Raw genomic sequence first — 57,318 nt, 5'->3', positions numbered from 1 at the left:
CACGCTGGTGTGAAAAGTGCCAAACCAATTGGGTCCTAACAGAAGAAATCTGAGGTTAGGTTTTCAGGAACAAGGGGCAGTCGGCCCCCATCCATTGCTGTTGAACAGGACACGCCCCTTGACCGAGGATTTACTCGGCGTCACTACTGCCAAGCTCATCGGCTATCCAGGCCTCGAGCAGGGTATAGGTCACGGCCAGCGCCACCGGGCCGACAAAAATCCCGATCAGCCCGAACCCCAGCATGCCGCCGATGACCCCGGCGAAAATGAGCAGCAGCGGCAAATCGGCACCCTTTTTGATGAGGATGGGGCGCAGGAAATTATCCAGGGTGCCGACGATCAGGCTCCACACCAGAAGGAAGGTTCCCCAGCCCGTATCGCCAATCCAGTACATCCATGCGACGGCGGGAAAGAGAACGAGTCCCGGCCCCAACTGGGCGATGCAGAGCATGAGCATCACCGCCGAGAGCAGCGAGGCAAATGGCACCCCGGCGATGGCCAGGCCGATGCCGCCGAGGAGGGTCTGCACGATGGCGGTGACACCCACGCCCAAGGCCACCCCCCGGATGGCTTGCCCGGCCAGGATAATGGAATTCTCGCCGCGGTCGCCAGCCAGGCGGCGGCCAAAACGCCTGACGCTGGACGCGGCAGTTTCTCCGCTGGTATAAAGAATGGCCGACAAGAGGACGATCAGCAGAAACTCGACGAGCATGAAACCAAGCCCCCCGGCCTGCCCAAGAATCAATTTGCCGACACTGACGGTATAGGGCTGGACCCTGGCGACCAGGCCTTCCGGACCGGCATCAGAAAGTTGCTCCCAGAACACGGTGACTTTTCCGCCAACCAGCGGCAACGTTCTCACCCATTCGGGGGGGTACGGCAAGCCCGCCGTAACGAACTTTCTGACCAGATTGGTAATATCATCCGCATACTCGGAAATCGTGACGATCGCCAGCAAGAGTGGAACGACGAGCAGCAGGAGCATGGCCAGCGTCATTACGGTAACAGCCGGACCGCGCCGACCGCCAAACCGGCGCTCCAGGGACTTGAGCATCGGCCAGGTTGCCACCACCAGCATGGTGGCCCACACAGTCGCCGCCAGGAACGGGCGCAGCACCCACAGCGAAGCAACAATCAACAGCAGGATGCAGATGATCGCCAGCGTTGTGCGGGTCAGATCACGTTGAATTTCGGCCATGGCAGTTCTCGCTGAAAAAATGGAATGGCTATATTACAACAAGGTAATTCAAAGCGCCTCCCGGCCTGCCTGCAAGGCGAAGGGAGAATTTTAAAGTATTGGCACCAATTCATCTGGCCAACATCGAGCTTCCGCCGGGATGGGCAAGAGTATCCGGAGGCAGCAGAAAATTTCCGGCTCTGCAGAGCGCGAAACCTGCACCTTTGTCTATTGCGTCAGATTTATTTTGCGGAGAGGGGCTTTGCTGGCGCAAGCGGTACGAACGGCAATTTTTCCGGAGACAGCGAAAGCCTGAACGACTTCAGGCATCGCCACAACGTACCCGGATAGGGTTTTTTAGCGGTCCACTGGTGTCAAGCATCGTGCAAGCGCCGATATAATGGGGCATCTCCTTAACATTTCCTTTCCAGGTGACTCCCATGCAAAGCGCATCGAAACGCTCGAACTTCACCGGATTCTCCCACTTCGCTTTTGGTCTGCTCTTGCTGATCACGCTGATCGGCACTTCACCGCTATCGGCCGCCGAGTCACCGGCAAAGGAAGCGACCCTCGAATTCAATTTCCGGCCGATCTTCACCTTTCGCGGAACCTTCGCCGGCGCGACGCCTGAAGTCCGGGCAGAACGCGCCCACACCCGGCTTAGTCGGCTGACGCCGGAGCAGATGACGCAACCGATCGAACACATAACCGGGGTGTTCGACGGGGTCGCGGGGATCGGACTGCGCATTGGCGACATCCTGTTGTTCACTGTGCTGGCGAGCGACCTCGATCCGGAAGATAAAATCACGCTGAAGAAGGCCGCCGAAATCGCCGAAAAAAATCTGGCGGAGGCGCTGAGTGCCGAAGCGGATCAGCGTCGTCCGATGGCCTTGCTCATGGCGCTGGTTTTCGCCACAATCGCCACCCTGCTGGCCTTCAGCCTGCTCTGGCTGATCCGGCGCGCGGAGCTGTTACTGGTCGAACGTCTGCAGCGCGCCATTGACCGCGAGGATGCTTCGGCGACAATGCGCTGGGCACGCCACGCCTGGCTGCTGATTCAGCGCATTGCGCAACTGGTGATGGGCGTCCTGTGGCTGAGCGTCGGCTATCTGTGGCTGACCTATGTGCTGTCGTGCTTCCCGCTGACGCATCCGCTGAGTGAAAAACTTGGCGGCTTTCTTGTGGATCTCTTCACAAATCTTGGCGGCGGCCTGATCAATGCCGTTCCGGGAATGATCACCGTGCTCGTGGTGCTGTTTCTGACCAAGACACTCAACGATGTCCTGGCCAACTTCTTCAAAAGCGTCCTGGAAGGGCGCACGCAAGTTCCCGGACTGCACCGTGAAACGGTCAGTGCGACGCGACGCATTGTCAGCATCATGGTCTGGGGCTTCGGCCTGGCCGTGGCTTATCCGTACATTCCGCTCTCCAACAGCGAAGCTTTCAAGGGTCTCTCGGTACTGTTCGGTCTGATGCTCACGCTCGGCTCGGCCGGCATCGTTAACCAGTTGATGAGCGGCCTGGTGCTGGTTTATGCGCGTGCCTTGACGGTCGGCGATTTCGTCGACATCGGCGGCACTGTCGGGGTGGTCAGCGAGGTTGGCGTGCTTTCGACCAAGATCATCGACATGCGCAACGAGGAAGTAACGATCCCCAACGCCGTGCTGATCGGCAACTCGATCCGCAATTACTCGCGGCTGGCCGGGGAGCGCGGCACGCTGGTGTCGACCAAAGTGACCATCGGTTACGACACGCCGTGGCGACAGGTACATGCCATGCTGATTGCCGCTGCCGGGCTGACGCCGGGTCTGCGCAACAACCCGCCGCCTTTTGTCTATCAGCGCGGGCTGTCGGATTTCTATGTCGAATACGAGCTATTTGCCTACATGGACGAACCGCTCAACCGCGTGCCGACGCTCTCGGCACTTCACTGCAACATTCAGGATCAGTTCAACCAGTACGGCGTGCAGATCATGTCGCCGCATTTCATGGATCAGCCACATAACAATGTCGTGGTGCCGCCCGCGAACTGGTACGCCGCGCCTGCCAGAGCGCCGACGGATGCCGGTGAAAACGCCGATGTCGCTGGCCCGCGCAGCGGCGCCTGAGAGCCTGTGAAAAAATCAAAAATCCACCGCAAAGGCGCAAAGGGGCAAAGAAAACGCGAAGGACCCCCCTTGTTTGCAAAGGTTTTCTTTGCGAAACCTTTGCTCCTTTGCGCCTCTGCGGTGGGGGCCAGGTATTTTTTCACAGCAGCTGACTACTTCCTGGAAAACCGTCCGGCCATGCACAAGCGGCTTCAGATGTTTGCGCTGGGGATGGTGGCGACACTTTTCCTGGCGACCCCGGCGTTTGCCGCGCTGCAATTGGTAGCGCCATCGGCAGTGCATGATCTGCTGCTGTCTCACCTGCCGCTGGGCGGGCCGGAGGGTGAGCCGCAGGACGCGACGGCGCGCAGCACGCTCGAACGACGGCTGATCAAGGAGGCCGGCGGTCTGCTCGCGACCGAAGGCTATTTCTCCCCGCTGGTTGAACTGCGCGATATTGACGGCGGCCTGGTCTTGCAGGTCGAGCCGGGCCTGCGGGCTCATATTGGTAGCGTAAACATCGAGATTCGCGGCGCCCTCGCCGCCGAACGCCGCCAGAAGCTGATTGACGATTGGGGTCTGCCGTCCGCGGCACCTTTCCGGCAGGCCGCTTGGGTGAGTGCCAAGCAGGGCTTGCTGCGTGAGCTGATGGCTGTTGATCATGCCGGCGCGCGCCTGCTGTCGAGCCAGGCCGAGGTGGATGTCGAAGCGGCGCGGGTCGATCTGCACCTGGTCTATGACGCCGGCCCGCGTTACCGCTACGGTGAAATTCGCATTGTCGGCTTGCAGCGCTATCCGGCGTCGCTGGTCAAACTTTACAGCGCGCCACTGCATCCCGGTCAGGCGTTTCGGCAGGAGGATCTGCTGGCCGTGCAGACGGCGCTGCAAAATACCCCCTATTTTTCCTCGGTAAGCGTCGAACTGGAGCGCAGCGCCTTGACGACCGACGAGGATGGCGTCGCGCCCGCAACACCAATGGCAGAACCTGCCGGCGAAGAACTGCGGGTGCCGGTCATCATCAGCCTGCGCGAACGCGCTCCCTTCAGAATTTCCCTTGGTGCCGGTTACAGTTCCAACACCGGGGCGCGGGTCGAGGGTAATTTTCGCAACGCCGATCTCTTCGGTCGGGCGTGGGAACTCAATACCGGAGCGCGCATCGAGCAGTTGCGGCAGAGCGCCTACGCTGACATCTTCTTGCCGCCGGATCGTTTGCAGCGACGCGTCAGTGTCGGTGCCCTTGTTGAAAAATCAGATATACAGGGGCTGGGTATCGAACGGGTCGCTTTTGCCGCAGCGCGGGTGCAGTTCCGCGGCAGCATCGAGCAGCGCCTCGGGCTCAACTGGCAACACGAACGGCAGTCTCCCGAGGGCGCTCCATCAAGCACCAACCGGGCGCTGACGGCCACCGCTGGCTGGGTCTGGCGACATGCCGAAGATCCGCTCGATGCCAGCGAAGGCATTGTTGCCCAATTGCAACTCGGAGGCGCAACGAAAGCCGTGCTCTCCGACCAGAATTTTCTGCGCACCTATTTCCGCTACAGCCAGGGCATCCCGCTCGGCAAGTCGGACGGACTGCTGTTTCGTGGCGAACTTGGCGTGACGGCAGCCCCCTCGCGGCAGGGTATCCCGCAGGACTACCTGTTCCGGGCCGGCGGCAGCAACTCGGTGCGCGGCTATGCCTACCAGAGCCTCGGCGTACAGGAGGGTTCGGCAACGCTGGGCGGACGTTACCTGGTTACCGTCAGTGCCGAATACACGCACTGGCTGGACGCCAAGTGGGGAATCGCCGTCTTTGCCGACGCCGGCCAGGCGGCCGATGATCGTGAGGTCCTGAAGCTGGCGCCGGGTTACGGTGCCGGAGCGCGCTGGAAGAGCCCGGCCGGCCCGCTGGCAATTGATCTGGCGTGGGGACAGCTCGACAAGGAACTGCGCCTGCACTTCTCGCTGGCTGTGCCTTTTTGACCGGCTGAACATGCCCGACGACACCTCGACTCCTCCTCCCTCCCCACGCTTGCGCCGGCACTGGTTGGTGGCTGTCGGAATCGCGCTGCTTCTTTCCGGGCTGGTCTGGCTTGGCAGCAGCGAAAGCGGCTTGCGCCTCCTGTGCACGTCGCTGGTACAGATCAGCGCTGGCCGCCTGCAGATTACGGCGCCGGGCGGCCGCCTGCTCGGCGACTGGCATGCCGAAGCGGTGCGCTGGAAGGATGAGACACAGGATATCGAGTTGGAGCAGCTTGCGCTTGGCTGGTCTCCCGTCGAACTGCTGCACGGCCGACTGGCGATCAAGCGCATCGAAGCCGCCAGCCTGCGCATTTTCTCTGCCCCCGGCGCCGAGCCGGCAAAGCTGCCGGCCAGCCTGCAATTGCCGCTGGCCTTGCGTATCGAGCATTTGCTCCTGGGGCGTCTGCTGTTCGGCAGGGCTGATGAAAATCCGCTGGCGCTGGCAGAAGGGATTGATGCAGTATTTGACAGCGACGGTCGGACGCATCGCCTTGAACGCTTGCTGGCGCAACTCGGAAAACTGACGCTTTCGGCCGACGCCACGCTGTCCGGCGAACTGCCTTTTTCGATCAAAACCCAGGCCGTACTGACCGGTGCTGCACTCGGCCAGCCGTTCTCGCTGAACCTGCTGGGCAACGGCCAACTCGACAAGTTACAGGTCGACGGAAAGATAGCCACCGGAACAATCGAAGACAAAAATTCCCCCGGCTCTGGCCTCCCGACAGAAAAAACAGACAAGGCAACACCCGTGGCCGGCGCTTCGGGTGAACTGCATGCCTTGTTGACACCTTTTTCAGCCCAGCCACTCGCCTCGCTGAGTTTGCTGCTAAGCCGCCTTGACCCGTCCGTTTTCGCCGGTAGCGTGCCGCAGGCATTGCTTGACGTCGACGCGCAGTTGAGCAGCCATCCCGCAGCGCAAGCCGAACCGGGTGACACCCCACTCAGCGGTCGTTTCCTTGTCACCAACCGGAGCAGCGGTGCACTTGATCGCCAGTTGTTGCCCGTGGAGTCGCTGCAGGCGCAGATCAACTGGCAGGGCGAGCGGCTGGCCTTCGACGGACTGGTGCTGGCACTGGCCGGCGGTGGCCAGCTAAAGGGGAAAGGCAGTTTTACCAGCGGCCAACTCGAACTTGACCTGGCCGCGCAGGGCGTCAATGCTCGCGCTCTCGATGGCCGCCTGATACCCACCAGACTGGCCGGGCCGTTGCGCGCCCACTTCGGCGGCGATACCCAGACGCTCGAACTCGATCTGCGTGACGCACTTTATGCCTTGAGCGCACGCGCCAGCCTGAGTCCGGATGCCATCGAACTTGCCACCTTGAAACTGGCGACCGGTGAAGCGCGTCTCGCCGCGCAGGGGCGGCTGGCGCTGACCGGCGAAGGTCAATTCGCAGCGCACGGCAATCTGCAGAATTTCGATCCATCACGCTTCCTGCACGTAAAAAATACCCCGCGCAGCGTGATCAACGCCGGTTTCGAGTTGCACGGGGCGCTACGTCCGGCGCTTGAACTGGCCCTGCACTTCGACTTGAGCGACAGCCGCATCGGGTCGCAGAAGCTGGCCGGAAAAGGCAACATCGATCTGCTCGGCAACCATCTGCGCAAGGTTGATATCGACCTGGAGGCAGCGGGCAATCGTCTGAATGCCGTCGGTGCCTTCGGCAGGGCCGGCGATGCGCTGCGCCTGAAGGTGATGGCGCCGAAGCTGGAGGCGCTTGGCTGGCCTGGCGTTGCCGGCGATGCGTGGGCCAATATCGTCGTCGGTGGCAGCGTCGCCGACCCGGAGTTTTCCGGCGAGGCGCAAGCGGCGAGCTTGCATCTGGGTTCGCTACTCGAGGTACGGGGCTTGTCGCTCAATGCTCAACTCGGCGCCGGCGCTCAGGGCGCACTGGCCGGCCTGTTGCGCTGCACGGCCTGTGCACTGCCGGGCTACGGCATCCCGCCGCTGGCAGTGGAAGTAAAAGCCGATGGCCTGCGCAGCCGGCATCATCTTGAAGCCCGCATCGGCCTGCCTGAAAAACGCGAACTGCGTCTGGCTCTCGATGGCGGCTTGCAGACGGAATCTGCGCGCAAGCCCGGCGGGGCGCTAGCGATGTTGTGGAGCGGTTCGCTGGGCGAGTTCCGCGTGGGCAGGGCTGATCCGGCCAGTGCGCAACCCTTGCTCCAACTCACAGCGCCGGCACCGCTGCGGGTCGGAGAGACGGCAATTTCCTTCGGGCCGGCGACTATCGACGGACTGATCGGCAACTTGCGCATCGATCGCCTGGGACATGAGCAAGGGCGCTGGCAGAGCGCCGGACGCTGGCAGCAATTTCGGCCCCAAGCCATGCTGGCCGAGTTCCCTTCTCTTTATGCCCGGCTCGACGCCCTCGGCAGAGCCAACCCGCAGCCTTTGGAGCTTGCTGGCGAATGGGATATTGCCCAGGCCAGGATGATGGCCGGGCGGGCAACACTTTGGCGGGAGAGTGGCGACCTGCTGCTCGGCACACTGCCGCTGGGCCTCACTGAAGCTCGTCTGCAGGCGACCCTGGGGGAAGGGCGGCTGGCCATGAGCGGGCAGTTGCAAGGCAGTCGACTGGGCGATATCAGCGCAGAGTTCAATGCGCTCAGTGCGCGTGGTGCAGTTTCGGCCCTGATCGATGCGCAAGCCCCCTGGCAGGGCCGCCTGCAGGCTCGTGTGCCAGACCTGGCCTGGCTCGGCCCGTTGCTCGGCGAAGGCTGGCAGCTTGCCGGCCAGTTGAACGGCGAAATGCGCCTGGCCGGAAGTGCGGCCCGGCCGCAGTTCAGTGGCGAGTGGCGCGGCGAAAAGTTGGCGCTACGAGCGCTCGACCTGGGGATGCGGCTCGAACGTGGACAGGCGCTTGTTGAAATCACTCCGGAGCGCCTGCTGCTGCGCCGTCTGAGTTTCGAGAGTGATTTTCAGACCCTGCCGCGGGTGCTGGCGCTGGATGAAAACATCGACATAATCCGCCTGACCAGTACCCCCGGACGGGTCGAAGCGAGTGGCGAATTGCCGTTTGCTGCCGGCACCGCCGGAACTGGCGCCCGGCTGAAACTTGTCCTCGATCGCGTCGGCATCATGCAGCGGCCGGACCAATGGCTAGCGGTCTCCGGCGAAGGCGAGTTGCGCCTCGTCGAACGCGTCCTTAATGTTGGCGGCAAGTTGCGCGTCGACGCCGGTTACTGGTCGCTCGGGCAAGCCGGCCGACCGAGCCTGTCGGACGATGTGGTCATTCTCCAGCCGCTGCCGGAGCGTAGCGCTGGGCGAAAAGCCGCGTCGAGCGCCGCCGCGCGTGCCCTGCACCTCGACCTTGAGACGGCTTTAGGGCGCAGCTTTCACTTCCGAGGCGCCGGGGTCGAAACCCGGCTGGCCGGACAGTTGCGGATTCACTCCGACGACGCCGGACTGCCACGCGCCAGCGGGAGCATCCGGACAGTTGACGGACGATTTGACGCCTACGGGCAAAAGCTCGGCATCGAGCGCGGCATCATCAATTTCCAGGGCGCGATCGACAATCCAGGCCTCAACATACTTGCCGTGCGCAAAAACCTGGCTGTCGAAGCCGGTGTCGAGGTCACCGGCACTGCCCAGCGACCGATCATCCGCCTGGTATCCACGCCCGATGTGCCGGATACCGAAAAGCTTTCCTGGCTGGTTCTCGGCCATGCGCCTGATCAGCAGGGCAGCGGTGACAGCGGATTGCTTCTGGCGGCAGCGCAGACAATCCTGGGTGGGCAGGACGGCGGTGTACTGGGCAAGCTGCAGCAGGGCTTGGGCATCGACGAATTCGGCGTGAGCAGCGGCCAGGTTGGTGGCGCCGGTACCATGCCAACCAGTCGCGTCGCCAGTACGACCGGTTTTGGCAGCAGCCAGACGGTGAACGGTCAGATCGTCAGCGTCGGTAAACGCCTGTCGTCGAACGCCCTGCTCAGTTACGAACAGTCGCTAGACACTACGGACAGCGTAGTCAAGCTGACCGTCAAGCTGTGCCGCCAGTTTTCGGTAGTCGGCAGCGCCGGCTCGGAAAGTGCACTCGATTTTTTCTGGAACCACAGCTTCGGCCAATAAAAGCATCTTGATTTTCGGGACATTGGGTGCTCCAAATAGTGCCCTACCGAGTCGGCGCACCTGCCGTACCGAGAGGATGAGCGCAGTGTAACGTTGTCAGGAATAGCCGGAATGTAGTAGACTCCGCAGCCTTGAAGCCGCTGTAGCTCAGTTGGTAGAGCAGCGCATTCGTAATGCGAAGGTCACCAGTTCGACTCCGGTCAGCGGCACCAGTAAAGACAAGGCTTACAGCGATGTCTAGCCGTTACGTTAAGGTGTTGATAGCGCCGACTAGGCCGGCGTAACTCGTTGAAGACGTGCGGATTTTCGCGATAAGCGCTCAAGGAGATTTTTCCTTCAGCATTTTCTGCATAAATGTACGTCAGTTCAATGGGTTGCGGCTTCCATCCGCATTTCATCAACACCTTAACGTAACGGCTAGCAGCGATGTAGGCCTTTTTCTTTGGTGCTGATTTTTCGTTCAGTGCTCCCTTGGTGCTCCCCGCTCAATCAATTTCAATCAACACGCGCCAAAGAAAAAATATTCATGAACACAGGCAAGCAACAGAAACTCAATCAGGACTACGCTGATTTTCTGGTCGAACATGCAGCAGCCAAAGAGCAAGGCAAAGCTCTAGGCAACTTTCTTGAGTGGATACACGCCACCGGACGGGTTGAGATAACAATCAAGGGTCGCGGCGGGAAGTAGCAAGGAAAGCGAACAAACGTTCAACTTCCGTTCAACGTCCGTTGAATTGGCGGGCTTCATGGTGGGTGCCCGAACAAACAGCGCCTTTGGATGACACAAGCCGCATGTCACCACCGCCATCCATATAACCCGTCGCAACTCCTGTGAATGTTTCGTCGGAATTCTGCATCTGACCGCGCACAGCCAGAGACATTGAACAGCGGCGGCAAGCGCCTTGTCATGCCCTATGCGCGGTTCCATGAGTCGGTGTGATGAAATGCGGATTTAAGCGTTTCGTTTATCAGCGTTTGATAATCGGTAATTCGATGCCCGGAGAACCAATATCCATGCGGTTCTTCAGGGCTGGCATTCGTCAGGCGGCGGTGGTACTTGGTACAGTTGCCCGTTGCACCTTCGGCATGCCCGCCTTGCGAACTTGCCACAGGTCATATTCTGCTTGCTGTGCAATCCACACATCAGCCCGCCCGCCGTTCTCTACCCCGAGCCAGCCTTCAAGGCGTAGCGCCATCTCCGGCGATATGGCAGCGCGGCCATTCAGCACACGCGACAGGGCCGGGCGGGTAACGCCAAGCTGTACGGCGGCATCGGTCACAGACAGTTTCAGGGCGGGGAGTACATCCTCTTTCAAGGTCGTTCCGGGGTGGGGCGGGTTAAACATTCTGCTCATTTCAATTCCTCTCAGTGGTAGTCCTGATAATCAACCAGCACGGCATCCCCGCCATCAAAGGTGAAGGTCATGCGCCAATTGCCGTTGACCTGCACGGAGTAATTCCCGGCAAGGTCGCCAGATAGCCCGTGCAGATTCCAGCCCGGCATGTTCATGTCCTCCGGCTTTTTCGCTGCATCCAAGCGCGACAACTGGCGCTGTAGCTTTGGCGCATGGTGTGGCTGAATGCCTGCCTTGCTGCCTGACTCGAAAAAGCCTTGTAGCCCTTTGTGCTGGAAACTCATTATCATGGTCTGAGTGTATAGCGTAGCGTTACGAATATCAAGCGGCGGTCGTTTTCACCACTCGCAACCCTGCCTTCTCTGGCACAAGTTCAATCCCGGCCTGTTCGAGAATCCACGCTTCAATCTTCACGTGCCACATTCTCGGAAGGTCAAGCGGGCGGTGGCGGTAACTGCTCACCGCGCAGCCAGCTGAATCTATACGATTTTTAACCGGACAGTAGTGACCAAAACTACAAAAAACCCGGCTCGACTACGTACTTTCCGCCGATTTCTGCGGTTTCCACGGATGCACAAACACGAATTAATTTCATAGTATTCAATCCGGTTAGTCGAAAACAGGTAGCAATCGTTCTTTTCATTACCCGGTATCAGTTTGGTCAATAACCATAAATCGTTAATAGAGGGGCGTTATGAGCACAATCATGCTGGTGGATGATTCAGCCACTATCCTGTTGAGTATCTCAAGCATTCTGGGCAAAGCCGGATACACGGTGGAGAAGGCCAACAACGCTGAAGTGGCGCTGACAAAATTCAATGCCGGCATCAAGATCGACCTGCTGATCACCGACCTCAACATGCCGGGCATGAACGGCATCGAACTGATCCAGGAAGTGCGCAAGATGGCTCCCTACAAGTTCGTTCCGATTCTTTTCCTGACCACCGAGTCGCAGCAATCGAGAAAGCTGGAAGCCAAGGCCGCCGGCGCCTCGGGCTGGATCGTCAAACCGGCGACGGCCGACGAGTTGCTCAACACGATCAAACTGGTGATTCGCTGAAACCATGGACTTCTCCAAACTTCTGCAACGGACGCTGACAGTTGCTGTCGTGGTTGCTCTGGGTGCCGCCGGCACGGTGTATTTCCTGCACGGCTGGTTTCACCAAATCTTTACCCAGGGCCCTTTCGCCGATGCCATCGGAACGATTTTCATCGTGATGGCGGCTTTTGCCGGTCAGCATTTTGTATCCATCGCGTTTTACAAAGACCACATGCTGGGCATGAACCAGGTGGTAGCAAAAGACGAAGGCCGACTCGACAACATCCACAAGGTGTCCGCAGAAATATCCGGCGAGTTGAAACAGGTGCACGACTTCAACGAGGTGGTGCGCGGCCAGTTGCAGAGCGTGATCGACGAAACCGAGAAAGCCGCTTTCAGCATCGTTGAACGCCTGCAGACCATCGATGGAGTGGTCACCCGGCTGGACCACTTCGTCGCGGGAACATCGGACGAAGCCGCCCTGCTGGTTCGCGACTCCGAAGCACGCATCGCCCAGAACCAGACCATCATCAGCCAGATGGGCGGTTACGTTCAGCAACGCTTGCAGGATGCCGAAGCGGATCAGGTGCGCGTCACCCAGGTGGTTAACGAAGCGCGCTCCCTCGAATCGCTGGTGCAACTGATCAAGCATGTCGCCGGCCAGACCAACCTGCTGGCACTCAACGCCGCCATCGAGGCGGCACGGGCCGGCGATGCCGGTCGTGGTTTTGCCGTGGTCGCCGACGAGGTGCGCAAGCTTTCCGGGGAAACCGAAAGCGCCGTAGTCAAGATCAGCCAGGGCATCAGCTCTGTCGCCAACAATATCCATACCCAATTCCAGCACAAGATTTCGAGCCTGAATCTGGACAAGGAGCGACAGATGCTGGAGTTCTTTTCCAGCCAGCTCAACGAACTTGGCCAGAGTTACGAAGCGTTGATCCGGCACGAAGCCGGCGTTCTCACCGAAATAAAGGACAGCAGCACGCAGCTCGCCGCCATGTTCCTCGATGCCCAGGCCAGCGTTCAATTTCAGGACCTCACCCGGCAACAGATCGAACTGGTGATGCAGGCCCTGACAAAACTCGACGAACATGCCGGCCTGCTGGCTGCCCGACTGCGTGCGTATGAGGACGCGGATTTCACCTACAAGCCCATCGCCCAGCACCTGGAAGGTCTGTACAGCGGCTACGTGATGGAACAGCAGCGCACCACGCACGCGACTTCACTCAAGCGTGGCGTTTCAAAACCGGCGCCTGCCGCATCTCGAATTGAAATGTTTTAAGGAGAAGAATCATGACAACCGGCCAACGCCTTGCGATCACTGAAGATATGAACATTTACAATGCGCTTGAGCTCAAGCAAACGCTGCTCGACGCCCTTGCCGGAACCGACGAACTGGAACTGAACTTGTCGCAGGTCAGTGAAATGGACAGCGCCGGGCTGCAACTGCTCATCCTGCTGAAAAAGGAAGCGCAACGGGCCGGCAAGACCGTGCGCATCGTCTCACACAGCCAGGCGGTGAGTTCGGTCATTGATTTTTGCAACATGGCGGCCGAGTTTGGTGATCCGCTGATCATTCCAGCCCGCCAGGCCGCCTGAGAGTCCATGAAAAATTCATATCAGCCTGATCTCCTCGCTCGTCACCCCGGCGAAGGCCGGGGTCCAGTTCGTCTATCTGATTGTTTTCATGAATATCAGAGGTACGCACTGGCTCTGCACCCCAAGGGTATTTCCTGCGGGGCACATTTCCTTCGGTCAGATTCCGGCCTTCGCCGGAATGAGCGCGAAGCCTGGCCTCGGGCCACGGTCTTGGATGCTTGTTCCAATTAATTCACAGCCTCTGAGAAAACCTCACAATCCTCAAGATACCGAGAATACGGAGAAACAAATCATGGACGAAATTACAGGCGTATTCATTCAGGAAAGCCGCGAACAACTGGCTGAAATGGAAGCCGGCTTGCTGCGCCTTGAGCAGAACCCGGATGACCAGGACAACATCAACGCCATCTTCCGGGCAGCGCATACGATCAAGGGCGGATCGGGCGTCATCGAATGCCACTTCATCGAAGCCTTCACCCACCTGGTCGAAAACCTGCTCGACTCGCTGCGCAACGGCGATATCGCGGCCACCCCGCTGCTGGCCACGCTGCTGCTCGAATGCTGCGACCAGATGAGCAGCCTGATCGACGTGCTGGCGGCAGGAACCCCCGCTCCGGATGCCGGGCTTCTGGCTCGCGGCGATGCACTCACCGAACGTCTGAAGCAGTTCATCGCCGCCCAAACCAAACAACCCGAAGCCAGCAGCGCCGCCCTTACCGTTCATGACTCCAGCGTCGAAGCCTCCGGCGGCGGCGTGGTCATCACCGACAGTTGGCACATCTCGGTGCGCTTTGGCAGAAACGTGCTGCGCGGCGGCATGGACCCGCTATCCTTCATCCGCTACCTGGCCTCGCTCGGCGAAATCCTCGGTATCGAAACGGTCACCGACGCCATGCCGGCGGCCGCCGAAATGGACCCGGAATCCTGCTACATGGGTTTTGAAATCCGCCTGCAGACGCGATCATCGAAAGCCGACATCGAGCGCGTCTTCAATTTCGTGCGCGACGAATGCGACCTGCGCATCCTGCCGCCGCACAGCAATCTCGCCGACTACATCAAGCACATCCAGGAACTGCCGGAAGACACCATGCGCCTGGGCGAAATCCTGGTGCGCTGCGGCGCGCTGACCCAGGCCGAGATCGACGACGGCCTGCACCTGCAGAAAGATCTGACGCCGGAAGCCGGGCTGGAGGGCGAAGGCACGGACCAAACACCGCCAACACCGCCGCCGCCGCAACTCGGCGAAATCCTGGTCGAGCACAAGGTCGTGCACAAGGAAATCATCGACGCCGCCATTGTCAAGCAAGCCCAGGTCAGCGACAACAAATCAAAGGAAGCCCGGCTGGTGCGCGTCCAGGCCGACAAGCTCGATCAACTGATCGACCTCGTGGGCGAACTGGTCATCGCCGGCGCTTCCGCCAACCTGCTGGCGCAAAAGAGCCGCAATGGCGATCTGGTCGAAGCCACCTCGGTTCTTTCCCGGCTGGTCGAAGACATCCGCGACTCGGCGCTGCAACTGCGCATGGTGCAGATCGGCGACACCTTCACCCGCTTCAACCGCCTGGTGCGCGACGTTTCCAAGGAACTCGGCAAGGACATCGAACTGTCGATCAGCGGTGCCGAAACCGAACTCGACAAGACTGTCGTCGAAAAGATCGGCGATCCGCTGATGCACCTGGTGCGCAACTCGCTGGACCACGGCATCGAACCGGCCGCCCTGCGCCTGCAGCGCGGCAAGCCGGCCACCGGGCACGTATCGCTCAACGCCTTCCACGACTCGGGCAGCATCGTCATCCAGATTTCCGACGATGGCGGCGGCCTGAACAAGGACAAAATCCACGCCAAGGCCGTTGAACGCGGGCTGATCCAGCCAACGCAAACGCTGACCGATGCCGAGATCGCCAACCTGATCTTCGAACCCGGCTTCTCGACCGTCGACCAGGTGTCCAACCTTTCGGGCCGCGGTGTCGGCATGGACGTCGTGCGGCGCAACATCCAGGCCTTGCGCGGTGCCGTCGATGTCGACTCGGTCGAGGGCGAAGGCGCCACCTTCACCATCCGCCTGCCGCTCACGCTGGCCATCATCGACGGTTTCCTGGTCGGGGTGGACAAGGCGTCCTACGTCATTCCGCTCGACACCGTCGTCGAATGCATCGAACTCAAGAACCTGCCGACCGACCGCAATTTCCTCAACCTGCGCGGCGAGGCGCTGCCCTTCGTCCGCCTGCGCGAGTTGTTCGAAGTCGAAGGCGAGCCGCCACCGCGCGAGAACATCGTCGTCGTCCAGTTTGCCGGGAAACGGGCCGGCATCGTGGTCGACCAGTTGATGGGCGAGTTCCAGACGGTGATCAAGCCGCTCGGCGCCATGTTCCGCCACCTGCGCGGCATCGGCGGTTCAACCATCCTCGGCAGCGGCGAAGTGGCGTTGATTCTCGACGTCGCCGCGCTGGTGCACGCCGTCAGTCAGGGCGAAGAACACCGTTTGCTGGCACCACCCGCACGACACAAATTATCCGCAGTTCAAAACGTTCGTCAGTAGCACTTTTATAATTACCAAGGAGTCGGGTCATGTTCAAAAATCTCAAAATAGGCGTTCGTCTGGGGATAGGCTTTGCCGTGACCCTGGTTTTTCTGATCGCCATTTCAACCGTCAGTTACCTGCGCATCGGGGCGCTCGCTGACGACATTGACCTGATGGTCAATGACCGCTTCCCGAAGACGGTGCAGGCCAACAACGTCATCGATGCCATCAACACTATCGCCCGTCAACTGCGCAATGCCTACATCTACTCGGGAATCGAACAGCAGAAGTCGCTCGATTCAATCCCCGAACAAAGGAAAATCATTACCGAGAATCTCGACAAGCTGGAGAAATCGGTGACCAGCCAGGAAGGCAAGGATCTGCTCAAGAAGATCGCTACCGCCCGTGCCGGGTATGTCATTGCGCAGGACAAGTTCATTGAACTGCTCAAGGCCGACAAAAAGGCCGACATCGTGCTGCTGATGCAGGGTGATTTGCGCAAGAGTCAGACCGAATACGTCGCGGACGTCAATGCGCTGGTCGACATGCAGACGGCCTTGATGGAAAAGGCCGGCAAGGTGGCCGACGAAGCGGCTAGTTCAGGCGAACGCCTGATCATGATTCTCGGCTCCCTTGCCGTACTGCTGACCGTGATTTTCGCCTGGATCATCATGCGCGGCATCACCGGCCCGGTCAATACCGTCGTCGGCGTCGCCAACAAGATGGCTGCCGGCGACTTCAACTTCAAGGTCGACGTCGACAGCAAGGACGAAATCGGCCTGCTGGCCAAAGCTGTCGAAGGCGTGCAGTCCTCGGTACAACGGCTGATTACCGATGCCGACATGCTGGCCAAGGCCGCCGTCGCCGGCAAACTCGAAACCCGCGCCGATGCCGCCAAGCATCAAGGCGACTTCCAGAAAGTCGTCACCGGCGTGAACAACACCCTTGACGCCGTGATCAACCCGCTCAATGTTGCCGCCAACTACGTCGACCGCATCTCCAAGGGCGACATTCCCGCCAAGATCACCGACCCCTACAACGGTGATTTCAACATCCTCAAGAACAACCTCAACACCTGTATCGACGCCGTCAATGGCCTGGTCGCCGATGCTGGTGCGCTGTCCGCCGCCGCCGTCGCCGGCAAGCTCGAAACCCGTGCCGACGCCGCCAAGCATCAGGGCGACTTCCAGAAGATCGTGATCGGCGTGAACACCACGCTCGACAACGTCGTCGGGCCGATCAACGAGGTGCGCCGCATCATGGACGCGATGTCCGGCGGCGATCTGTCGCAGACCATCACCACCCACTACCAGGGCGACTTCAACGACCTGAAGAGTGCGATCAACGACACCGTCGGCAAGCTGGTCGAGATCATCGGTGAAGTACGCACCGCCGCCGACAACCTGACCAATGCCGCCGGGCAGGTTTCGGCGACCGCCCAGTCGCTCTCGCAGTCTTCCAGCGAACAGGCGGCGAGTGTCGAAGAGACCACGTCGTCAATGGAAGAGATGACGGCGTCGATCGCGCAGAATACCGAGAACGCCAAGGTCACCGACAACATGGCCTCGAAGTCGGCCAAGGAAGCGGCCGAAGGCGGCGATGCGGTGAACAAGACGGTCGATGACATGAAGAGCATTGCCAGCAAGATCGGCATCATCGACGACATCGCGTATCAGACCAATCTGCTGGCGCTCAACGCGGCGATTGAAGCCGCACGCGCCGGCGACCACGGCAAGGGCTTTGCCGTGGTGGCGGCGGAAGTCAGGAAGCTGGCCGAACGCTCGCAGATCGCCGCGCAGGAAATCGGCAACCTGGCCAGTTCATCGGTCAAGCAGGCCGAACGTGCCGGTGCGCTACTCACCGAGATGGTGCCTTCGATCCGCAAGACCTCCGATCTGGTGCAGGAGATCGCCTCGGCGTCGAACGAGCAGTCAAGCGGCGTGGCGCAGATCAACGGGGCGATGAGCCAGCTTAACCAGGCGACGCAGCAGAACGCGTCGGCGTCGGAAGAACTGGCCGCCACCGCCGAAGAACTCGGCGCGCAAGCCGAGCAGTTGCAGCAGACGATGACCTTCTTCCATCTCGATGACGGTCAGCGCAAGTCGGTGCGCAATGCACCAGCCGCCCGTGCCGCCGCGGTCAAGACGAAGAAGCCGCAGGTCAGTGCCAGAGCGGCGGTACAGGTCAACGAAGGTGACTTTGAGCGCTATTAAATGTTTCCTGAACCCACTTTGTATCATCGTCATTCCGGCGAAGGCGACCAAAGGAAGTGTGCCCCGCAGGAAATTCCCTTGGGGTGCAGAGCCCGGAATGGCGGGTTTTTTCAAAACAGTTTTGATGCCTTAGTCCTTAAAACTTCGGTTGGATGTGCTGCCAATGTCGCAGGCCCTCATCCCCAGCCCTTCTCCCGCGGGGAGAAGGGTGCAAACTCCCTCTCCCCGCGGGAGAGGGTTGGGGTGAGGGCTAAACACGCGTCAAACCTGGCTTTGCGGTCAATTAGTCGCAGTCAACTGCGGTTTTCAGGATTAATCAAGGAGCCATCATGAGTCAACTTGTGCAAGCAAAGGCCGGCGCCCTCGCCGTCAAGAAGGACGAGGCGCCGACGCAGTACCTGACTTTCGCGCTCGGCGGCGAGATGTTCGCCGTCGGCATTCTCAACGTCAAGGAGATCATCGAGTACGGCAATCTGACCGAAATCCCGATGATGCCGGCCTTCATCCGCGGGGTGATCAACCTGCGCGGGGCGGTGGTGCCGGTGATCGATCTGGCCGCCCGCTTCGGTGGCAAGTCCACCGAGTTGGGAAAGCGTACCTGCATCGTCATCGTCGAGGTGCCGGACGGCGATACCCGCCACGATATCGGCATCATGGTCGACGCGGTGTCGGAGGTGCTGGAGATACCCTCCAGCGAGATCGAACCGCCGCCGTCCTTCGGCGCAAAAATCCGCGCCGACTTCATCTTCGGCATGGGCAAGGTCGCCGGGAAATTCGTCATCATCCTGGAGATCAACAAGGTGCTGTCGGTCGAGGAGATTGCGCAATTGACGGGAACAGACGGTAGCGCGGCCGAAGCACTGGCGGCGGCAACCGCCGCCTAGCAACCGGACGGCAAGCCGCATGAACAGGTCATCTTGTGACTCATACCCTGAAGAAGCGCATGTTTGAACGATCTACAGGCATATGAGTCCAGGATGACCGCCCGCTAATGGTTACAGACCAATCATTCTGTATTTGTTCAAACTCGGCAGGGCTTTGCCCTTCACGGTCCGCTGAACGTCCCAAGCGGAATTGTTGGAGAAGCGCATGGAGACAACATCGGCAAACACACCTGGCGAAGCCCCCCTTCCGGCGCCTGCCGAGGAAGCTGGCGCGCTGCTTTCATCGACCCGATTGACCCCAGCGCTGGCCACCAACAGCACTGCGTCACAACTCCGTCGGCGCAGCACCGACAACGAAATCATCCTGATCGTCGACGACTCGCCCGAGAACCTGAGCGTTCTCGGTGATGTGCTGCAAGGTGCCGGTTATCGGGTCAAGGTGGCCAACGCCGGTCGCACTGCCCTGCACCTTGCCGCTCAGTTGCCGAGGCCGTCGCTGATCCTGCTCGACATCATGATGCCGGGGATGGATGGGCACGAGGTATTCCGGCAACTGCGCGGCGACATCGTTACCCGGGACATTCCGGTCATTTTCCTGACGGCGATTGATGCCGACGAGGTTGAGGAGCAGGCATTCAGCGCTGGCATCGCCGACTACATCATCAAGCCGATCAAGCCGGTCGTCGTTCTCGCCCGCGTGCGCAGCCAGTTGCTCGTAAGGCAGGCACGCCACTGGCTGCAGGATCAGAACCATGCGCTGGAAGCCGAGATAACGCGCCGCATGCGGGAGAACGAGCTGATTCAGGCGGTCAGCATCCGCGCCCTGGCGCACCTCGCCGAAACCCGCGACAACGAGACCGGCAACCACATCCAGCGTACCCAGGCCTATGTGCGCCTGCTGGCAACGCGTCTGGCCAAACACCCGCGCTTTGCCTCGATACTCGACAACAAATACATCGAGATGCTGGCCCGCTCGGCTCCCCTGCACGATATCGGCAAGGTCGGCATTCCTGACTACATCCTGCTCAAGCCGGGCAAGCTCACGCCGGGCGAATGGGAGATCATGAAAACCCACACCCTGCTGGGCAGCGAGGCGATCACCCTGGCCGAGCGTGATATCGATACCTCGGTCGACTTTCTGGCGCAAGCCAAGGAGATCGTGCGCTGGCATCACGAGCGCTGGGACGGCACAGGCTACCCGGACGGTCTCGCCGGCGATGCGATTCCGCTCCCTGCCCGTATAATGGCCCTGGCCGACGTCTTTGATGCGCTCATCTCGAGACGGGTCTATAAGCAAGCCATCCCGTTTGCCGAGGTTAGAATTATCATCAGCGAAGAACGTGGCCGCCAGTTCGACCCGGACATCACCGATGCCTTCCTTGACGGATGCGAGGAATTTGAAGCGATTGCCCTGCAGTACGGAATTGAAAGTTGAGCCTGAAACGCACGATGAACCTTAGATAAACACGGAGTGTCAACAATCCTGGAAAAAGCAGTTGACCACAGCGAACACGGCGAAAACAACGGATAAACAATGACTTGAAATTTTTCATGATTCACCCTTTGGGTGAGCCATGAAATCCTGAAATACTGAGCACCCCAAGAGTATTTGCTTCGCAGCAGCTTTTCGCTGTGCCCGCCGTGTCGCCGTGGTTTGAACTGCGATTGTTAGGTTCATCGCCCCACCGATAAGAGAAGAGAAATACCAAGTGAGCTTACTACCGAAACACCTCCTGTCACGAGTAACGCCAAGTTCACCGGCCGGCATTACGCTGCTTTATGCTCTTTTTGCCGGGCTGTTGATCATGGCGCCTGATTTCTTTCTCGATGATTTTGGCCTGGAGAAAAAACAGCGCATCGAGTTGATCCAGCAATTGCTCTTCGTCCTGATCTCCAGCGGACTCATCTATCTCGCCCTGGCAAAAAGTTTCAGCAATTCCGGCAAGGGGGCCGTACTGCCCGGGGGCGTTGCCGCCCCCTTAAAAACCCGCTATCTGATATTGACTTTCCTTGCGCTGCTGTTCTTTGTTCCGTTGCTCGGCGGCGTTTATGTCACCCTGCGCACCCCGCAGATCGAACAAGAGACCTTCGCCAATCTGGCCGCCATCGCCCGCCTGAACGCCGAGCAAATCGAGAGCTGGCTGCGCGAACGCGAAGCTGATCTCGAAGTCATCATGAACAGAGGCAGTTTCCTGGACAGTGTCGCGAAATTGCAGCAAAGCAGGGATCCGAAGCTGCGCGAGTTGGTTGCCAATAACCTCAGCGCCATCCGCAAGGCGTACCGCTACAAGTCGGTGTCCCTGCTCGACGCCAAGGGAGAAGTCGTCATCAATGAAGGCGACCCGATACGCCTGTCGAAAGAAACCAAGGCGCTGCTCGCCAAGTCCTCTGCCCGTGCCTTGATACAGCGTAGCGAACTGACCATCGCCAGCAACGGCGAACCGGTGATGTACTTTGTCGCCCCCCTGCTCCAGCCGGAAGGGGACGGGCGAGTTGTCATCAGCTTTGTCGTCATCAGCGTCGATCTCAAGCACCATCTCTTCCCCTCGCTGGAGAAATGGCCAACTCCCAGTCCGAGCGGCGAGTCCGTTCTGGTCCGGCGTGACAACGACGAGGTCGTCTATCTCAACGCACTGCGCCACCATGACGATAAGCCCTTGAGCCTGCGCATCCCGTTGACCCGGACCGACTTGCCGGCGGTTCGCGCCGTGCTCGACAATTCTGCCGGAGTCATGGCCGGCGTCGATTATCGCGGCGTTCGGGTATTTGCTGCCTATCGCCCGGTCGCCGGAACCTCCTGGCATCTGTTGTCCAAGATCGATCGCGACGAGGTGCTGGCTCCCATGTGGCGAACGATGCTGTGGATCGGAGTCATAGCCCTTGCCGCGGTTCTGGTGATCATGGGCGCCCTGTTCATTCTCTGGCGCCAGCGCGAATACGCCCAGCAGATTTCCCTGCTGGCAGAACAGACCAAGGCCGACCAACTCGTGCAAAACTTCTTTAACCTGCCCTTCGTCGGCATGGTCATCATTTCGGCTGAAACGAAACGACTCCTGAGATGCAACGATCAGACCTGCGTTCTCACCGGTTATACGCGCGAAGAGTTGCTGGCGAAAACCTTTCAGGACATCACGCATCCGGACGATTTCAAGCAGTCTTACGCGGAAGTCCGGAAAGTCATTCACGGCGAAACGGATGCCGTGGCCTTTGAACAACGCCTGATTCGCAAGGACGGCTCGATCATTTTTGTCAATTGCGACATGAAAGGAGTACGCATGCCCGATGGCAGCCTCGACTATCTTCTGGGCACGGCTCATGACATCACTGAGCACAAGATGCATGACATGGCGATCAATGTCGCCAACACCCAGCTCAAGACGAACCAGGCCGAACTCAATATCCAGAACGAGAACCTGCGTCTTGCCGAGATGGCTTTGCACGCCAGCATCGAACGCTACGAAGCCGTCATCAAATCGTCCAATGACGCACTGGTGAATAGCAACAGCCAAGGCATCATCGTCGCCTGGAATCCCTGTGCCGAAAGAATCTTCGGCTATTCGGAGGCCGAGATTATCGGCCAGTTCATGGACACGCTTATTCCGCAGCGCTACCGCGAAGCGCATAAGGCCCGCATGGAGCGCGTTCTTTCCGACGCTGAGCCGCTGATGATTGGCAAAACCGTCGAACTCTGCGCACTGCGCAAGGACGGTAGCGAGTTCGATATCGATCTTTCGCTGGCGCGCTGGTCAGTCGCCGATGGCGTTTTCGTCACCGCCACCATAAGCGACATCACCGAGCGCAAGGCCGCCGAGAACCAACTGCGCAAGCTCTCGCTGGCCGTGGAACAGAGCCCGGATAGCATCGCCATCACCAACCTCGATGGCGACATTGAATACGTGAACGAGGCCTTCCTGCGCAACTCCGGCTACAGTTACGAGGATCTGATCGGCCGCAACCCGCGCATTCTGAAGTCGGGCAAGACGCCACGGGAAAGATATGACGACCTGTGGGCCACACTGACCCAGGGCCGGCCCTGGAACGGCGAGTTCATCAACCGGCGCAAGGACGGCAGCGAATATGTCGAGTTCGCCATCATCACGCCGCTGCGCCAGCCAGACGGGCACATTACCCATTATGTAGCGATCAAGGAAGACATCAGCGAGAAAAAGCGCCTGGAAGAAGAACTGGACAACCACCGCTTCCGTCTTGAAGAACTGGTCGGGCAGCGCACGGAACAACTGGCAAGAGCGCGTATTCAGGCAGAATCCGCCAACGTCGCCAAAAGCTCGTTCCTGGCCAACATGAGCCATGAAATCCGCACGCCGATGAACGCCATCGTCGGCCTGTCCCATCTGCTGCGCAACAGCGAAGCAACACCCAGGCAAATCGATCGGCTCAACAAGATCGACACCGCCGCCGCCCACCTGCTCGAACTGATCAACAACATTCTCGATATCTCCAAGATCGAAGCCAACCGAATGGAACTGGAGGAAAACGACTTCACGCTGAATTCCATTTTCGAAAATGTTCGCTCGATGATCACCGACCAGGCCCGCGAAAAACGGCTGCCCATCATCGTGGACCTGAACAGCGCTCCCCTCTGGCTGCGCGGCGATCCGACCCGATTGCGCCAGGCCCTGCTCAACTATGCCGCCAACGCCGTCAAATTCACCGAGAACGGACAAATAACCTTGCGCGCCGTGCTGCTTGAAGAAGATGCCAATGGTGTTCTACTGCGCTTCGAGGTCGAGGATAGCGGAATCGGCATCGCCCCGAAAAACCTGCCCAGCCTGTTCCGCACCTTCGAGCAGGCCGACACCTCAACGACGCGCAAATACGGTGGTACCGGCCTCGGCCTGGCGATTACCCTGAAGCTGGCGCAGTTGATGGGAGGCAAGGCGGGAGTGGAGAGCGAACGCCATCGTGGCAGCACCTTCTGGTTCACTGCCCGGCTCAAGCACGGCCTGGGCATCATGCCGCACGTGTCATTTGAAAAAACAAGCCGCCATGAAGAGGAGTTGCGCCGGCATTACGCCGGGTCGAGAATCCTGGTGGCCGATGATGTTGAGGTCAATCTGGAGGTCGCCCAGTTGCTGCTGCACAGCGTTGGCCTGCAGGTGGATTCAGCCAGAAACGGACGAGAAGCCGTCGATAAGGCGCGTATCACGGCCTACGACCTGATCCTGACCGATGTGCAAATGCCTGAAATGAACGGCCTTGAAGCCGCACGCGCAATCCGCAAGTTGTCCGGCCGCTCGCAGACACCCATTCTGGCGATGACGGCCAATGCCTTCGACGAGAGCCGGCGCAGTTGCCTCGATGCCGGAATGAATGATTTCGTCGCCAAGCCGGTCGATCCGGATACGCTCTATGCCGTGCTGCTCAAGTGGCTGCCGCGAACCGACGGCACGAAAGCCGTTGCGCCCACCGGCGAGGCTGTGGAAATGAGCGGGGCAAAGAATGAACAAGCGTCCACGTCGCCCGGAGGTAGCTCCCTGAAGCAACGGCTGGCCAGCGTTCCCGGCCTTGATGTCGAAAACGGATTGGCGCGAGTTCGCGGCAACGAAGAGAAATTTGCTCAGGTCATCAACATGTTTCTGCACGGTCACGAGTTTGATATCGAAAACATTTCCGCGGCGCTGAGCGCTGGCGACATGAGCAACGCCGGGCAACTGGTTCATACCTTGAAAGGTTCAGCCAGTCTCATTGGCGCGACGGAAGTGGCCAACCTGGCAACCGTGCTGCTTAAATCGATTCGCACGAATGCCGGCCAGGAAGAAGTTGAAAAGGGTTTCACCATGCTGGAGCCGCTCCTGAAGCCGCTCATTCATGGTTTGAAGAATGTGCAACAAACCGAGGAAGCCACATCAACGCCAGCCGTTGATAGTGATCGTGGCAACGAGGTGCTGTCACGCCTGGAGCGACTGCTCGAAAACGGCGACATGGAGGCCAGCGAACTGGCTCGCGAGGAAAGCCAACTCCTGCTCGCAACTTTTGGCGATGCCGGGGCCGCGTTGTTGTCGGCCATTCAGGTATTTGATTTTGAACTGGCGCTGGCCGAACTGCGTCTGGCGAAAGCTCCACAGGGGGAGTAGTCAGGCAACGTGAAACTGCGAACCACCAAGTCACAAAGTTCACCAAGGAAGCACCAAGTTAAACCAAGTTAACTTTTTGTTTTTCTTGGTGATCTTGGTGATCTTGGTGACTTGGTGACTTGGTGGTGAGGCTTTTTCTGTGTTTTCCAGCAGAACTGGCGATTGACCGCTATTGCGAAACGGAATGACGCCTCGGCATGGCTTCGACCACGATACGCACGAGCTCGGCAATCGAACCGGCCTGCAATTTCTGCATGATCAGGTGCCGGTAGGTTTCAGCAGTGCGCACTCCGATGCCGAGTTCATCGGCGATCACTTTGGTGAGTTTGCCTTCGAAGATCCCCTGCAGAACCTCCTTCTCGCGCGGCGTCAATAGCGCGATGCGTTCACCGATCTTGCGGTTTCTGTCCAACAGTTCCGCCCGCTCCCGGTCGATGCGCAAACCATCCTGAATGCGCTCGATCAGTTCTTGCGACGAAAAGGGTTTCTGGAAGAAGTCGAGTGCGCCACCGCGCATCGCCCGCACCACCGAATGCACCTCGGCGTAAGCCGAAATGAAAATCATCGGCAGATTGACACCCAGTTTGTGAAGTTCGTCCTGAAGTTCCAGACCGCTCATGCCAGGCATGCGCAGATCGCTGACGATGCAGCCTTCGAGCCCGTCCAGATTCTGCTCAAGAAACTTTACGGCGCTATCGAAAGCGACGTAAGGCAGATTGACGGATTCCGCCAGATCAACCAGCAGGAACTTCGCTACCGGATCATCTTCGATCAGATAGACTTTTGGGAGCGGTCGCTCGGATTGTTTTGGATTCATCTGCGTAAAGAAAGCCGGGGAATTCAGGAACATAATACAAATACAGGATTATCGCTGCAAAATAGAAAACCCAAGGCAATTTATTTGAAAACGCGATGTTCTTTGTGAACTTCGTGGTTAATTGCGGTTTCCAGGGTTAATCAATAGACGCGGCTGGCGCTTACTTGATAGCTGAATCGGCTGCTGTCCAGGCTGTCAAAGCGACCTTCAATTGTTTCGACCTCGGGGTAAATCAGGAATGGCAGTGTTTTCCCCGCCGAGCCGCGCAAGCTAACGTCCTGAGCGACGTTGAAGCTGATCCAGTTCATTTCCCAGAAACCGAATAGCAGTTTTTTCAGTACGGTCAGTTTGGGGTCGCCGATACTCAGGCGTTCATCACGGATGGCTTTGCGTACGTCGGAAGGATCGACCGGAATCCAGCCATAACCCGGCGTATAGAATTCGGCGCGGCAGTGTTGCGCTGTGCTCAGGTTGCCACTGACGCCGAGGCTGCCAAACAGTCGTGAACTGTCAATGCGCAGACCGAAAACCGGGCGTGCCGGTATGCCCAAGGCTCGGCACAGAGCGACGAAGAGCAGGGCAATGTCTGCACTTCTGCCACTCAGGTTCCCACTATCCAGCATGCTTCCGATATTGACGTTACCGACCCGTTTCATGGTCGGGTCGTACAGGGTATTTTCCACGACCCATTCGTAGATGGCCTTGCCCTGAGCCACCGGATCCTTGATCCGGCCTATTGCACGTTCCGCCGTATTTCGTACGATTCCGTCAATCGGTACGAAGTCGGTCGATTGCAGGCAGCGGCGCAGCACTTCGGTCCGTTCGGCAACAGCGCCACGGCGGGTAATGTCAAAATGCCGGTCCTGGGTCGCTATCTGGCTGATGATCTGCAGTTGCGGGTTGGTAACGCCTTCCGCCCAGTCGGCGTAGAAGACTTCCATTTCCGCAACCGGATCGCGATAGATGCCGGCGTTATGAAAATTTCCCTGCCAGTTGTGTCCAAGTGACCGCTCCCAGGGGGTGTCCTTGTACTGTGCCAGCGGAAGCCAGAGTCGCGCCTTGCCATTGATACGGTTGAGCAGGATTGTCGAACGCAGGTCGTAGGTTCGCCATTGTGCCAGCGGTTCGTCCGGCAGGCTGATAACGTTGCGTGATTCGGTTTGCGGCACCGCCTGTATCTCGGCTGGCGCCGGCCTCCGCACCACTCTTCTTGCTTTCGGCTTGGCCGTCGATTTTGCATTGTGCTTTGTAGCCGCTACTTTTTTTTCCGCATTCGCTGGCGAGGCGGCCAGCAGCGAGAGAACAGCCGAGGCCGCGAGGAAGTCCCGTCGTTTCAATAGGCTCTCCGTATGGGTTGGATCCAATCATGGCACTATGGGTGCTACGGATCGGTTAGCTAAAACGACCGAGCCGTGTCACAGGACACGGCTCGATGAAGTGCGAAAATTATAGCACTTCGCCAGCGTGGTCGGCCAGACGGGAGCGCTCGCCGCGTTGCAGGGTGACATGGCCGGAGTGTTCCCAGCCTTTGAAGCGATCGACTACGTAGGTGAGGCCGGAACTCCCTTCGGTCAGGTACGGCGTGTCGATCTGTGCGATGTTGCCCATGCAGACGACCTTGGTGCCAGGCCCGGCGCGGGTGATCAGGGTTTTCATCTGTTTTGGCGTCAGGTTCTGCGCCTCGTCGATGATCAGGAACTTGTTCAGGAAGGTTCGCCCGCGCATGAAGTTCAGTGACTTGATCTTGATCCGGTTGCGCAGCAGGGCATGGGTTGCCGCGCGCCCCCATTCGCCGGAATCAACTTCGGTTTTGTTGAGCACTTCAAGGTTGTCTTCGAGAGCGCCCATCCATGGCCCCATTTTTTCTTCTTCGGTGCCCGGCAGAAAGCCGATGTCTTCACCGACCGGAACGGTTACCCGGGTCATGATTATTTCAGAGTAGAGCTTGCTTTCCATGACCTGTGTAAGCGCGGCGGCGAGGGTCAGCAGGGTTTTTCCGGTACCGGCCTGGCCGAGCAGAGTGACAAAATCAACTTCGGGATCCATCAGCAGATTGAGGGCGAAATTCTGCTCGCGGTTGCGGGCGCTGATGCCCCAGACGCTGTTTTTCTGGTGGGTGTAGTCGATCAGTGTCTCGAACTGCGCAGTTTTGCCGGAGACTTCCCGGACGATGGCGTAGAGCGGTTGCGCACCTTCCTGATAAAGGAACTCATTAACCAGCAATTGCGGACAGAGCGGCCCGGTGACGCGATACAGCGTACGGCTTTCACGCTTCCAGGATTCCATCCCCTGACCGTGCTTGTCCCAGAAGTTGGCGGGCAGTTCCAGAATGCCGGTGTATAGCAGGTCGGTGTCTTCCAGCACCTTGTCGTTGAAATAGTCCTGGGCTTCGAGCCCGAGGGCGCGCGCCTTGATGCGCATGTTGATGTCTTTCGACACCAGAATGACGGCGCGCTCCGGGTTCATGCGCTGCAGGTGAATGACAACGGCCAGAATCTGGTTGTCGGCCTTGGCGGTGGGCAGACCGGTTGGCAAATCCTTGGAAATGGCTTTCGTCTGCAGGAAGAGACGTCCGCTGGCCAGTTTGCGCGAAGGGCCCAGGAGGGCGATGCCGTTCTCGATCCCGTCGCTGTGGCTGCTGACGATTTCGTCCAGTATTCGAGTCACCTGCCGAGCATTGCGTGCGACTTCGGACAGGCCTTTCTTGTGGTCGTCGAGTTCTTCCAGCGTCATGATCGGCAGAAAGACGTCGTGTTCTTCGAAGCGATAAACGCTGGTCGGGTCGTGCAACAGCACATTGGTGTCGAGAATGAAGAACTTGCTCAGCGGGACGGCTTTCTTTGCTTTTGCGCGGGTACCAGTTTTATGGGCCATGGACGTGCTTTCTCCGGTCATTTCAGGTGGGTGATTCAGGCGGATCAAAGCGACTTTACGAAATCCAGTACCTCCTGCGCGTGCCCCGGCGCCTTGATACCGCGCCACTCACACCTTAACACGCCATGGCCATCGATGACGAAAGTGCTGCGCTCGATGCCGCGCACCTGCTTGCCGTACATCGATTTCATCTGGATCACCGAAAACTGCGCGCATAGCTGCTCGTCCGCATCGGATAACAGGTCGAAGGGCAACTCCTGCCTGGTCTTGAAGTTTTCGTGCGAGCGAATGCTGTCGCGGGAAACGCCGACCACCACGCATCCGGCCTGCACAAAGTCGGGATAGAGGTCACGAAACTGCTGGGCTTCGGTAGTGCAGCCCGGTGTGCTGTCCTTGGGGTAGAAATAAATGACGAGCGTCTTGCCCCGGCAGTCGGCAAGCCTGAAGATTTTCTCGCCGGTAGAGGGTAGCTCGAAGTCGTTGATAATCGTGTCGTTCATGGGTGAATAACCTTTCTATTGTCTGCCCGATTGTTGTAAGAAAACCGGTGCGGGTCAAGTCAGACAACAAAAATGCATGAACGTTGACGCCAGGGCCGGAGTTCCACCGGGAAGTTCACTGATGATTCATCTTCCTGGCAAAGCGGATAGCGATGCCCGCGAGGCTCATGAATAGGCGATCTACAGGCTATATGCCTGAAGAGTGGCGTATCCATTGGCTTCCAGACCTTTATGTCTGTAGAACGCCATCTGGAGAGCCTTCCAGAGAATGGCGCTTGTCCATCGTCGCGCTGAGCACAAATTAAAGTCAAAAGCGGGATGCGAACGTCACTTGCGCGACTGATCAAGCCAGGCCTGCCGGAGTCCGTCAAAGTCCAGCAAAGCGGCGAGAAATGGGGATATCTTGCCGAATCCTGATTCATTCAACCTAGAAAAGGCAGTTGACCACAGCGAACACGGCGAACACGGCGAAAAAACAATGACTTACACTGTTTTCATGCTTCACCCTTTGGGTGAGCGGTTAAATCCTGAAAAACTGTGGCTTTTCGCTGTGCTCGCCGTGTCGCCGTGGTATGAACTGAGGTTTTTAGGTTCAACAACGCCGGCGGAATCGCTACCGGGGCTTTCAGACCGAACTTGTCGCCAAAGGCACCTTCAGTCGCCGCCAGCGGCGACCAGACAAAGGCACAGACCAGAGGAGCGTCAGGCGGACTGGGCCCGGTGCTGGGCGCCGCCGGCGTTGAGGCAACTGGTCGAGGCCGATGTTGTGGCCGGGCGACTGATTCTAAAAACCGCAGTTGACAGCGACTAATTGACCGCAACTCCAGGTTTGACGGGTGTTTAGCCCTCACCCCAACCCTCTCCCGCGGGGAGAGGGAGTTTGCACCCTTCTCCCCGCGGGAGAAGGGCCGGGGATGAGGGCTTGCGACATTGGCATCACATCCAACTGAGGTTTTTAGGCTGATTGTTCCCTTCGCTGTCGCCGTGCCATCGCCCTTCGCTTATTTTCTGGTGATGCCAGAGATTGTGGGCAAACGGCCGTCGGTTGCCGCTTTTCGCGCCTGGCTGCTCAGCGAGGCGTCACGGGTCAAGTCGTGAAAGCGTCCTGTGGCCATGATTGGCCAACGCTTCGCCTTTAATCGTGCCGTTCAGATCTTTTTGCCTGCCTTGGGGGTGCGTTTCCACCTTGAATCCGCTAACCTTACGGTCTTTGCCTTGGTGACTTGACGGGTTGCCGGTATCGCACATGACGACCTCTCTCAGCGAAGTATTCTCTCCCGACGGTCCGCTGGCTTCCGGCATCCCCGGCTATCGTGCGCGCGCGCAGCAGCTCGAAATGGCCGAGCGCATTGCGCTGGCCATGGCTGAAAACAAGGTGCTGGTCGCCGAGGCCGGTACCGGCACCGGCAAGACCTTCGCCTACCTCGTTCCGGCGCTGCTTTCCGGCGGCAAGGTGATTGTGTCGACCGGCACCAAGAACCTGCAGGATCAGCTTTTTTCGCGCGACATTCCGACCGTGCGCAAGGCCTTGGGTTCGCCGGTCAAGGTGGCGCTGCTCAAGGGGCGAGCCAACTATATTTGCCACTATCATCTGGAAAACTCATTGGCCGATGGGCGCTTCGTGTCGCGCGAGGATTCAGCACACGCCATGCGCATTTCCCGTTTTGCCAAGACCACGAAGACCGGGGACAAGGCCGAATGCGGCGATGTGCCGGAGAGTTCCACAGTCTGGGGCATGGTGACGTCGACGCGCGAGAACTGTCTCGGCCAGGAGTGCCCCAGCCACAAGGAATGTTTCGTGCTGGCGGCACGGCGCGAGGCGCTGGCCGCCGATCTGGTGGTGGTCAATCACCATCTCTTTTTTGCCGACGTGATGCTGCGCGACGAAGGTACGGCTGAACTGCTGCCGGCCTGCAATACGGTGATTTTCGACGAAGCGCATCAACTGCCGGAAACCGCCAGCCTGTTTTTTGGCGACAACGTGTCCACCGCACAGATCCTCGATCTGGTGCGCGATACCAGGGTCGAAGGCCTTACCTCGGCACGCGATTGCCTTGATCTTCCCAAGCTGTGCAGCAGTGTGGAGAAGGCGGCCAAGGATCTGCGTCTGACCCTGCCCGTCGAACCGTCGCGTTTCCCCTTCCTGCAACTGGAAGCACGGATGGGCTTCGACAATGGCGTGGTTGGCCTGATCCGCGAAATAGAAGTGTTTGCGGCACTGCTTGAAACGCAGGCGCAACGTTCGGAAGGGCTGGCCAACTGCTGGCGCCGCGCCGGCGAATTGCTGACCCAGTTGCGCCGCTGGCAAAGCGGTGCCGATACCGATTATGTGCGCTGGGGCGAAACCTATACCCACGCGCTGCAACTCAACTCGACGCCGCTGATCATCGCCAGCATCATGCAGAAGCAGATGAGCGGCCATCCACGCGCCTGGATTTTCACTTCGGCGACGCTCGCCGTGCAGAAGGATTTCGGCCATTACTGCGCCGAAATGGGACTCGGCGAGGCCGATTCGGCGTGCTGGGAAAGTCCGTTCGACTATCAGCTTCAGGCCTTGCTTTACGTCCCGCAAAACCTGCCCGAACCGAACAGCCACGGCTTTACCGAGGCCGTGGTCAAGGCCGCTTTTCCGGTGCTGGAAGCTAGCGGCGGGCGCGCTTTTTTCCTGTGTACTTCCTTGCGCGCCATGCGCCGTACGCATGAACTGCTGAGCGAATATCTGGAACGTGCCGGGCTCGATTTCCCGCTGCTGATTCAGGGCGAAGGCAGCAAGAACGAGTTGCTCGTACGTTTCCGCCGGCTCGGCAACGCCATTCTGGTCGGCAGCCAGAGTTTCTGGGAGGGGGTCGATGTGCGCGGCGATGCGCTGTCGCTGGTGGTCATCGACAAGCTGCCTTTCGCGCCGCCCGACGATCCGGTGCTTTCGGCGCGCATCGAGCGCATGAAAAGCGAAGGACGCAACGCCTTCATGGACTATCAGTTGCCGCGCGCCGTGATCAACGTCAAACAGGGCGCCGGCCGGCTCATTCGCGACGAGACGGATCGCGGCGTGCTGATGATCTGTGACCCGCGCCTGATCAGCAAACCCTACGGCAAGCGCATCTGGCGCAGCCTGCCGCCGATGAAGCGGACGCGCGAACTCGACGAAGTGCAGGCGTTTTTCCAGACAAAATGACGGCTTCGACGCTCCACGTGCCCAGCGTACATTTACCAGCCGACTGCCGTGATGCAGCGGCCGTTCTCAATCGTGGTTGCGTTTGCCGTTCGATAGACCACGACCGGCTGCGCCACGCGCTGGAAGGCGGGGAGGGCGGAATCGCGCATAGCGACCTGCTGGCGACGCACCCCAATCTCTTCTCCGATTCGCGGATCTATGTGGCCGAGGCACACCTGCTATTCATGGCCGACCTGATCGGCGTGATCGAGCAGGTGGTGGCCATGCCCGCCTGGCGTGAACGTGTATTTTCCCATGCCCCGGATATTGCACGCCATGCGCCGGGGGCAGCCGGGGTTTTTTTCGGCTATGACTTCCACCTCGGGGCCGAAGGGCCGCGCCTGATCGAGATCAACACCAATGCCGGCGGCGGTTTGCTCAACGCCAAACTGCTGCGTGCGCAAATGGCCTGCTGCATGCCTGCCGCCTTGATGTCTGAACAGACACTGGAAGAAAGCTTTTTAGCCATGTTCCGCGAGGAATGGCGCTTGGCGCGGGGAGACGCGGCATTAAAGCGCATCGCCATTGTCGATGCGGCACCGGCAGCTCAGTTTCTGGCGCCGGAATTCGAACTGTTCCGGCAGTTGTTCGAAGCCAACGGACTTTCTGCCGTGGTGGCTGATCCGGGCGATCTATCCTTCGATGGCGAACGCTTGTGGTGTGGTGGGCTTACGGTCGATCTGGTGTACAACCGGCTTACCGACTTTTCGCTTGATGAAGCGGAGAATGCCGCCTTGCGTGCCGCCTACCTTGCTGACGCCGTAGTGCTTACACCCAATCCGCAGGGGCACGCACTCTATGCCGACAAGCGCAATCTGGTGGCGTTGACCGACGAGGCCTGGCTGCAGGAAATCGGTGTCAGCGAGGCGGGTCGTCAGTTATTGAAGGCCGGCATTCCGCGTACCCAAGAAGTGATGCCGGAGGATGCCGCGTCTTTCTGGGACACTCGCAAGCAGTGGTTTTTCAAGCCGGCGGCGGGTTATGGCGGCAAGGCCACGTATCGCGGTGACAAGCTCACCAAGCGTGTTTTTGAAGAAATTTCGCGTGGCGGTTACGTTGCCCAGGCGCTGGTACGACCGTCAGAGCGGCGTATGCTGGTCGATGGCGTGGAGCAGGATCTCAAGCTGGACTTGCGAAATTACGTCTATCGGGGCGCCGTTCAACTCGTTTCGGCGCGCTTGTATCAAGGGCAAACGACCAACTTCCGTACTCCGGGCGGCGGCTTTGCGGCAGTCTTTTCAGTGTCCTGTCAGGGCGAAGAAAAAGCCTGCAATGAGCCGGACTGCTGCCAGGAGCAGTAATCCGGCCGATGAGGAATGAAGACTTTTCTCGCCGATCAGTGCAGTTTGAAACGGCTGACCGAGTTGTGCAGTGAGGTAGAAAGTTCTTTCAGGTGTTGTGCGGCCTGCGCGGTGTGTTGCACCGCACTGGCGCTTTCTTCGGACATCTGTGCGACGTGCTCGATGCTCTTGGCTATCTCGTTGGATACCGTTCCCTGTTCGCGGATGGCGTCCGAAATGCTGTTGACCACTTCCGTAACCCGCATCGAGCCAGCGCGGATATCGTTGATCGACTGGCCGGCCTGGGTCGCCAGTTCTACCCCTTTGCTGGCCTGTACGACACCGCTTTGCATGCTATTGACCGCGTTGCGGGCGCCGTCCTGGATTTTTCCGACCATGCTGGCAATTTCGGTTGTCGACAGCGTGGTGCGTTCAGCCAGCTTGCGTACCTCATCGGCAACGACGGCAAAGCCCCGGCCCTGTTCGCCGGCCCGTGCCGCTTCGATGGCGGCATTGAGCGCGAGCAGGTTGGTTTGGTCGGCGATCTCCTTGATGGTCTTGACGATAGAGGAAATCTTCTCGGACTGGCGTCCCAGGTCTTCAATGATCGCCGATGAAGACTGCACGGCATTCGAGATGCTGTGCATTTCGCTGGCGGCACTTTCGATGATTTGCGTTCCGGCCAGGGAAAGATCGCTGGCCTGCACCGAAATGCCACGGGCTTCGTGAGCGTTCTCGGCGACCTGGTCAATGCTCACGGTCATTTCCTCGACGGCGGCCGCCATCGACGCGGCGCCGTCGCTCTGCTGGCGTGAGCGCAGGGCGACTTCATCGGAGGCGCTGGTCAGTTCTCCGGAAGCCGCAGAAAGCTGTTCGGCGTCGCGCTGAACTTCTTGGATCATTTTGCGCAGCGTTTGCTGCATTTCCTTCATCCCGGCCAGTACGCTGTTGCTGTCGCCCGGTGCGCAGACGACTTCGGTGGTCAGGTCGCCGGCGGCAATGCGCCTTGTTATCAGCGAGGCATAGTGCGGGTCGCCACCGAGGGTGTTGATCAGGTTGCGCGAAACCATGGCCAGAGAAATGGAGATAAAGCCGCCAATTACGACAACCCAGGCGAGCAACTCCAGTGCATTGCGGCGAAAAATCGCATCGACGTCATCGATGTAAATTCCGCTGCCGATGACCCAGCCCCAGTCTTCCGATCCTTTGACGTAGGAGATTTTCGGTACCGCCTCGTCGAAGCCGGGTTTTGGCCAGACGTAGTCGACATAACCGGCGCCGTGTTCCTTGGCGACTTTGCTGAACTCGGCGAAGATGTACTTGCCGTTCTTGTCCTTGGACTGGGAAAGATCCTTGCCGTCCAGCTCCGGCTTGATCGGATGCATGACCATGATGGCCTTGGGATCATTGATCCAGAAATATTCGGACTTGTCATAGCGCATGCCGCGAACGGCCTCGATGGCGAGCTTTTTCGCCTCGTCAACGCTGATCTTGCCTTCCTTGGCCTGCTTTTCGTAGACACTCACCGTGGCGTAAGCGACCTCGACGAGGCTGCGGATTTTCTCCTTGCGATCCGTCAGCAACTGGTTTTTGTCACCGATCAGAACGATGGTGGCCAATAGGCAAAGACCAACGACGGTAATCGCCGTGAGTCCATTCAGCTTGCTGCGTAACGACATCTTGTTCTCAATGCTCATGGTTTATCTACCTGCATTCCAGTGAAAGTTGTGCTGAATTTTCAATTTTATTAATTGCCCGGACTTCAATAGAGTCCTTATGTTGTTTATGGACAGCATCCGTGAGCATACCTTGTTTCTGCTTGCGGATTCTGACAATGCAGCGAGACGCACTTGAAAATTGATGGTGTTTGCCCAATATCCCTAGCCAGATTAAATATTTTTCCAAGGAGGGTGCCATGCGCCTTGACAAACTGACCACCAAATTCCAGCAGGCTCTGGACGATGCCCGGAGCCTGGCTGTCGGCCACGACAACCAGATGATCGACCCGCAGCATCTGCTGCTCGCTTTGCTGCAGCAGGACGATGGCGGCACGGCTTCCTTGCTGGCGCAGGCCGGCGCCAATGTGCAGGCGCTCAAGGCGGCGCTCGGTCAGGCCATAGAACGCTTGCCGAAGATCGAGGGGCATGGCGGCGAGGTGCAGATCGGTCGCGACCTGACCAACCTGCTCAATCTCACCGACAAGGAAGCGCAGAAGCGTGGCGACCAGTTCATCGCCAGCGAATTGTTTTTGCTGGCAGTTTGCGACGACAAGGGTGAAACCGGTCGTCTGGCCAAGCAGCACGGGCTGAACCGCAAGGCGCTGGAACAGGCCGTGGCCTCGGTGCGTGGCGGGCAGGGCGTCGATAGTCAGGAAGCCGAGGGGCAGCGCGAATCGCTGAAAAAATACTGCATCGACCTGACCGAACGTGCGCGTCAAGGCAAACTCGACCCGGTGATCGGTCGCGACGACGAAATCCGTCGGGCCATCCAGATACTGCAGCGGCGCACCAAGAACAACCCGGTGCTGATCGGCGAGCCGGGCGTCGGCAAGACGGCCATCGTCGAGGGCCTGGCGCAGCGCATCGTCAATGGGGAAGTGCCGGAAACGCTTAAAGGCAAGAAGGTGCTCAGCCTCGACATGGCGGCACTGCTGGCCGGCACCAAGTATCGCGGCGAATTTGAAGAGCGCCTGAAGGCGGTGCTGAAGGAAATCGCCCAGGAAGAAGGGCGCATCATTGTGTTCATCGACGAACTGCACACCATGGTTGGTGCCGGCAAGGCCGAGGGCGCAATGGATGCCGGCAACATGCTGAAACCGGCATTGGCGCGTGGCGAACTGCATTGTGTCGGCGCGACGACGCTCGATGAATATCGCAAGTACGTCGAGAAGGACGCTGCGCTCGAACGGCGCTTCCAGAAAGTGCTGGTCGACGAGCCGACGGTTGAGAGCACGATTGCCATCCTGCGCGGCTTGCGCGAGCGCTACGAACTGCACCACGGCGTGGCGATTACCGACCCGGCCATCGTGGCGGCGGCCGAGTTGAGCAATCGCTACATTACTGATCGCTTCCTGCCGGACAAGGCCATCGACCTGATCGATGAAGCCGCCGCGCGCATCAAGATGGAAATCGACTCGAAACCGGAAGTGATGGACAAGCTTGACCGGCGCATGATCCAGCTCAAGATCGAGCGCGAAGCGGTGCGCAAGGAGAAGGACGAGGCGTCGAAAAAGCGCATGCACTTGATCGAGGAAGAACTGCTCAAACTCGAGCGCGAGTACAACGACCTGGAAGAAGTCTGGAAAGCAGAAAAGGCGCAGGTGCAAGGCAGCGCGCACATCAAGGAAGAGATCGACAAGCTCAAGGCGCAGATGGTCGATTTGCAGCGCAAAGGCCAGTACGACAAGCTTGCCGAGCTGCAATACGGCAAACTGCCGCAGCTTGAAGCGCAATTGAAAGCAGCGGAAAAAACAAACGAAGGCGAGCCGCAGAACAAGCTGTTGCGCACCCAGGTCGGCATCGAGGAAATTGCCGAAGTGGTATCGCGGGCCACCGGTATCCCGGTCTCCAAGATGATGCAGGGCGAGCGCGAGAAGCTGCTGCTGATGGAAGATCGGCTGCATCAGCGGGTGGTCGGTCAGGACGAGGCGGTGCGCCTGGTGTCCGACGCCATTCGCCGTTCGCGGGCCGGGCTGGCCGATCCGAATCGGCCTTATGGTTCATTCCTCTTCCTCGGCCCGACAGGCGTTGGCAAGACCGAATTGTGCAAGGCGCTGGCGGGTTTCCTGTTTGATTCCGAAGACCACATGATCCGCGTCGACATGAGCGAATTCATGGAGAAACACTCGGTGTCGCGCCTGATTGGTGCGCCACCCGGCTATGTCGGCTACGAAGAGGGCGGCTATCTGACCGAAGCCGTGCGCCGCAAGCCCTACAGCGTGATCCTGCTCGATGAAATCGAGAAGGCGCACCCGGATGTCTTCAACGTGCTGCTGCAGGTGCTCGACGATGGGCGCATGACCGACGGGCACGGGCGCACCGTGGATTTCAAGAACACCGTGATCGTGATGACCTCGAACCTCGGTTCGCAGATGATCCAGCAGATGGCGGGCGATGATTATCAGGTGATCAAGCTGGCGGTGATGGGCGAGGTGAAGACCTATTTCCGGCCGGAATTCATCAACCGCATCGACGAGGTTGTCGTCTTCCACGCACTCGACGAGAAGCACATCAAGTCGATTGCCAGGATTCAGCTCGGCTATCTGGAAAAACGGCTGGCTCAGCTCGAAATGAAGATCGAAATCGACGACAGCGCGCTGTCCGAAATCGCTGCCGCCGGCTTCGATCCGGTATTCGGTGCGCGCCCCTTGAAGCGGGCGATTCAGTCGCAGCTCGAAAACCCGCTGGCCAAGGCCATTCTCGAAGGGAGTTTCGCCGCCGGCGATACCATCAGCGTGACTTGCCAAGGCGGCGTGATGCGTTTTGGCAAGGCGTGACGCGCCGGCCTGAAAGGCAGGCAGACCGGGCATCTTGAACATGGATGTCGTGGAAGTCAATGAATACGCGGCTTCCACGGCGTTGCCTTCGTGGATCGCCTATTGACGGGCATTGCAGGGCGGATGGTGAAAATTTCAAGCGATTCTGCCCCATTTGCCATTGGTTTTTCTGAGATAACGGTGGACTTTTCTGTGAGGAATTAGCCGGCACCGTATAAAATGGCTGGTTTTTCAAACGATTTTCAATCACCCCTTCAAGAGAAACTGACATGGCCCTGAATAACGTCCCCCCTGGCATCTCCCTTCCCAACGATTTCAATGTAATCATTGAAATCCCCATGCATGCTGACCCGGTGAAATACGAGGTTGACAAGGCCAGCGGCGCCATATTCGTTGATCGTTTCATGTCCACGGCCATGCATTACCCCACAAACTACGGTTACATTCCGCACACCATCTCCGATGATGGCGATCCGGTCGACGTCCTTGTAATGGCGCAGTTCCCGCTGCCGCCGGGGGTGGTTGTCCGCTGCCGCCCGATCGGCATGCTGGAGATGGAAGACGAAGCCGGTGGCGATCACAAGGTGCTCGCCGTGCCGGTGGACAAGCTGACGACGATGTATCGCGATATTGTCAGCACACGCGATCTGCCGCAGATCATCCTCGATCAGATCTCCCACTTCTTCCAGCACTACAAGGATCTGGAACCCGGCAAGTTCGTCAAACTCAAGGACTGGCTCGGCCCGGAAGAAGCCAAGCAGGAGATCATGTCAGGCGTCATGCGTTACAACGACGCCAAGGACAAGCCGGCGTATTGATTACCGCTTCTTAATCCCGTTCAAGCAATTGGCTTTTCTTCCTGGCTGACTGTTGGCCTGAGGGCCAATAAGGACGGGTATCTTGAGCACTGATGCCGTGGGAGTCAATGAATACGGGCCTTCCACGGCAATGCCTTGCGGGATTGCCTATTGATGCGCTCTGCAGGGATCGGGCTCGTTTCAACGGAGAGATGTGCATGTCTGCTTCAATCGAAGCTGCGCCAGTTCGTAGCGATGTGGCGGTGATTGCGCTGGTGGGTTTTGCCCATGCCGTATCTCACTTCTTTCATCTGGTCATTCCTCTGCTCTTCCCGTGGCTGATGCCGGCATTCGGCCTGAGTTATACCGAAGCCGGCGCGCTGATGACTGTTTTTTTCGTCATTTCCGGGGTCGGGCAGGCGCTCGCTGGTCTGGTGGTCGATCGTATCGGTTCGAAACCCGTTCTCTTCTGTGGCGTGCTGCTGCTGGCCCTCTCGGGTGTGTTGCTCGGGGCAGCGCAAAACTACGCGATGCTGATGCTGGCCGCCGGCGTGGCGGGTGCCGGCAACAGCGTTTTTCATCCGGCCGATTTCACCTTGATCAATCGGCGAGTTGCCAAGGCGCGCCTCGGGCATGCATTTTCGGTACATGGGCTATCGGGTAATCTGGGTTGGGCGGCGGCGCCGCTGGTGATGACCGTGGTCGCCTCCTACGCGGACTGGCGCGCAGCGGCTTTTTTAGCCGGGGCGCTGGCCTTGGTTGCCTTCGCCCTGCTTTTTGCGCGGCGTGGAGATCTCGACGATGGATCGGGGGTGAGCGGAGCCAGAAAAACGGCGGCAGGGCACAGCACCGTTTCAACGCTGAGTGTTCTGCGTTCGCCGGCGGTACTGCTCTGTTTCATCTTCTTTTTCCTGATCACCGCGGCTTTCGGTGCCCTGCAGAATTTTTCTTCTGCGGCGTTGAAGGCGATGTACGGCCTGTCGCTGGCGACTGCCGCTTCCTGCCTGTCGGCGTATCTGCTCGGTGGCGCGGCGGGCATTGCGGTTGGCGGCTTTCTGGCCAGCCGGCGCGCCCAGGATCAGATCATCGCGGTGTGCATTTCCTTCGGCGCCGCGATCAGCCTTTTACTTGCCAGTGACGTGGTGGCGGGCTGGGCAGTGCTGCCGCTGATGGCGCTGATGGGTTTTGGCGTCGGCATCGCCGGCCCGTCGCGTGATCTGCTGGTGCGCAAGGCGGCAACGCAGGGGCTGGGTGAGGCTTCGTTCGGCCGGGTATATGGCTTTGTCTATTCCGGTCTGGATATCGGACTGGCGACGGCGCCGCTGATTTTCGGGCCGCTCATGGACGGTGGGCATTTCAGTGCGCTGTGGGTCGGCGTTGCGCTGTTCCAGGGGCTAGCCGTTGTTTCTGCCTTGTCTGTCGGGCGTCGCGCTCATCACGACGGGGTGTGAGCTTTGATTGCACCGTGTCGGTCGTAAAAATCTATTGTGCACCTGCTATATTGAAATAGACTCATCCGGACGCATATTCTTTCTTGACCAGAGTTGGTTCTTTTGCAGTGCGTTGAGACGCAGAGTCTCGGTATCATTGCGAAGCAAAGTGGAAAGGAACAGTCATGAACGTTGTCTACAACAGCAATAGCTACGCGATTGTTGCCTACCCGGTGCAACAGGGATTCGAGTTGGTCGACAAGCTGGGTGGCCGGAGCCTTTATGTGCAAGGGTCGGTGGCGATTGGCTTGCGCGAGGCGATTGACAGCATTCCGTACGAGGATCGCGACGAGGCGTCGATTGATTCGCTACTTGACGATTATTGTGTCGGTGCGGCGCGACCGATTGTTTTTCACTGATCGCGCAAGGGTATAATCGCTGCACTGCCGCAATCGCGGTCACCTAAACCCAAGAATCGGGAGAGTACCAAATGGCGATGTACGAATCCGAGCATACGAAGTTCATGCGCGAAATGATGGCCAAACACCCGGAATGGGCTGAAGATCAACTTGTCGGTCGCGCCCTGTTGTGGGACAGGAAGGTTGATCTGGCAGAACAGAACACCCTGCGTGATTCACGCGAGGACAATCGGTCCTATCCCTACGATGTGAATTTCGACCAGCCCTGACTTTTTGCCTGAAGATTCAAAAAAACGGCCAGATTTTCATCTGGCCGTTTCCTTTTCAGGCGTGCTGATGGGACTGGCTATTGAGCATGCAAGGGGCAGACGACGCGTTTGACCGCAGGATCTTCGTGGTGCGGGTGAATGGAGAAGCCGAGGGTGGTCATCAGGCGGAACATCTTGGTATTCTGCGAAAGCACGTCGCCAACGACGGCCCGGTAGCCCTTCTGGCGCGCGCATTCGATCAGTGCACTCATCAGTTTGCGACCAACGCCGTGCTTCTGCCAGTCGTCGGCAATGGCCAGCGCGAACTCCACGGTTTCCCCGTCAGGATTGGTGACGTAGCGTGCTACACCAATTTGTATATCCTTGCCGCCTTCGCCGGGAATGGTGGCGATCAGTGCCATTTCGCGGTCGTAGTCGATTTGCGTAAAGCGCACCAGCATGGCCTGAGTGAGTTCGCGCAGGGTGTCCATGAAGCGGTAATACTTGCTTTCGTCGGAGAGGTTCTTGACGAATTCCTGCTCCATATCCGAGTCTTCCGGGCGGATCGGACGAATAACGACGGTGCGACCGTCAGGCTGCTCCCAGTTCTGTATCAGGTGCGCCGGATAGGGGTGGATGGCCATGTGCGAGTAGCGGTCTCCGGATGTTGCCGCATAATCGATGACAATTCGTGCATCGGCGACGATGGCGCCGAATTCGTCGACGATCAGCGGATTGATGTCAAGTTCCTGTAGCCAGGGTAGTTCACACACCATTTGCGAGACATTCAGCAACACTTCTTCCAGCGCAGTCATGTTGATTGCCGGCATATTGCGGAATTCGCCAAGCAGTTCGGCGGCGTGTGTCGAGCGGATCAGGTCCTGTGCCAGGAAGCTGTTGAGTGGCGGCAGTGCAACGGCACGGTCGCGGAAAATTTCGACTTCGCTGCCGCCGGCCCCGAACGTGATGATGGGGCCGAAGGTCGGATCGCGGACGACGCCGATCATCAGTTCGCGACCATTCGGACGGGCCAGATAGGGTTCGATCGAGACACCGCCGATGCGTGCGGTCGGATGTCTTTTCTTAACCGTTTCGATGATGTCGTGATAGGCGTTACGGACCGCCGGGGCGTTGGTGATATTGAGGCGCACCCCGCCAGCTTCGGTTTTGCGTACCAGATCCGGTGAATCGACTTTCATGGCGATCGGGAAACCGATCTGTTCGGCCAGCAACAAGGATTCGGTCGGGGTACGAGCCACCATGGTTTGCGCGACCGGTATGCGGAAGGCACGCAATACGGCTTTCGACTCCATCTCGGAAAGGACTTTGCGGTGCTCCTGCAAGACAGCCTCGATCAGCATCCTGGCACCCTCGGTTTCCTGCTGGGTGCGCTGGGAGGAGCCTTCCGGTGTCTGCAACAGCAACGTCTGGTTGCGGTAGTAGGTCGAGATGTGAAAGTAAAGCTCGACTGCTGTCTCGGGCATGCGGAACGCCGGTATGCCAGCGTTTTCCAGCGCGATCCGCGCTTCGGCAACCTGATCTTCGCCCATCCAGCAGGCGAGAATGGGCTTGGTGGTCTGCTCGCTGATCTCGATGACGACTTGAGCGACGGCCATCGGCTTTGACATGGCTTGTGGTGAAAGCATGATCAGGATGCCGTCAACCCCATCGTCCTGTGTAACGGCAAGGATCGCGTCGCGATAGCGTTCAGGTGTGGCATCGCCGCGGATATCGATCGGGTTGCTGCGCGACCAGGTAGAAGGCATCTTGGCGTTGAGCAATTTCATGGTGTCGGCTGAAATCGCGGCCAACGGGATATCCATGTCACCGGCACGATCCGCCGCCATGGCGCCTGGTCCGCCACCATTGGTGATGATGGCCAAACGCTTGCCCAATGGGCGGAATTTGGAGGCCAATGCTTTTGAGGCATAGAACAACTGGCCGATGTTTTGCACACGCACGACGCCAGAACGGCGGACGGCGGCGTCGAAAACAATATCGGAACCGGCGATCATGCCCGAGTGCACCTTCACCGCCGCCGAGCCACCGGCGTGGCGCCCGGCCTTGAGCAGGATGATTGGCTTGATACGCGCCGCCGAACGTAGCGCACTCATGAACCGACGCGAGTTCCGGATGCCTTCGATATAGAGCAGGATGTAATGCGTGCGGTTGTCGTAGACCAGATAGTCGAGAATCTCGCCGAAGTCGACATCGGCCGTGCTGCCGAGTGAGATGACGCTGGAGAAACCGACCTTGTTGCTTTTTGCCCAGTCGAGAACGGCAGAACAGATGGCCCCTGACTGCGAAACCAGTGCCAGATTGCCAACGTTGGCGCTGACGCGCAGGAAAGTCGCATTGAGGCCGAGTGCCGGGCGAATGATCCCCAGACAGTTGGGGCCGAGAACGCGGACGTTGTAGCTGCGGGCGATCTCCAGCGTTTTCCGCTCCAGCGCGGCGCCAGAATGGCCGGCTTCCGAAAACCCTGCTGTGATGATGATTACGTACTTGATGCCGCTGCGGCCGCATTGTTCCACGATGGCGGGAACCGTCTGCGCGCGGGTGACGATGACGGCGAGATCGACGCGAGCGCTGATTTCCTCGATCGACTTGTAGGCCTGCTGGCCCTGAACGGTATCGTGCTTCTGGTTGATCGGATAGAGGCGCCCCTTGAAACCCGACTCGAGTATGTTTTTGAAAAGGACGCTACCGACCGAGTCTTCACGGTCAGAGGCACCAATGACAGCAACCGATTTGGGTTCAAAAAGGCTGGTGAGGTAATGTTGTTCGAGCGTTGATTTCACTTGGATGGTGAGGTCATGGAGGTTAAAAATGAATTGTAGCAAACAAGGACAGGAAGTCCGCTATGAACTAAGGAAAACGTTCAAACTCAAGCACCTTTTCGATATTGGATTCGATTTCAGGTGACAACCGCAACTCTGCGCAAGAGGATCAATTTCCTCATTTTTTCAGGGCATGACCGCTTGGGGGTTAACGTGAAAGTCGCGCCAGCGACACTCGAACCTCCCCTCGCCCTCTGGGAGAGGGGTCGGGGGGCGAGATGGGGATTTCGCGGAGCATGCTCCGCGCCCATCGAGCGATTCCGGCTGGTAAGCCGGAATGCGCCCTGCAAGGGAGGGAAACGGGCATGACTTTCATAATTTGGGGCGCCTTTCAAAGTCTTGCCCGTCAGGCTGTTGATCGTCAGGCAATGCAACTGTCGATCTGGCTGGCCAGCGTGTCGATGCCGGCAGGGGTCAGGTCATTGGTGGTGAAGGGTGGTGTCGCATTCAGACCGCTATAGTGGCTATTCTGCGAGCGGCGATAAAGCGGGTCGTAATGCAGTTCGAGCAGTTCGATGACCAGTTCTCGCCACTGGCCGCTACTGGCATAGCCCTGCCAGCGTGCAATTGTTTCGTGGCTTTGTAGTTTGTTCAGTACGTCAAGTCGCGAGTTGAACCAGTCGGGAGCCTTCAGGAAGTAGTCGTAGTCTCGCAGCAGGAACTCGACGCGCGCCTCGAAAGCCGCCTCGATGTTGATGCACACGCCCGCGCGCATGGTTTCGAGCAGCGCATCCGGTAACTGGATGCTGCCGATCTTGCGACTTTCGGCCTCGACGAAAACCGGTTGAGCAGGATCAAGGCGTTGCAAGGCAGCGAGCAGTTTAGTCTCGAACATTTTTTGCGATGGCTGTGGCGAATCCGGCAGTACGCCAAGCACCGATCCCTTGTGGCAGGCCAGTTCTTCAAGGTCGAGCACTTGCTTGCCGCGAAGCGCCAGGGCTTGAAGCAGGCGGCTTTTGCCACTGCCAGTAGCGCCACAGATGACTTTGAAGCTGATCCGGCGCGGCAATTCGTCGAGATTGTCGAGCACCTGCTTGCGATAAATCTTGTAGCCGCCTTCCAGTTGCTGGGCATCCCAGCCGATGCGCCGGAAAATATGGGTCATCGCACCGCTACGCTGCCCGCCTCGCCAGCAGACGATCAGCGGTCGCCAGGTTTTTGGCCGGTCGAGAAAGGATTCGCGCAGGTGGCGGGCAATGTTTTCGGCAACATAGGCGGCGCCGATTTTCTTTGCTGCAAAAGGCGATGACTGTTTGTAGAGCGTGCCGACCTCGATACGCTGATCGTTGTCGAGCACCGGGCAGTTGATCGAGCCGGGGATATGATCGTCGGCAAACTCGGCGGGAGTGCGAACATCTATGATTTCGTCAAAGAGGCGATAGTCTTCGATTTGCCCAACGCTGGTGATGCCATGTCTCATGGCGTCTATTTTAACAGCGGCTCAAGCCCCCGCCAGACATTGTCGAGCAGACGGGGCTGCGCCTCCGCTGTCGGGTGCAGATTGTCGGCCTGAAAGAACTGCGGTTGCGCGGCGATGCCTTCGAGCAGAAAGTCCACGAGAGCCGTATTCCGGGTCTTCGCCACTTCGCTGAAGGTGTTTTTGAACTGCACGGCGTAAGCCCCGTAATTCGGCGGCAGGCGTTGGCCGATGATGAGTACTTTGGCTTTTTTCTGCTGCGCACTCTCGGCCATTGCTGAGAGGTTGTTGCGCATCGTTGCCACCGGCAGTCCGCGCAGACCGTCATTGGCACCAAGCGCGATGATCACGATCTGCGGCGCATACCTGGCCAAGGCGGCATCGAGGCGGGTGCGACCGCCGCTGGTGGTTTCTCCCGAAATGCTGGCGTTGACGACGTTATAATCAAGCTGCTTCTCCTGCAGGCGTTTTGCCAGCAGGGCCGGCCAAGCAACGTCCTGCCGGATGCCGTAGCCGGCCGAGAGCGAGTCGCCGAAGACCAGAATGGTTTTTGCGGCCTCTGCCGTCGGGACCAGCAAGGTCAGTCCGATGAGCAGCAGGCAATGGATGGATGGAAAACGAAACATGGGTTCGGAAATCTCAAATGTGGTTGAAGTCAGCAGGCTGACCAAGTGCGTTGATAACGGTGGCGAACCCTTGACCATTCTGCACGAGAATTCGTTCTCCGTCGCGGCCGGGGAAACGGTGGCCATCGTCGGCGCCTCCGGTTCCGGCAAATCGACCCTGCTCGGACTGCTGGCCGGCCTTGATCTGCCGAGCAGCGGTTCGGTGACGCTGGCCGGCGAAGCGCTTGGCCAACTCGACGAGGATGCCCGCGCCGTGTTGCGCGGTCGTCTGCTCGGTTTTGTCTTCCAGTCGTTCCAGTTGCTGCCTTCGTTAAGTGCCATCGAGAACGTGATGCTGCCGCTGGAACTCGCGGGGACGGCCAATGCGCGTGCCGAGGCGGAGTTCTGGCTGGATCGCGTCGGGCTGTCGCACCGTCTGCGCAATTATCCGAAGCACCTTTCCGGCGGCGAGCAGCAGCGCGTCGCGCTGGCCCGTGCCTTTGCCCCCAAACCCAAGCTGGTATTGGCCGACGAACCGACCGGCAACCTCGATGCGGCAACCGGTCACCAGATCATCGAACTGATGTTTGCGATCAACACCGAGAGCGGCACGACGCTGATTCTGGTGACTCACGATGAGGAGATCGCCGCGCGCTGCGATCGCCGATTGCGCATGCATGCCGGGCGGATTGAGGAAGTCGTGTAGCGTCTGTCTTGTGCCGAATTTGTAAGTGCACTGATTTCATACTCCCGGGAAGCCCGTCAATAAACGATCCCAGCCTTATATGCCGTGGAAAGCTCATGGCTATTGGCTTTCACGGCACATGCTCTGAAGGTGCCCGTATTCCTTGGCTTGCAGGCCTGGCCATAAGCGCACCCCTGGCCGCCGTAATGCCGCTGCGTACCGCACCTTCCAGAAAACAACAGTGCACACGGTTTTCTGTTTTTTCGGATCTGAAAACAGTGCCCTCTGAATGCTTCGATATGCAGTACAGAACTTGCGCAAACATAACAAATTTGATATAAATAGGCATGACTTGGGCCGTCGAATTCCTGAATGAAACCGTCGTCGCAGAGATTGAGGCGCTTCCTGTGGATATGCGGGCGCGCTTTACCAGAGTTCGGGAATTGATCGAATCTCATGGGCTTGAAAAAATGCGTGAACCCCATGTCAAGCATCTTGAAGGCCAGTTGTGGGAAATGCGGATGATCGGGAAAGATGGTATTTCCCGAGCCATCTATGTGACGGCCAAAGGTAAGCGCGTTGTTGTTGTCCGTGCCTTCATCAAGAAGACACAAAAAACGCCGCGCAGTGAAATCAAGTTGGCTCTGGATCGTGCAAAGGAGGTGTAATCATGAAAAAACCTGCTGAACTTCATAAGGAATGGCTCCGTGACCCCGCCTATCGTGATGCCTACGACGCCCTCCAGGGTGAATTTTCGCTGGTATCCGCCATCATCGAAACCCGCTCGAGTGCGGGTCTGACACAAGAACAGCTAGCGGAAAAAATGAACACATCGCAGGCAGCGATTGCCCGCCTTGAAAGTGGCCGAGCCATGCCTTCGACCAGAACCCTTGAGAAGTTTGCGGAAGCCACGGGAACCCGTCTCAAGATCACTTTTGAGCCGCTTCAAGCGCATTGAAAGCCAAGGCGCAAAAGAGGCGCTTAACAACAGGGAACAAACCACGGTTTGCGAGAAGAAAAGCATTGAAACCGTAGTCTTTCCCCTGTTTGAACCGTTCAACATCATTCACTTTGACTATGGGTCGAAGGCGATCACGCAGGAATCGGTCAAGTCGAATTCAGGCTGATTGATCGCCGATCGGCAACAGCGGTTCTTGAACGTACCACGGGGCTAGCTCTGCAAGGCCGTCAATAGGTCGTCTCGGGATGGTATGCCATGGAAAGCTCATGGCTATTGGCTTTCACGGCACATGCTATGAAGGTGCCCGTATTCATTGGCTTGCAGGCCGGTTCATGAGCGCACCCCTAGCCGCCGTAATGCCGCTGCGCACCGCACCTTCCAGGGTTGCCGGGTAGTCGGCGCAGGTGTAGTCGCCAGCCAGCCACAGACCGCGAAGCGGACTTTGTGCTGCCGGACGTGGCAGGTTCGGGCGGCAGCAGAAAGTCGCGCGGCGTTCACGGATGACCCGGTGCCACAAGGGTTGTGGCAGCTTCCTGGCCAGCGCTTCTTCAAGTTCGCCGTGCAGCGTGGTGATTAGCGTTTCGCTGTCGCTTTGCTCCCAGGCGCCTTGCGCGCTGAGCACAAAGCTCATGACGCCGGGCGTGCCGCAGAGTGAGCCGCGATCAAAAACCCATTGGCCCAATTTCCCTTTGCTGCCGCCGTCGAGCCCGAGCATGGGGCAGGGCAGGCGTACTTCGGGCGAATAGCCGGCGTAAGCCGTGCCTATCGGCTCGTAGGTGTATTTGGCGAGCATGGCGGCGATGGCGCTGGTTTCCGCTTGTTTTGCCAGCAAACTGGTGGCGTGCTGTGGGGCAACGGCGAGGATGACGCGATCAAACGTTTCACCTTCAATCTCAAGCGGCGTGTGAATTTGCTCGATGCGGGTCGATAGGCGGATTTTTCCGCCGTGGGCCTGAATGAAATCAGCGGCTGCGCTGGGGAAAACACGGTCAAGATCGGCGGCGGGAAGGAGCAGGTCGGTATCGGCGCGGCGACCAGCAAGGCTGTCGCGCAAAACATTGGCAAAGATCTGCGCCGAGGCCAGTTGTGGTGAAGTGTTGAGTGCGGCAAGGCTGAGCGGTTCCCACAGGTAGCGGCACAGGTTGCCCTGCTGTTGATGGCGGTCGAGCAGTTCGGCCACCGTGCAGTCGGTCTCGAGCCGATACTTGCTGGCTTGCAGAATGCGCATGAAGCGTGTGGCGGATAATTTCTCGCTGAGGTTGCAACCGCTGGCCGCAAACAGGCCAATGGCGAGATTGAGCGGTGCGGGCAGGCGCGGCAAGCGCAAATGGAAGCCTGCTCCGGGATAGCTCAGCTCGAGTGGAATCCGTTTGAGCAGTTGCTCGGGGTCGGCACCGACGGTTGACATCAGGCGCAGGGTTTCGCGATAGGCGCCAACCAGGATGTGCTGGCCATTATCGAGCGTGTGGCCGAGTGTGTGACCATTCGCTTCGATGCGGCGGGCGCGTCCGCCGAGTTGCCTGGCGGCCTCAAAAACGCTGACTTCGACACCGGCGGCGCTCAGTTCGACTGCCGCGGCCAGCCCGGCCCAGCCACCGCCGATGATGGCGACTTTCATTTCCGCATTTGAGCTGAGAGGTTGTGAAAAAATGCCTCAACACCCACCGCAGAGGCGCAAAGCCGCAGAGGTTTCGCAGAGAAAACCTTTAAAAACAATGGGTTTCCTCTGCGTTTTCTTTGCCCCTTTGCGCCTCTGCGGTGGATTTTTGATATTTTCACAGCCTCTGAGTTCAAGCCTTTATCCAGGTGCGCCAGGCAATCCACAGTTTGCGGATCGGCGTTAGCGAAGTGCGCTGGCTAAGAACCTGACAACCGTCGCGCTTGATCTCGTCGAGCAGCGTGCGGTAGATGGCCGCCATGATCAGACCGGGGCGCTGGGCCTTGCGGTCAGAGGCCGGCAGTTCGGCCATGGCTTGCCTGTAATACTGCTCGGCACGCTCGATCTGGAATTCCATCAGGCGCCGGAAGTTGTCCGAGTGGCGGGCATTCAGGATGTCGGCTACCGGGACGCCGAAGCGTTGCAGATCGTCGATTGGCAGGTAGACGCGACCCATGCGCGCATCTTCGCCGACGTCGCGAATGATGTTGGTAAGCTGGAAGGCCATGCCCAGATCGTGCGCGTATTTCTGCGTCTTGCGCTCCTGGTAGCCGAATATTTCCGCAGCAAGCAGGCCGACGACGCTGGCGACGCGGTAGCAGTAGAGCGAGAGCGCCTTGAAGTCGAGATAGCGCGTCTGCTGCAGATCCATCTCCATGCCGTCGATTATTTCAAGGAACTGTTCCTGCGGCAGGCTGAATTCAGTCAATACCGGCAACAGCGCTTGGGTGACCGGGTGCTCGGGCTTGCCGTTATAGAGGCGCTCGAGTTCCTGTCGCCACCAGACGAGTTTGGTGGCGGCGATCTGAGCATCCTGGCATTCATCGACTACATCGTCGACTTCGCGGCAGAAAGCGTAGAGCGCGGTGATCGCGCGCCGCCGGTTGACCGGAAGAAACAGGAAGCTGTAGTAGAAGCTGGAGCCACTCTGTGCGGCCTTTTGCTGGCAGTACTCGTCAGGCGTCATTCACTGTTCCAGAATATTCGTTGCGGGATCTAAAGGGTGCGATCATACATAAACAGGGTCCGGCTGCCCATGCGCAGCCAGTCGGTCGGGCCCAGTAGCGGGCGGTGACGGTGGACGTCGCCACGCACCCGGCGGATTTTTTCGAGGATGCGCAAGCCGCCTTGTACCGTCAAACGGATCTCCCATCCCATGCGGCCAGGCAGTTGATGCACAAGCGGGGCACCTTCGAGCATCAGCGCGCGCGTGCGATCCGTCTGGAAATCAAGCAGGGCCGCCCACTCGGCGCTCCAGTGCTGGTCGGCAATCTGCGCTTCGTCAATGCCAAAACGGGCAAGATCGGTTTGCGGCAGATAAATGCGGTCTTTTTTCCAGTCGATGGCGATATCCTGCCAGAAGTTGATCAACTGCAGCGCCGTGCAGATGCAGTCCGAGCGGTGCAGGTTTTCGTCGCTGGCCCGGTCGGCGAGATGCACCAGCAGGCGACCGACCGGATTGGCTGAGCGCCGACAGTAGTCAAGCAACTCCGTGTAATCGGCGTAACGTTTTTTTACGACATCCTGGGCGAAAGCAGCAAGCAGGTCATGAAAAAGTTGCAGCGGAAGACGCCTCTCGGCGATGACTTCGGCCAGATCGTTGAAAGCCGGGGCGGCCGGACGTTGGCCGCGTTCGATGCGCTCAAGTTCGGCGCCATACACCGCTAGTGCTTGCAGACGTTCTGCATCGCTGGCATCACCCTCGTCGGCAATGTCGTCTGCACCGCGTGCAAAACGGTAGATCGCCTCGATCGGGCGACGCAAGCGTTTGGGCAGAAGAACGGACGCGACAGGAAAGTTTTCGTAATGGACTACGGACATTGCGGAAGCGTAGATAATGGGCTGGGAATGTTATTGGTTATTGAATGCTGAGGTTTAAGCAGTCCAGCGGCTGACAGTATAGGGTTATCTCAGGTAAAATGGCCGACCGAGCGCGAGAGTGGCGGAATTGGTAGACGCACTGGATTTAGGTTCCAGCGCCGCAAGGCGTGGGGGTTCGACTCCCTTCTCTCGCACCATCAAGCAACTGATCAACTGAGCGTCCGATTTTCAGCCCGAATTTTTTAGCCCGAATTTACAAGACTTCAAGGAATCTTAATGGAAACGAACGTCACCAACAGCAACGCCGAAGTCGAAGTCGAAGTCGAAGTCGCGCAACTGACCAACGCCCTGGAGCGTCGTCTGGATCTTGCCGTGGCGAGCGCCGATCTTGACAAGGAGATCGAACTGCGCCTGCGGCGTATCGGCAAGAGCGTGAAGATGCCTGGTTTCCGTCCGGGCAAGGTGCCGGCTTCTATCGTCAAGCAGCAACATGGTGATCAGGCACGTCATGAAGCGTTGAATGAAGCGATCGAACGTGTTTTAAGTGAAGCGATCAAGACCCGGCAACTGCGTGTTGCCGGCTACCCGAACATTGAGCCAAAAACAAGCGAAAACCCAACGCAAATCGAGTTTACCGCCGTTTTCGAGGTGTATCCCGAGATCAAGCTGGGTGATCTGACGGATGTTGAAATCGAGCGTCCGGTGCTTGAGGTTGGTGCCGCTGAAATGGACAGCACGCTTGCTGTACTGCGCAAGCAACGCGTCCGTTACGAGCCGGTTGATCGCGCTGCCGCCCAGGGTGACCGTGTGACAATTGATTTTCTCGGCAAGAAGGATGGCGTGCCTTTTCAGGGTGGACAGGCCAATGACTATCCTTTCGTACTCGGCGAAGGCGCCATGCTGGCTGACTTTGAAAACGCTGTCGTCGGTCTGAAAGCAGGCGAAGCCAAGTCCTTCGACATGACTTTCCCAGCCGACTATTCCTCCAAGGATCTGGCCGGCCAGGCGGTGAATTTCGAAATTACGGTCAAGGAAGTTCGCGAGATGGTGCTGCCGGAGATTGACGCCGATTTTGCCAAGGCGCTCGGCGTTGCGGACGGAGATGTCGCCAAGATGCGTGAGGAAATCGAGACCAACCTGAAGCGTGAGGTGAAGAAGCGCCTGCAGGGCAAGGTCAAGGATCAGGTCATGGACGCGCTGCTCAAGGCCAATCCGATCGACGTTCCGAGGGCACTGGTTGATATGGAGATTGAGCGCTTGATGCAGGCTGCCCGCCAGGACATGGAGCAGCGTGGCGGCATGAAAATGAAGGACTTCCCGATGCAGCGCGAGTGGTTCGTCGATCAGGCCAAGCGCCGTGTCAGCCTCGGTTTGATTCTTTCTGAAATCGTCAAGGTTAACGAACTGCATGCCAAGGCGGAACAGGTCAAAATCATTGTCGAAGATTCGGCTCAGAGCTACGAGCATCCTGAAGAAGTTATCCGTTGGTACTATGCCCAACCGCAGCGTCTCGCTGAAATCGAGGGCGTGGCTATCGAAGATAATGTCGTCGCCTGGGCACTATCCAGGGCCAAGGTTGTCGATAAGGTTGCTGTCTTTGACGAGTTGATGGGGCAGAAGTCCTGAACCGGCACAATCCCGTACATAGAGGAACTGGCATGAGTTTTGATCGTTTTGAATCCGAAAGCCGCTGGGATCCGCAGGCGCTTGGCATGGTGCCGATGGTTATCGAGCAAAGTGGCCGAGGTGAGCGGGCGTACGATATCTATTCACGTTTGCTCAAGGAGCGCGTTATTTTTCTGGTTGGACAGGTCAACGACATGACTGCCAATCTGGTGGTGGCGCAACTCCTCTTTCTGGAAGCCGATAATCCTGACAAGGACATCCATTTTTACATCAATTCGCCGGGTGGGTCGGTGACGGCTGGAATGTCGATTTACGACACCATCCAGTTCATCAAGCCCGACGTTTCGACGCTATGCATGGGGCAGGCCTGTTCAATGGGCTCTTTCCTCCTCGCGGCCGGAACCAAGGGCAAGCGTTTTGCGCTACCCAATTCGCGCGTGATGATTCACCAGCCGATGGGTGGTTTTCAGGGACAGGCCTCGGATATTGCCATTCACGCCAAGGAAATTCTTTCCTTACGCTCCAAGCTCAACGAGATAATGGCGCATCACACCGGGCAGCCGATTGAGCGCATCGAACGTGATACCGATCGTGATAATTTCCTTTCGGCTCAAGAAGCGGCAGAATACGGTCTGATCGACAAGGTGCTGGTCAGCCGCGAATCATCGTAACTGCGATCGTAACTGCGATCGTAACTGCGGGTTTGATTCCGGGATCGAATCAATCGCCACCAGGAATGAGGTAGGCCGAGATGGCTGAAAAGAAAAGCGGCAGTGAAAAATTGCTCTATTGTTCGTTTTGCGGCAAGAGCCAGCATGAGGTGAAAAAACTCATTGCCGGGCCGTCCGTGTTTATCTGCGACGAATGTATCGAGCTTTGCAACGATATCGTGCGCGACGAGATTTCCGCGGATCAGGGTGGCAAGGTTGCCAAGAGCGACATGCCGACGCCGAAAGAAATTTCGGGGCTGCTTGATCAGTACGTGATCGGGCAGGAAACTGCCAAGCGGATTTTGTCAGTGGCTGTGTATAACCACTATAAGCGCCTGCGTCATCGCGGCAAGACAAACGACGACATCGAACTGGCCAAGAGCAATATTCTGCTTATCGGGCCGACCGGCTCTGGTAAGACGCTGCTAGCGCAAACGCTGGCACGCATGCTCAATGTGCCCTTCGTGATGGCCGATGCAACAACGCTGACCGAAGCCGGCTACGTTGGCGAGGATGTCGAGAACATCATCCAGAAGTTGTTGCAGAAATGTGATTACGATACCGAAAAGGCACAGCAGGGCATCGTCTATATCGACGAAATCGACAAGATTTCGCGCAAGTCGGATAACCCGTCGATTACCCGCGATGTTTCGGGTGAGGGCGTGCAGCAGGCCTTGCTCAAGCTGATTGAAGGTACGGTGGCTTCGGTTCCCCCACAGGGTGGGCGAAAGCATCCGAATCAGGATTTCGTGCAGGTTGATACAACCAACATTCTCTTCGTTTGCGGCGGCGCATTCGACGGTTTGGAGAAGGTTATTCGCAATCGCTCCGAACGCGGCGGCATGGGCTTTGGTGCCGAAGTGAAGAGCAAGGAGGACAAGAAGGCAATCGGCGAAGTGCTACGCTCGGTCGAGCCTGAAGATCTCATCAAATTCGGCCTGATACCTGAGTTGATCGGTCGTCTGCCGGTGATTGCCACGCTTGAGGAACTCTCCACCGAGGCGTTGGTACAAATTCTCATCGAGCCAAAGAATGCCCTGGTCAAGCAATATCAGAAGCTGTTCTCGATGGAAGGCGTCGAACTCGAAATTCGTCCGGCAGCAATGACCGCCATTGCCAAGCGAGCGCTTGAACGCAAGACCGGTGCACGCGGTCTGCGTTCGATTCTGGAATCGGTGTTGCTCGATACCATGTACGAACTTCCGGGTATGGAGAATGTCTCAAAAGTTGTTATTGACGAGAACATGATCAGTAGTGATTCCAAACCGATTCTGATCTACGCTGATCAACCCAAGGTCTCCGGTTCCAACTGACCCGTATTGCCGCTGCTTGTGGCTTGAAATACGGCCTCAAACCCCCATCTGGTGGGCTGAACTTACACCTTAAGAGCACAATTAATGTCCACGAACCTTCCCCTCTCTGCCGAGTCCGTTGAACTGCCACTGCTGCCGCTGCGTGACGTGGTGGTTTTTCCGCACATGGTGATTCCGCTCTTCGTCGGGCGGCCGAAATCGATCAAGGCGCTTGAAGTGGCCATGGAAGCCGGCAAGTCTATCCTGCTGGTGGCACAGAAGTCGGCCGTCAAGGACGAGCCGGAAGCCGAGGATCTTTACAGCATCGGCTGCATCGCAAATATTCTGCAAATGCTGAAGTTGCCTGACGGTACCGTGAAGGTTCTGGTCGAGGGTACGCAACGTGCGTATGTCGACTCGATTGTTTCACGGGATGAAATGTTCGTTGCCACAGCGCGGCCACTGGCTGCGGAGGATGGCGTTGATCACGAAGTGGAAGCTCTGCGCCGCGCCGTAATTTCCCAGTTTGATCAGTACGTCAAACTCAACAAAAAAATACCACCAGAAATCCTGACCTCGATTGCCAGCATCGAAGCAGCCGGTCGCCTGGCTGACACCATCGCTGCCCACCTTCCGCTCAAACTGGAGCAGAAGCAGGAAGTGCTTGAGATGTTCGATATTCGTCCGCGTATCGAACGCCTGCTTTCACAACTGGAAACCGAAATCGACATCCTGCAGGTCGAGAAACGCATCCGCGGTCGCGTCAAGCGCCAGATGGAGAAGAGCCAGCGTGAGTATTACCTCAACGAGCAGGTAAAGGCGATTCAGAAGGAACTTGGTGAAGGTGAAGAAGGCGCCGATCTTGATGATCTTGAAAAGAAGATCAAGGACGCAGGAATGAGCAAGGAAGGCATGGCCAAGGCGCAGTCCGAACTCAAGAAACTCAAGCTGATGTCACCGATGTCGGCTGAGGCCTCCGTCGTACGCAATTTTATCGAAACACTGATCAACCTGCCTTGGCGCAAGAAGACGCGTATCAGCAAGGATCTGGCCGAGGCCGGAAAGATTCTCGACAAGGATCACTGGGGGCTGGAGAAGGTCAAGGAACGTATCCTTGAATATCTCGCCGTACAACAGCGCGTTGATCGTCTGAAGGCGCCGATTCTATGTCTCGTCGGGCCTCCTGGTGTCGGCAAGACCTCGCTGGGACAGTCGATTGCCCATGCCACCGGACGAAAGTTCGTGCGCATGAGCCTTGGTGGAGTGCGCGATGAAGCCGAGATTCGTGGCCACCGTCGTACCTACATTGGTTCAATGCCCGGCAAGATTTTGCAGAACATGACCAAGGTGGCGGTCAAGAATCCGCTTTTCCTGCTCGACGAAGTGGACAAGATGGGACAGGACTTACGTGGCGACCCCAGTTCGGCGCTGCTTGAGGTGCTCGATCCCGAGCAGAATTCGACCTTCGTCGATCACTATGTCGAAGTCGAATATGACCTGTCGGAAGTGATGTTCGTGGCTACTGCCAATACGCTGAATATTCCGGCAGCACTGCTTGATCGTATGGAAGTGATTCGTCTCTCCGGGTATACCGAGGATGAGAAGATCAACATTGCCCATCGTTATCTGCTGCCCAAGCAGATGAAGAACAACGGCCTGAAGAAGACTGAACTGACCGTGGCTGAAAGCGCGTTGCGCGACATCGTTCGCTACTACACCCGAGAAGCTGGCGTGCGAGCGCTCGAGCGAGATATCTCCAAGATCTGCCGCAAGGTGGTGAAGACTCTGTTGCTCAAGAAGAGCCAGCAGCGACTCGCAGTTACAGCGCGCAATCTCGACAAGTTCCTTGGTGTTCGTCGTTATAGTTTTGGCATGGCCGAGCGCGAAAATCAGGTCGGGCAGGTTACCGGTCTGGCATGGACCGAAGTTGGCGGCGAGTTGCTGACTATCGAATCCGTCGTGCTGCCCGGCAAGGGCAAGACTATTACTACCGGCAAGCTCGGTGAGGTTATGCAGGAGTCGATTCAGGCGGCATTGTCCGTGGTCAGAAAACGCGCCCGTTCATTGGGTATCCACGACGATTTCTATCAGAAGAGCGACATTCACATCCACTTGCCTGAAGGTGCGATACCCAAGGATGGTCCTTCGGCGGGCGTTGGCATTTGTACGGCGCTGGTCTCCGTGCTGACGGGTATTCCGGTGTGTTGCGATGTGGCGATGACCGGCGAGATTACCTTGCGCGGCGAAGTGTTGCCGATCGGTGGGCTCAAGGAAAAACTCCTGGCTGCTGTGCGTGGCGGTCTGGGGCGTGTGCTGATTCCTGATGAGAATGTCCGTGATCTCGCAGAGATTCCTGACAACATCAAGAACAAACTTGAAATCATTCCGGTCAAGTGGATTGATCAGGTGCTTGAATTGGCCCTTGAGCGTCTGCCGCAAGCCTTGCCGGAGGAAGAAGTAACGCCTGGAGTTGGAGCCGGAACGGAGAATGCATCTGCACAATCCATCGTTACTCATTGATTCAAAATCAAAGTATGCCGTGTCCCTCCTGCAAACTTGCTTGAATTTTGCGGTAGCGACTGTTGGGGGA

At 58.4% G+C, this 57,318-nt stretch carries 41 protein-coding genes and 2 tRNA genes; 29 read left to right on the top strand and 14 right to left on the bottom strand.

Annotation, left to right across the window (positions count from 1 at the left end; all coding sequences use genetic code 11):
- Positions 1 to 130 precede the first annotated feature (130 nt).
- The gene (gene ydiK, locus ACOYNV_RS06380; RefSeq protein WP_422898918.1) at positions 131 to 1,198 is read right to left on the bottom strand and encodes an AI-2E family transporter YdiK; all 1,068 of its coding nucleotides are present in this window, start codon (positions 1,196 to 1,198) and stop codon (positions 131 to 133) included.
- A 419-nt stretch (positions 1,199 to 1,617) separates the two neighbouring features.
- Here ydiK and ACOYNV_RS06375 point away from each other — a divergent pair, with 419 nt between their 5' ends.
- The 5 genes from ACOYNV_RS06375 to ACOYNV_RS06355 all read left to right on the top strand — a co-directional run bounded on the left by ACOYNV_RS06375 (position 1,618) and on the right by ACOYNV_RS06355 (position 10,022).
- Complete coding sequence (locus tag ACOYNV_RS06375; protein WP_422898917.1) at positions 1,618 to 3,285, top strand: mechanosensitive ion channel domain-containing protein; 1,668 nt, start codon at positions 1,618 to 1,620, stop codon at positions 3,283 to 3,285.
- Between the two features lie 177 nt (positions 3,286 to 3,462).
- Complete coding sequence (locus tag ACOYNV_RS06370) at positions 3,463 to 5,226, top strand: autotransporter assembly complex protein TamA (RefSeq protein ID WP_422898916.1); 1,764 nt, start codon at positions 3,463 to 3,465, stop codon at positions 5,224 to 5,226.
- 10 nt (positions 5,227 to 5,236) lie between these two features.
- Complete coding sequence (locus tag ACOYNV_RS06365) at positions 5,237 to 9,334, top strand: translocation/assembly module TamB domain-containing protein (protein ID WP_422898915.1); 4,098 nt, start codon at positions 5,237 to 5,239, stop codon at positions 9,332 to 9,334.
- Between the two features lie 136 nt (positions 9,335 to 9,470).
- A tRNA-Thr gene (locus tag ACOYNV_RS06360) sits at positions 9,471 to 9,546 on the top strand.
- 314 nt (positions 9,547 to 9,860) lie between these two features.
- Positions 9,861 to 10,022 carry a hypothetical protein gene (locus tag ACOYNV_RS06355; protein WP_422898914.1) on the top strand — a complete coding sequence of 54 codons (162 nt, stop codon included), beginning with the start codon at positions 9,861 to 9,863 and terminating at the stop codon, positions 10,020 to 10,022.
- 352 nt (positions 10,023 to 10,374) lie between these two features.
- Here the strand turns inward: ACOYNV_RS06355 and ACOYNV_RS06350 are convergent, their stop codons facing one another.
- Complete coding sequence (locus ACOYNV_RS06350; RefSeq protein WP_422898913.1) at positions 10,375 to 10,689, bottom strand: HigA family addiction module antitoxin; 315 nt, start codon at positions 10,687 to 10,689, stop codon at positions 10,375 to 10,377.
- 11 nt (positions 10,690 to 10,700) lie between these two features.
- A complete protein-coding gene (locus tag ACOYNV_RS06345) occupies positions 10,701 to 10,973 on the bottom strand; it encodes a type II toxin-antitoxin system RelE/ParE family toxin (RefSeq protein ID WP_422898912.1) in 273 nt (90 codons plus the stop codon).
- A 410-nt stretch (positions 10,974 to 11,383) separates the two neighbouring features.
- On the opposite strand from ACOYNV_RS06345, the gene ACOYNV_RS06340 reads away from it, so the two are divergent.
- The 8 genes from ACOYNV_RS06340 (at position 11,384) to ACOYNV_RS06305 (ending at position 25,040) form a co-directional block, all read left to right on the top strand.
- Entirely contained in the window at positions 11,384 to 11,749 is a 366-nt protein-coding gene (locus ACOYNV_RS06340; protein ID WP_422898911.1) for a response regulator, read from the top strand.
- A gap of 4 nt (positions 11,750 to 11,753) precedes the next feature.
- Positions 11,754 to 13,010, top strand: a complete 1,257-nt coding sequence (locus tag ACOYNV_RS06335) for a methyl-accepting chemotaxis protein (RefSeq protein WP_422898910.1) — start codon at positions 11,754 to 11,756, stop codon at positions 13,008 to 13,010.
- An 11-nt stretch (positions 13,011 to 13,021) separates the two neighbouring features.
- Positions 13,022 to 13,327: an STAS domain-containing protein gene (locus tag ACOYNV_RS06330; protein ID WP_422898909.1), complete on the top strand. Its 306-nt coding sequence runs from the start codon at positions 13,022 to 13,024 to the stop codon at positions 13,325 to 13,327.
- A gap of 292 nt (positions 13,328 to 13,619) precedes the next feature.
- Entirely contained in the window at positions 13,620 to 15,866 is a 2,247-nt protein-coding gene (locus ACOYNV_RS06325) for a chemotaxis protein CheA (protein ID WP_422898908.1), read from the top strand.
- A gap of 29 nt (positions 15,867 to 15,895) precedes the next feature.
- Entirely contained in the window at positions 15,896 to 18,061 is a 2,166-nt protein-coding gene (locus ACOYNV_RS06320; RefSeq protein WP_422898907.1) for a methyl-accepting chemotaxis protein, read from the top strand.
- Positions 18,062 to 18,390: 329 nt separating this feature from the next.
- Complete coding sequence (locus ACOYNV_RS06315; RefSeq protein WP_422898906.1) at positions 18,391 to 18,945, top strand: chemotaxis protein CheW; 555 nt, start codon at positions 18,391 to 18,393, stop codon at positions 18,943 to 18,945.
- Between the two features lie 205 nt (positions 18,946 to 19,150).
- Positions 19,151 to 20,380, top strand: a complete 1,230-nt coding sequence (locus ACOYNV_RS06310; protein WP_422898905.1) for an HD domain-containing phosphohydrolase — start codon at positions 19,151 to 19,153, stop codon at positions 20,378 to 20,380.
- Positions 20,381 to 20,654: 274 nt separating this feature from the next.
- Positions 20,655 to 25,040, top strand: coding sequence for a PAS domain S-box protein (locus tag ACOYNV_RS06305; RefSeq protein ID WP_422898904.1), 4,386 nt, complete (start codon positions 20,655 to 20,657; stop codon positions 25,038 to 25,040).
- Between the two features lie 169 nt (positions 25,041 to 25,209).
- Here the strand turns inward: ACOYNV_RS06305 and ACOYNV_RS06300 are convergent, their stop codons facing one another.
- The 4 genes from ACOYNV_RS06300 to ACOYNV_RS06285 form a co-directional block, all read right to left on the bottom strand.
- The gene (locus tag ACOYNV_RS06300) at positions 25,210 to 25,857 is read right to left on the bottom strand and encodes a response regulator transcription factor (RefSeq protein WP_422898903.1); all 648 of its coding nucleotides are present in this window, start codon (positions 25,855 to 25,857) and stop codon (positions 25,210 to 25,212) included.
- 140 nt (positions 25,858 to 25,997) lie between these two features.
- Positions 25,998 to 27,194 (bottom strand): transglutaminase-like domain-containing protein, encoded by a 1,197-nt coding sequence (locus ACOYNV_RS06295; protein WP_422898902.1) that lies wholly within the window; start codon positions 27,192 to 27,194, stop codon positions 25,998 to 26,000.
- A 109-nt stretch (positions 27,195 to 27,303) separates the two neighbouring features.
- On the bottom strand, positions 27,304 to 28,731 hold the full coding sequence (locus tag ACOYNV_RS06290) for a PhoH family protein (RefSeq protein ID WP_422898901.1): 1,428 nt from the start codon (positions 28,729 to 28,731) through the stop codon (positions 27,304 to 27,306).
- Between the two features lie 44 nt (positions 28,732 to 28,775).
- Positions 28,776 to 29,231: a peroxiredoxin gene (locus tag ACOYNV_RS06285; protein WP_422898900.1), complete on the bottom strand. Its 456-nt coding sequence runs from the start codon at positions 29,229 to 29,231 to the stop codon at positions 28,776 to 28,778.
- Positions 29,232 to 29,634: 403 nt separating this feature from the next.
- Between ACOYNV_RS06285 and ACOYNV_RS06280 the strand changes: the two genes are divergently transcribed.
- The 3 genes from ACOYNV_RS06280 to ACOYNV_RS06270 all read left to right on the top strand — a co-directional run bounded on the left by ACOYNV_RS06280 (position 29,635) and on the right by ACOYNV_RS06270 (position 33,746).
- Positions 29,635 to 30,042, top strand: a complete 408-nt coding sequence (locus ACOYNV_RS06280; RefSeq protein ID WP_422898899.1) for a hypothetical protein — start codon at positions 29,635 to 29,637, stop codon at positions 30,040 to 30,042.
- A gap of 435 nt (positions 30,043 to 30,477) precedes the next feature.
- A complete protein-coding gene (locus tag ACOYNV_RS06275; protein ID WP_422898898.1) occupies positions 30,478 to 32,406 on the top strand; it encodes an ATP-dependent DNA helicase in 1,929 nt (642 codons plus the stop codon).
- Positions 32,403 to 33,746, top strand: coding sequence for a hypothetical protein (locus ACOYNV_RS06270; protein WP_422898897.1), 1,344 nt, complete (start codon positions 32,403 to 32,405; stop codon positions 33,744 to 33,746). The genes ACOYNV_RS06275 and ACOYNV_RS06270 overlap by 4 nt, the downstream gene beginning before the upstream one ends.
- A 35-nt stretch (positions 33,747 to 33,781) precedes the next feature.
- Here ACOYNV_RS06270 and ACOYNV_RS06265 read toward each other — a convergent pair whose 3' ends face one another.
- Entirely contained in the window at positions 33,782 to 35,422 is a 1,641-nt protein-coding gene (locus ACOYNV_RS06265) for a methyl-accepting chemotaxis protein (protein WP_422898896.1), read from the bottom strand.
- 218 nt (positions 35,423 to 35,640) lie between these two features.
- Between ACOYNV_RS06265 and clpB the strand changes: the two genes are divergently transcribed.
- The 5 genes from clpB (at position 35,641) to ACOYNV_RS06240 (ending at position 41,135) form a co-directional block, all read left to right on the top strand.
- The gene (gene clpB, locus ACOYNV_RS06260; protein ID WP_422898895.1) at positions 35,641 to 38,220 is read left to right on the top strand and encodes an ATP-dependent chaperone ClpB; all 2,580 of its coding nucleotides are present in this window, start codon (positions 35,641 to 35,643) and stop codon (positions 38,218 to 38,220) included.
- A gap of 269 nt (positions 38,221 to 38,489) precedes the next feature.
- Complete coding sequence (ppa, locus tag ACOYNV_RS06255) at positions 38,490 to 39,038, top strand: inorganic diphosphatase (protein WP_422898894.1); 549 nt, start codon at positions 38,490 to 38,492, stop codon at positions 39,036 to 39,038.
- A 197-nt stretch (positions 39,039 to 39,235) separates the two neighbouring features.
- Positions 39,236 to 40,468: an MFS transporter gene (locus ACOYNV_RS06250; protein WP_422898893.1), complete on the top strand. Its 1,233-nt coding sequence runs from the start codon at positions 39,236 to 39,238 to the stop codon at positions 40,466 to 40,468.
- 164 nt (positions 40,469 to 40,632) lie between these two features.
- Positions 40,633 to 40,866: a DUF3567 family protein gene (locus ACOYNV_RS06245; RefSeq protein ID WP_422898892.1), complete on the top strand. Its 234-nt coding sequence runs from the start codon at positions 40,633 to 40,635 to the stop codon at positions 40,864 to 40,866.
- Between the two features lie 71 nt (positions 40,867 to 40,937).
- The gene (locus tag ACOYNV_RS06240; RefSeq protein ID WP_422898891.1) at positions 40,938 to 41,135 is read left to right on the top strand and encodes a DUF3460 family protein; all 198 of its coding nucleotides are present in this window, start codon (positions 40,938 to 40,940) and stop codon (positions 41,133 to 41,135) included.
- Between the two features lie 77 nt (positions 41,136 to 41,212).
- On the opposite strand, the gene ACOYNV_RS06235 is transcribed toward ACOYNV_RS06240, so the two are convergent.
- The 3 genes from ACOYNV_RS06235 to ACOYNV_RS06225 form a co-directional block, all read right to left on the bottom strand.
- On the bottom strand, positions 41,213 to 43,915 hold the full coding sequence (locus ACOYNV_RS06235) for a GNAT family N-acetyltransferase (protein WP_422898890.1): 2,703 nt from the start codon (positions 43,913 to 43,915) through the stop codon (positions 41,213 to 41,215).
- Between the two features lie 400 nt (positions 43,916 to 44,315).
- The gene (mnmH, locus tag ACOYNV_RS06230; RefSeq protein ID WP_422898889.1) at positions 44,316 to 45,374 is read right to left on the bottom strand and encodes a tRNA 2-selenouridine(34) synthase MnmH; all 1,059 of its coding nucleotides are present in this window, start codon (positions 45,372 to 45,374) and stop codon (positions 44,316 to 44,318) included.
- 5 nt (positions 45,375 to 45,379) lie between these two features.
- Positions 45,380 to 45,997 (bottom strand): arylesterase, encoded by a 618-nt coding sequence (locus ACOYNV_RS06225; RefSeq protein ID WP_422898888.1) that lies wholly within the window; start codon positions 45,995 to 45,997, stop codon positions 45,380 to 45,382.
- Between ACOYNV_RS06225 and ACOYNV_RS06220 the strand changes: the two genes are divergently transcribed.
- The 3 genes from ACOYNV_RS06220 (at position 45,996) to ACOYNV_RS06210 (ending at position 47,619) form a co-directional block, all read left to right on the top strand.
- The gene (locus ACOYNV_RS06220; protein WP_422898887.1) at positions 45,996 to 46,682 is read left to right on the top strand and encodes an ABC transporter ATP-binding protein; all 687 of its coding nucleotides are present in this window, start codon (positions 45,996 to 45,998) and stop codon (positions 46,680 to 46,682) included. The two genes, ACOYNV_RS06225 and ACOYNV_RS06220, sit on opposite strands and share 2 nt — an antisense overlap.
- 326 nt (positions 46,683 to 47,008) lie before the next feature.
- Positions 47,009 to 47,329: a type II toxin-antitoxin system RelE/ParE family toxin gene (locus ACOYNV_RS06215; RefSeq protein ID WP_422898886.1), complete on the top strand. Its 321-nt coding sequence runs from the start codon at positions 47,009 to 47,011 to the stop codon at positions 47,327 to 47,329.
- 2 nt (positions 47,330 to 47,331) lie between these two features.
- A complete protein-coding gene (locus ACOYNV_RS06210; RefSeq protein ID WP_422898885.1) occupies positions 47,332 to 47,619 on the top strand; it encodes a helix-turn-helix domain-containing protein in 288 nt (95 codons plus the stop codon).
- Between the two features lie 313 nt (positions 47,620 to 47,932).
- On the opposite strand, the gene hpnE is transcribed toward ACOYNV_RS06210, so the two are convergent.
- From hpnE to hpnC, 3 genes are all read right to left on the bottom strand, one after another.
- The gene (hpnE, locus tag ACOYNV_RS06205; protein WP_422898884.1) at positions 47,933 to 49,240 is read right to left on the bottom strand and encodes a hydroxysqualene dehydroxylase HpnE; all 1,308 of its coding nucleotides are present in this window, start codon (positions 49,238 to 49,240) and stop codon (positions 47,933 to 47,935) included.
- A 172-nt stretch (positions 49,241 to 49,412) separates the two neighbouring features.
- Entirely contained in the window at positions 49,413 to 50,246 is an 834-nt protein-coding gene (gene hpnD / locus ACOYNV_RS06200; protein WP_422898883.1) for a presqualene diphosphate synthase HpnD, read from the bottom strand.
- 29 nt (positions 50,247 to 50,275) lie between these two features.
- Positions 50,276 to 51,100 (bottom strand): squalene synthase HpnC, encoded by an 825-nt coding sequence (gene hpnC / locus ACOYNV_RS06195; protein WP_422898882.1) that lies wholly within the window; start codon positions 51,098 to 51,100, stop codon positions 50,276 to 50,278.
- A gap of 112 nt (positions 51,101 to 51,212) precedes the next feature.
- On the opposite strand from hpnC, the gene ACOYNV_RS06190 reads away from it, so the two are divergent.
- The 5 genes from ACOYNV_RS06190 to lon all read left to right on the top strand — a co-directional run bounded on the left by ACOYNV_RS06190 (position 51,213) and on the right by lon (position 57,248).
- A tRNA-Leu gene (locus tag ACOYNV_RS06190) sits at positions 51,213 to 51,297 on the top strand.
- A 79-nt stretch (positions 51,298 to 51,376) separates the two neighbouring features.
- Positions 51,377 to 52,726 (top strand): trigger factor, encoded by a 1,350-nt coding sequence (tig, locus tag ACOYNV_RS06185; protein ID WP_422898881.1) that lies wholly within the window; start codon positions 51,377 to 51,379, stop codon positions 52,724 to 52,726.
- 32 nt (positions 52,727 to 52,758) lie between these two features.
- Positions 52,759 to 53,397 carry an ATP-dependent Clp endopeptidase proteolytic subunit ClpP gene (gene clpP, locus ACOYNV_RS06180; protein WP_422898880.1) on the top strand — a complete coding sequence of 213 codons (639 nt, stop codon included), beginning with the start codon at positions 52,759 to 52,761 and terminating at the stop codon, positions 53,395 to 53,397.
- Positions 53,398 to 53,477: 80 nt separating this feature from the next.
- A complete protein-coding gene (clpX, locus tag ACOYNV_RS06175) occupies positions 53,478 to 54,749 on the top strand; it encodes an ATP-dependent Clp protease ATP-binding subunit ClpX (RefSeq protein WP_422898879.1) in 1,272 nt (423 codons plus the stop codon).
- 84 nt (positions 54,750 to 54,833) lie between these two features.
- On the top strand, positions 54,834 to 57,248 hold the full coding sequence (lon, locus tag ACOYNV_RS06170) for an endopeptidase La (protein WP_422898878.1): 2,415 nt from the start codon (positions 54,834 to 54,836) through the stop codon (positions 57,246 to 57,248).
- The last annotated feature ends 70 nt before the right edge of the window (positions 57,249 to 57,318 follow it).

The sequence above is a fragment of the Propionivibrio sp. genome, assembly GCF_049316945.1.
Lineage (GTDB): Bacteria > Pseudomonadota > Gammaproteobacteria > Burkholderiales > Rhodocyclaceae > Propionivibrio.
This window is presented reverse-complemented; position numbering and strand designations above follow the sequence as displayed.

Excerpts from the sequence above, each read along its gene's own strand:
- ydiK (WP_422898918.1), bottom strand. The coding sequence starts at position 1,198 with ATGGCCGAAATTCAACGTGATCTGACCCGCACAACGCTGGCGATCATC.
- ACOYNV_RS06375 (WP_422898917.1), top strand. The coding sequence starts at position 1,618 with ATGCAAAGCGCATCGAAACGCTCGAACTTCACCGGATTCTCCCACTTC.
- ACOYNV_RS06370 (WP_422898916.1), top strand. The coding sequence starts at position 3,463 with ATGCACAAGCGGCTTCAGATGTTTGCGCTGGGGATGGTGGCGACACTT.
- ACOYNV_RS06365 (WP_422898915.1), top strand. The coding sequence starts at position 5,237 with ATGCCCGACGACACCTCGACTCCTCCTCCCTCCCCACGCTTGCGCCGG.
- ACOYNV_RS06355 (WP_422898914.1), top strand. The coding sequence starts at position 9,861 with ATGAACACAGGCAAGCAACAGAAACTCAATCAGGACTACGCTGATTTT.
- ACOYNV_RS06350 (WP_422898913.1), bottom strand. The coding sequence starts at position 10,689 with ATGAGCAGAATGTTTAACCCGCCCCACCCCGGAACGACCTTGAAAGAG.
- ACOYNV_RS06345 (WP_422898912.1), bottom strand. The coding sequence starts at position 10,973 with ATGAGTTTCCAGCACAAAGGGCTACAAGGCTTTTTCGAGTCAGGCAGC.
- ACOYNV_RS06340 (WP_422898911.1), top strand. The coding sequence starts at position 11,384 with ATGAGCACAATCATGCTGGTGGATGATTCAGCCACTATCCTGTTGAGT.
- ACOYNV_RS06335 (WP_422898910.1), top strand. The coding sequence starts at position 11,754 with ATGGACTTCTCCAAACTTCTGCAACGGACGCTGACAGTTGCTGTCGTG.
- ACOYNV_RS06330 (WP_422898909.1), top strand. The coding sequence starts at position 13,022 with ATGACAACCGGCCAACGCCTTGCGATCACTGAAGATATGAACATTTAC.
- ACOYNV_RS06325 (WP_422898908.1), top strand. The coding sequence starts at position 13,620 with ATGGACGAAATTACAGGCGTATTCATTCAGGAAAGCCGCGAACAACTG.
- ACOYNV_RS06320 (WP_422898907.1), top strand. The coding sequence starts at position 15,896 with ATGTTCAAAAATCTCAAAATAGGCGTTCGTCTGGGGATAGGCTTTGCC.
- ACOYNV_RS06315 (WP_422898906.1), top strand. The coding sequence starts at position 18,391 with ATGAGTCAACTTGTGCAAGCAAAGGCCGGCGCCCTCGCCGTCAAGAAG.
- ACOYNV_RS06310 (WP_422898905.1), top strand. The coding sequence starts at position 19,151 with ATGGAGACAACATCGGCAAACACACCTGGCGAAGCCCCCCTTCCGGCG.
- ACOYNV_RS06300 (WP_422898903.1), bottom strand. The coding sequence starts at position 25,857 with ATGAATCCAAAACAATCCGAGCGACCGCTCCCAAAAGTCTATCTGATC.
- ACOYNV_RS06290 (WP_422898901.1), bottom strand. The coding sequence starts at position 28,731 with ATGGCCCATAAAACTGGTACCCGCGCAAAAGCAAAGAAAGCCGTCCCG.
- ACOYNV_RS06285 (WP_422898900.1), bottom strand. The coding sequence starts at position 29,231 with ATGAACGACACGATTATCAACGACTTCGAGCTACCCTCTACCGGCGAG.
- ACOYNV_RS06275 (WP_422898898.1), top strand. The coding sequence starts at position 30,478 with ATGACGACCTCTCTCAGCGAAGTATTCTCTCCCGACGGTCCGCTGGCT.
- ACOYNV_RS06270 (WP_422898897.1), top strand. The coding sequence starts at position 32,403 with ATGACGGCTTCGACGCTCCACGTGCCCAGCGTACATTTACCAGCCGAC.
- ACOYNV_RS06265 (WP_422898896.1), bottom strand. The coding sequence starts at position 35,422 with ATGAGCATTGAGAACAAGATGTCGTTACGCAGCAAGCTGAATGGACTC.
- clpB (WP_422898895.1), top strand. The coding sequence starts at position 35,641 with ATGCGCCTTGACAAACTGACCACCAAATTCCAGCAGGCTCTGGACGAT.
- ppa (WP_422898894.1), top strand. The coding sequence starts at position 38,490 with ATGGCCCTGAATAACGTCCCCCCTGGCATCTCCCTTCCCAACGATTTC.
- ACOYNV_RS06250 (WP_422898893.1), top strand. The coding sequence starts at position 39,236 with ATGTCTGCTTCAATCGAAGCTGCGCCAGTTCGTAGCGATGTGGCGGTG.
- ACOYNV_RS06245 (WP_422898892.1), top strand. The coding sequence starts at position 40,633 with ATGAACGTTGTCTACAACAGCAATAGCTACGCGATTGTTGCCTACCCG.
- ACOYNV_RS06240 (WP_422898891.1), top strand. The coding sequence starts at position 40,938 with ATGGCGATGTACGAATCCGAGCATACGAAGTTCATGCGCGAAATGATG.
- mnmH (WP_422898889.1), bottom strand. The coding sequence starts at position 45,374 with ATGAGACATGGCATCACCAGCGTTGGGCAAATCGAAGACTATCGCCTC.
- ACOYNV_RS06220 (WP_422898887.1), top strand. The coding sequence starts at position 45,996 with ATGGGTTCGGAAATCTCAAATGTGGTTGAAGTCAGCAGGCTGACCAAG.
- ACOYNV_RS06225 (WP_422898888.1), bottom strand. The coding sequence starts at position 45,997 with ATGTTTCGTTTTCCATCCATCCATTGCCTGCTGCTCATCGGACTGACC.
- ACOYNV_RS06215 (WP_422898886.1), top strand. The coding sequence starts at position 47,009 with ATGACTTGGGCCGTCGAATTCCTGAATGAAACCGTCGTCGCAGAGATT.
- ACOYNV_RS06210 (WP_422898885.1), top strand. The coding sequence starts at position 47,332 with ATGAAAAAACCTGCTGAACTTCATAAGGAATGGCTCCGTGACCCCGCC.
- hpnE (WP_422898884.1), bottom strand. The coding sequence starts at position 49,240 with ATGAAAGTCGCCATCATCGGCGGTGGCTGGGCCGGGCTGGCCGCGGCA.
- hpnD (WP_422898883.1), bottom strand. The coding sequence starts at position 50,246 with ATGACGCCTGACGAGTACTGCCAGCAAAAGGCCGCACAGAGTGGCTCC.
- hpnC (WP_422898882.1), bottom strand. The coding sequence starts at position 51,100 with ATGTCCGTAGTCCATTACGAAAACTTTCCTGTCGCGTCCGTTCTTCTG.
- tig (WP_422898881.1), top strand. The coding sequence starts at position 51,377 with ATGGAAACGAACGTCACCAACAGCAACGCCGAAGTCGAAGTCGAAGTC.
- clpP (WP_422898880.1), top strand. The coding sequence starts at position 52,759 with ATGAGTTTTGATCGTTTTGAATCCGAAAGCCGCTGGGATCCGCAGGCG.
- clpX (WP_422898879.1), top strand. The coding sequence starts at position 53,478 with ATGGCTGAAAAGAAAAGCGGCAGTGAAAAATTGCTCTATTGTTCGTTT.
- lon (WP_422898878.1), top strand. The coding sequence starts at position 54,834 with ATGTCCACGAACCTTCCCCTCTCTGCCGAGTCCGTTGAACTGCCACTG.